Raw genomic sequence first — 44,869 nt, forward strand, 5'->3', positions numbered from 1 at the left:
CCGGGGGGCGCCGTCCCACCGGCCCCCGGCCCCCCCCCCCCCGGCCCCCCCCCGCTTCTGCCTGCGCCGGCCGTCGAAGGCCGGCGCATGTGCACCCGATGGGCGACAAGCACGGCGCCGCCCCAGGCGCGCCCGTGCTGTCCACCGTCGAGAAACTCATCGGACTGGGCACCGACTTACGCCGTCGTCGCCTGCCCCACGGTCCTGCACGAGGAGGTCGGCCTGCGGCTCGCCGAGGCCGGTGTCTGTGCGCCGGTCGAGAACCCCGCGGTGGCGCCGGAGACGCTCTTGCGCACGGACTTCTGGCCCACATCGGTCAGGACGCGCAACCTGCGCCGGTCGCGCTCCGCGTTTGCAGGGCTGTGCCGGCAGATGGAGTCGCTGACCGGCCGGCGACAACGAGCGGGGTTGGCCGAACCAGCAGCAGATTCGGCCAACCCCGCTCGTTTCAGGGGGACTTGGTTGCCCGGATTACGGCCGCTCGGCCTCCGGCAGAGCCGGGAACGCTTCATGAAGGGCCTCGCGCCAGTCGCGGATCGGCTCGATCCCGATGGCCGTCAGCGGTCGTGGCCGAGGACGCCGGGGCCGGTCGGGGGGCCGGGCGAACGCAGGCGGCGCTGGTTGGTCGGGCGGACCCGCTCGGGGTCCGCGCCGAGCAGCCGGAAGATCTCCCGGGTGAGGCAGAACCAGGTGGTCTCGCCGCCGCTGGCGCCGTGGTGGATCCCGGCCGACGCGGCACCGGCCACCGCGGAGCGCCCGAGGCGGACCAGCCGGTCGGCGAGGTCGACGGTCCACGTGGGCCGGCCGCGCTGGTCGTCGACCACGTCGAGGTTGTCCTTGACGCCCTCCAGCTTGATCATCGTACGGACGAAAATTGCCGCCACCCGCGCCGTACAGCCACGCCGTGACGGAGGGCCGCTATCGCTTCGGTACGTGGATGTCCGTGCTGCTCAGCGTTTGCGGCCGGTCAGTGAAGACCCTCAGTCGTACCCGCAGGCGCTCCCGGTTCGGGAGGGGGAAGCGTCCGTTGCCGGGCACGAGGACGTAACGCGCCGACTGGTGCGGGCCCAGCACGGACGGGCCGCTGCGGACGGTCCAGTACGCCGACGCGCCCCCGCCGGTGCTGGACGCGAAGTTCGGGGCCAGTGCGGTGTCACCGGTGTTCGTCGCCTGCACGGTGAGCCCGCTGATCCCGCTGCTGTTGCCCTGTACGTCACTGACCGCCAGCCGGATCGGAGGCCCGCTCGCGGCGGCGATCGCCACGCAGACGGCGGCCGGAGCCAGCACGGCCACCATCACCGCCGCGCTGACCGCTCGCCCTCGGCCCAGCGGCAGCCGGGGCTGCCAGGCCGACGCGAAGGCGGACCCGGGGGCGGTGGCGGCGGCCGCGATCCACAGCGGGGTCATCATCAGGTAGTAGCCGTCCTGCGACCGCGTGGCCAGGTAGAACGCGCACCACGGCAGTACGACGGCGGCCGGGCCCAGCCGCCGTACGAACAGCCCGAACAGCACGAGCAGCCCGGCGGCCAGCAGCATGCTGCCGTACGAGTAGAAGTCCAGCCGACTGCTGCCGTTGGAGAAGTAGTACGACAGGCCCATGATGCCCTGGCCGTGCAGCACTCCGTGCTGGGTGAACGGCAGGAGCAGGCCGGAGACCCAGGCCCGGGGGCTCTGCATGATGAAGTAGGCGTTGGCGGCCAGCGCCACGACCACCGCGATCCCGGTGAAGCGTGCGACCACGCCGAGCGCGGCCCGCGCCGACAGCTCGCCGCGCCGCAGCGCGTACACACCGACCAGCAGGAACGGCGTCAGGAACCACGGCAGTTGTTGCGTCGCGCACGCGGCCCCGAGGAACCCGGCGCGGACGATGTCCGAGCGGCTGAGCCGCCCCCCGGCGCCGATCGAGGGCCAGCGGATCACCACCGGAATGAGCAGCACGAGCGCCGGTATCGCCGGGTAGCCCATGGCCGCGTACGCCTTGAGCATGGGGAAGCCCAGGGTGACCGCCGTCGCGGCCGACCGCCACGGCGTCGGCAGCAGCGCCCACAGCACCGCGGCGCCGACCATCAGCAGCACCGTCGGGACGAACGTGATCGCCTTGGCGCCGATCAGCGCATACACGGGGGCGTTCAGCAGTACCGCCAGCGGCGGATACGCAAAGGCGTAGTCGGCGCCGCCCGACATCGTCTTCGTCACACCGACGTGGCTGCGCTGGAACACCCACGGCCACTCGTGCCCGTACACCGCATGCCCGTGCACCAGCTCGTGCGTGGCCTGGGTCATCAGCACCGTCTCGTCGTTCATCGCGCTGCCGAGGACGTACGAGCACAGGGCCAGCATCATGCCGAGGAGCAGCACCCCCGCGTCGACCAGCACCAGAGCGCGACGGTTGCGCACGGCGAGGGCAAGGATGCCCAGGATCAGGATCCCGGCGTACCCGAGCGTGATCAGCCCGCCGACCGCCGGCCGGATCGCGATCGCCGTGGACCAGTCGCTGCGCATGCCGATGAACAGGCTGATGACGGCGAGCAGCGTGATCGCGCGGTGCAGCGGCGCTGGGACAGTCGGCGATGGCGGATCCAGGCGGACCGGCGCGGCATCGGTGGCAGTGGCGCCTGCCGTCTTGTTCATGTGGGGTGTACCTCGGGCAGGCGGATCGTGATCGGATGAGGCTGCTCTTGCAGTAGAAGCTCGCCATCTTATCGGTATCGGTGGCCGAGTTTTCCTAGGAGAATCCTGTGACCAGCCGGCAGGCGGCCATATTGCTGGTGTCCGGGATCGGAATGGCGAGGCCCTCGGGTTCCCGGCCGTAGAGGCTGAACATGAATGTGCCGTTGAGTCGGCAGCGTACGGCCAGGCGGCTGTTGACCGGGTCGATGGCCACTGTGGTGCGGTCGGCTCCGGAGACCGGGCTGAACTTGGTTGTTGGCCGAGCGTTCGTCGCCGCTGTATTGGCGGAATTCGCCGGGGAGTTGTCTGGAACCTTGGAAGAGGCCGAATCGGATGCTGTGGACTGGCGATCCGTTCTTGCCTTTTTGGAAGAGCTTCCCAGCCTGGGCGACCCGGGTAATGAGATCATCAATTATCTGGGTCCTGTCATGGCTGGCAGATTTCAGGAAATGCGCCCTCGCGGACAGAGGCGCACCGTGCCATGCGCCGGGGGCCTTTCGACCGCGCACGCAGGGACGAACCCCGGGTGACGGCGGAGCGTGACGGCTGAGTCCCGAGCGGTCCGCACAGAGCCCGGTTTGACCCCTCAAGCCGGGCCCCGTAACCTTGACCGTCGGCATGTCGACTGACGTGCCACATCCCCGTAAACCTCTTCCTCCCGAGCGCCGGGCGCCTCGGGAGAGGCCGTGCGCAGTGCCGGGCGGCTGGACTGCGGGGGTGCCGTTCCCGAGCGAGAGAGTGAGATCCGCGTGTACGCCATCGTGCGCAGCGGTGGTCGCCAGCACAAGGTTGCTGTCGGCGACATCGTTGAGGTTGACAAGATTTCCACTGCCAAGGTTGGCGACACGGTCGAGCTCTCGACCCTGCTCGTTGTCGACGGCGACGCCGTGACCAGCGACCCGTGGGTGCTGGCCGGCATCAAGGTCCAGGCCGAGGTCGTGGACCACCACAAGGGCCAGAAGATCGACATTCTGCGCTACAAGAACAAGACCGGCTACCGCCGTCGTCAGGGCCACCGCCAGCAGTACACGGCGATCAAGGTCACGTCGATCCCCACGGCTGCGAAGTAAGGGACTGAGGAGAGATGGCACACAAGAAGGGCGCATCGTCCACCCGGAACGGTCGCGACTCCAACGCCCAGCGGCTCGGCGTGAAGCGCTTCGGCGGTCAGGTCGTGAACGCGGGTGAGATCCTGGTCCGCCAGCGCGGCACCCACTTCCACCCGGGCGCGGGCGTCGGCCGCGGCGGCGACGACACGCTGTTCGCGCTGCAGGCCGGTGCGGTGGAGTTCGGTACCCACCGTGGCCGCAAGGTCGTGAACATCGTTCCGGTCGCCTGACCCGAGCGATCCGTTCGAACCTTTCGCGAGGCGGACCTCACTTCCCGGGCGGGAAGGCGGGTCCGCCTTTCGCTTGTTTGTCTGTTCGTCGTAACCAGCACCACTATGTTTCTGGAGGCACTGCACCATGACCACCTTCGTGGACCGCGTCGATCTGCATGTCGCCGCGGGTAACGGAGGCCACGGCTGTGCCTCCGTGCACCGGGAGAAGTTCAAGCCGCTCGGCGGCCCCGACGGCGGCAACGGCGGCCGTGGCGGCGATGTGATCCTCACCGTCGACCAGTCGGTCACCACGCTGCTCGACTACCACCATTCCCCGCACCGCAAGGCCACCAACGGCAAGCCCGGTGAGGGCGGCTTCCGTTCCGGCAAGGACGGCCAGGACCTGGTCCTGACGGTGCCGGACGGCACGGTCGTGCTCGACAAGGCGGGCAACGTGCTGGCGGACCTGGTCGGGCACGGGACGTCGTACATCGCCGCCCAGGGCGGTCGCGGCGGCCTCGGCAACGCGGCGCTGGCCTCCGCCCGCCGCAAGGCGCCCGGCTTCGCCCTGCTCGGCGAGCCCGGTGACCTCCAGGACATCGTGCTGGAGCTGAAGACGGTCGCGGACGTGGCCCTCGTCGGCTACCCCAGTGCGGGCAAGTCCTCGCTCATCTCCGTGCTGTCGGCCGCCAAGCCGAAGATCGCCGACTATCCGTTCACCACCCTGGTCCCGAACCTGGGCGTGGTCACCGCGGGCGAGACCGTGTACACCATCGCGGACGTGCCGGGACTCATCCCCGGCGCCAGCCAGGGCAAGGGGCTTGGCCTGGAGTTCCTGCGGCACGTCGAGCGGTGCAGCGTGCTGGTGCATGTGCTGGACACGGCCACGCTGGAGTCCGACCGCGACCCCGTCTCCGACCTCGACGTCATTGAGGAGGAGCTGAAGCAGTACGGCGGCCTCGGCGACCGTCCGCGGATCGTCGTCCTCAACAAGATCGACGTACCGGACGGCAAGGACCTGGCCGAGATGGTGCGCCCGGACCTGGAGGCCCGCGGATACCGAGTCTTCGAGGTGTCCGCCGTGGCCCACCTCGGGCTCAAGGAGCTGTCCTACGCCCTCGCCGACCTGGTCGCGAAGGCACGGGCCGCCAAGCCCAAGGAGGAGGCGACCCGGATCGTCATCCGGCCGAAGGCCGTCGACGACGCAGGCTTCACCGTCGTACGCGAGGAGGACGGCCTCTACCGCGTGCGCGGCGAGAAGCCGGAGCGGTGGGTGCGGCAGACCGACTTCAACAACGACGAGGCCGTCGGCTACCTCGCCGACCGGCTCAACCGCCTCGGTGTCGAGGAGGAGTTGATGAAGGCGGGCGCCCGGTCCGGCGACGGTGTCGCCATCGGGCCCGAGGACAACGCGGTCGTCTTCGACTGGGAGCCGACGGTGATGGCGGGCGCGGAGATGCTGGGCCGACGGGGTGAGGACCACCGCCTCGAGGGCGTGCGGCCTGCCGCCCAGCGACGCCGGGACCGGCAGGCGGAACGGGACGAGGCGCAGCAGGAGTTCGACGGCTTCGAGCCGTTCTGACGGACGACGGGGTCTGGTTGCCCGGTCCCTCACGCCGGCCGAGACGGACGTTCCGTGCACCAGACCCCTCCCAAGGAACTCGTCCGGGTTCTCGGTCACCGAGCGCTCAAGCGGCTGCGCTGTCGGCGAGCACCCCCGCGTCCGGCCCGCCGTGACCGGAATGCAATACCGATGAATTTCCTATGAGAATGCGCGAGAAACCTGTTGAAAATGCACGAGAATCCTGTGGAGCTACTCACGGCAAATTCGGACAGTTCGACCGTGCTCCTCGGTATTCGGTGAAGGTGCAAGATAAATAGAGGGTTGCGCTCACATAAACAGCACAGGGCGTTCGCCTTGCACTCCGCTTACCTTGGGTGCAAGCATTCCGGGGTTCCCTGAAGCCCCGAGGTAGGTCACCTGTGTCTGAGCGCATAGCCAAGCCCCGTACCACCGCAGTGATCCTGGCCGGTGGCACCGGTCAGCGCGTGGGTCTGTCGATTCCGAAGCAGTTGCTGAAGATCGCGGGCAAGGCGGTGATCGAGCACACGCTGACCACCTTCGAGAGCGCCGACTCCATCGACGACGTCATCGTGCTGATGGCGCCCGGCTTTGTGCCGGACGTCGAGAAGATCGTCGCCAGGGCGGGCTTCAGCAAGGTGACCCACATCATCGAGGGCGGCTCCACGCGCAACGAGACCACCGAACGCGCCATCGCGCTGCTCGGCGAGGGCCTGGCCGCGGGGGAGGACCGCAACATCCTGTTCCACGACGCCGTACGCCCCCTGCTGTCGCGCCGCGTCATCGACGACTGTGTCGCGGCCCTGGAGCGCTACCAGGCCGTGGACGTCGCCATCCCGTCCGCCGACACCGTCATCGTGACCCGCACGCACGGTGGGGACGGCGAGTTCATCACCGAGATCCCGGACCGCTCCCGGCTGCGCCGCGGCCAGACCCCGCAGGCCTTCAGGCTGTCCACGATCCGCCGCGCCTACGAGATCGCCGCGGGTGACCCCAACTTCCAGGCCACCGACGACTGTTCCGTCGTGCTCAAGTACCTGCCGGACGTGCCGATCCACGTCGTCGCAGGTGACGAGTACAACATGAAGGTCACGCAGCCCGTCGACGTGTTCATCGCCGACAAGCTGTTCCAGCTCGCCTCCACCGCCGCACCGGAACAGATCGGCGAGGAGGCCTACCGCGACCTGCTGGGCGGCAGGACCGTCGTCGTCTTCGGCGGTTCCTACGGCATCGGCAAGGACATCGCCGAACTCGCCGAGTCCTACGGCGCCACGGTGTACGCGCTGGGCCGCTCCACCACCGGCACGCACGTCGAGAACCCGGACGAGGTCGACGACGCGCTGTCCACGGCGTATGCCGAGACCGGGCGCATCGACTACGTCGTCAACACCGCCGGCGTGCTGCGCATCGGCAAGCTCGCCGAGAGCGACAACGCGACCATCGAGGAAGCGCTGAAGGTCAACTACCTGGCCCCGGTGCAGATCGCGCGCTCCTCCTGCAAGTACCTCGCCGAGACCAAGGGCCAGCTGCTGCTCTACACCTCCAGCAGCTACACCCGCGGCCGCGCCGAGTACAGCCTCTACTCCTCGACGAAGGCCGCCATGGTGAACCTCACCCAGGCCCTGTCCGACGAGTGGGCCGCCGACGGCATCCGCGTCAACTGCATCAACCCGGAGCGCACCGCCACCCCGATGCGCACCAAGGCCTTCGGCCGGGAGCCCGAGGGCACGCTGCTCTCCTCAGTGGCCGTGGCGCGTACCTCGCTCGATGTCCTCGTCTCCGAACTCACCGGTCATGTCATCGACGTACGCCGGCAGGACCCGACGGCGGGTGCGGGCCGGGTGGGCGGCTTCGAGGCGGCCCTGGCCGGCGTCCTGGACCGACAGGACGACGTGGCGTAATCGTCGGTCAATTGATTTCGGGTTTTCAGGCCTCTGTGATTGCGCAATGAATGCGCGGACGCAGGGGCCTGAATCCGTAAGACTTCAGATCGTTCACAGCGACTTCTCGGCGTCTTTCCAGGTACTTACCCGACCTTTACTCTGTTCCGTCATCGGCACTCTCCTCCAGGAGCAGATTCCACCGTGATATCCACCGCTCTACGCGTTGCCCGGGTGGGCAGTGCTTCCGAGTTGGCCGCGGCGGCCTTCATGATGCTTGGCTATCCCGCGCTGATGCTGGCCGCGCTCCTCCCGAGCGTCGGTGCCTTCGCGGCCGCGGCCGCAGTGACGTACCTCGCGGACCACTATCTGCACCGGCGCGGCAGTTATCTGATCAGCCGCCTCAGCAAGGTGCGGGCCGGTCTCTCCATCCGGTTCCTGATCCGACAGCTGCTGCTGGTCCTGCTCCTGGCCCGGGTCACCCTCGACAGCGACCTGGTCTTCTACGCGGCGATCGCCTGCTTCCTCGGCTTCTACGGCCTCCAGGTCCCGCACGGTGCCCTGGTCACCTTGATAAGCAACGGGCGCAGGATGCCGGTCGCCACCCGCAACGTGGACCTCGGCTCGCGGATCCGGATCCCGGACGCCCCGCCGCAGGGACTGCTGAACCGCGCCGCCGAGAAGGTGCTCCACCTCGACCTCCTGGCGGTCGCCGGCCTGCTGGTCACGGCGGCCACCAGCGACTCCGTCCACGGCTTCGCGGGCCTCTCCGCCACCCTGCTCCTGGCCTTCGTCTACGTGGCCGCGCTCGCCCCGTACGTCCGCGGCAGGAGGACCCCGCCGAAGGCTGTGACCGTACTCGCCGCCGTCGACGGCTGGCTGCGTGAGTACCGCCCCGAGACGGTGCTCTACTTCTCCGGCTCCAAGGACTCGGCGTACCAGGTCAACATGTGGCTGGAGACGATGGAGCAGTTGGAGAGCCGGCCGCTGATCCTCCTGCGCGAGCGCGTCATCCTGCAGAACCTGGCGCCCACCACGGTCCCCGTCATCTGCGTGCCCGGAGGGGTGCACCTGATGAACATGGATTTGTCCTCGGTGCGCGTCGCGCTGTATGCGGCGAACGTCGGCAAGAACATCCACATGCTGCGCGTGCCCACCATGAAGCACGTCTTCATAGGCCACGGCGACAGCGACAAGCTCGCCAGCGTCAACCCGTTCAGCAAGGTGTACGACGAGGTGTGGACCGCGGGGCGCGCCGGCCGCGACCGCTACGCCATCGCCGACGTCGGCGTCCGTGACGAGGACATCGTCGAGGTCGGCCGCCCGCAGCTCGCGCCCATCCAGCCCTGGCAGGGCGTGCCCGAGGGTCCCCGCGGCACAGCCGCCGACGGACACTGCCCCACGATTCTGTACGCCCCCACCTGGGAGGGCTGGGACGACAGCCCCGGCAACACCTCGATCCTGCTGGCAGGCGAAAACATCGTTCGTGCGCTGGTCAAGGCCGATCCGCCGGTCCGCGTCCTCTACAAGCCGCACCCCTTCACCGGCACCCGCAGCACCAAGGCGGCCGCCGCCCACCGGCGGATCACCGCGCTGATCCAGAAAGCGGCCGCCGAGCGCGGAGCCGACCCCCGCTTCCAGGCCGACGCCGCCGCCCAGGCCGAGGCCAAGAGCGAGCTGGCCCGTATCGAAGCCCGGCTCGCCGAGCTGAGCGGCGGCGGCGTAGAGAAACGCGACGAGGCCGAGGCGACCCGCGACGGCCTGGCCGACCTGGCCGAGCACGAGGAGGCCGCCCGGCTGCGCGCCGAGTGGAACGACGCGTACTGGCGCTCCCTCGGCGTCCGGGAGCACCGCGTCATCACGGGCGCCGAGCCGCGCCTGTACGACTGCTTCAACGTCTCCGACGCGATGGTCTCCGACATCTCCAGCGTGGTCTCGGACTTCATCGCGAGCGGCAAGCCGTACGCCGTCACCGACTCCGCGGAGCTGGGTGTCGAGGAGTTCAAGCGGCAGAACACCGCGGTGCGCGCCGCCGTGATCCTGTCCAACTCCGCGCGCGAGCTGGGCGAACTGCTGGCCGCCGTCCACGACCCCGAGGCCGACCCGCTGGGCGCCGCCCGTGAGGAGCTGAAGCGCTACCTGCTGGGCCCGGACGAGCCGACCTCGATCGACCAGTTCAACACCGCGGTGCGCAACCTGGCGCAGAAGGCCGAGATCCGTAACCGCGGCCAGAAGACCGGTGTGCGGGAGGCCGAGCCGGCGAGCCGGGTGCCGGGCCGGCGCACGAAGCCGGTCGACGAGGCGAACGGCGTGGTCAAGGGCTGACCTGCCCGTACGACGACCGCGCACGGGCAAGGCCTGCCTCGCCCACCCGTACTTCCGCGACGCGGCGGCGGGCCTCCCGGCCGACTCGTTCGTGCCGACGGTCCGCGGGACGGGCACGGTCGAGGCCTTCAAGCCGTTGACGGCCGTCCACTTCAAGCGGCTGCGGACGGCGGCGCGGCGGGTGCTGAAGGTGCGACGGGCGGCCTGACGGCGTGCCCGGCTGCCCGTCCGGGTACTGGACCGTTGCGCGGCGCACTCGTCCGTTCGCGTAGATTGCCGGGCGGGAGCCGGATCGATGCGCGAGGGGAAGCACAGCAGGTGGCAGGCGCAAGACAGGCCGTGGAACAGGCCCACAGGATCGTCGTCAAGGTGGGTTCCTCCTCGCTGACCACGGCCGCGGGCGGGCTCGACGCCGACCGTGTCGACGCCCTCGTGGACGTCCTCGCCAAACACCGCAGCGGCGGGGAGAAGGAGATCGTCCTGGTCTCCTCCGGCGCCATCGCCGCAGGTCTCGCCCCCCTCGGCCTGCGCCGCCGCCCCCGGGACCTGGCCCGGCAGCAGGCCGCCGCAAGCGTCGGACAGGGCCTGCTGGTGGCCCGCTACACCGCCTCCTTCGCCCGCTACGGCGTCCGCGTCGGCCAGATCCTGCTGACCAGTGACGACATGAGCCGCCGCGCCCACCACCGCAACGCCTCCCGCACCCTCGACAAGCTCCTCGCGATGGGCGCGTTGCCCGTCGTCAACGAGAACGACACGGTTGCCACGGACGAGATCCGTTTCGGTGACAACGACCGCCTCGCCGCCCTGGTCGCCCATCTCGTACGGGCCGACCTGCTGGTCCTGCTGTCGGACGTGGACGGCGTGTACGACGGGGACCCGAGCAGGCCCGGCACCTCGCGGATAGCGGAGGTGCGGGGCCCGGAAGACCTGGCGCACGTGGAGATCGGCAGCGCCGGCAAGGCCGGCGTGGGAACCGGCGGCATGGCCACCAAGGTCGAGGCGGCCGGTATCGCGGCCGCGGCCGGCATCCCCGTGGTGCTCACCTCCGCCGTCCACGCCGCCGACGCCCTGGCGGGCCGGGACACCGGCACGTACTTCCACCCCACCGGCAAGCGCTCCGCCGACCGGCTGCTGTGGCTGCAGCACGCCTCCGCCCCGCAGGGTGCGCTCACGCTCGACGACGGCGCCGTGCGCGCGGTCGTCGAACGCCGCAAGTCGCTGCTGCCCGCCGGTATCGCGGCGGTCGAGGGAGACTTCACCGCGGGCGACCCCGTGGAACTGCGTGACAGCGAGGGACGGGCGGTGGCGCGCGGCCTCGTCAACTTCGACGCCAAGGAGATCCCCCGGTTGATCGGCCGCTCGACCAGGGAACTGGCGCGCGAACTCGGTCCCGCGTACGAGCGCGAGGTCGTCCACCGGGACGACCTGGTCATCCTGCACCCGTAACGGGCGGAAAGGCCCGCTCCGTGCGCTTGTCCGGTGGGGACGTTCCGCAAAACCGCCCCACGAAGCCCTGCGGCCTGCTCAACTTTGTCTCAGGGACCCATTCCGCACGAGCACGTAAGGAGGCCGTCGTGAGACGAGTGCGCCCTGGGGCGGCGACGTCCCGTGGTGGTGGCACCTCCCGTGGCTCTCGTGGCGGCGGTACCTCCCGTGCGGCCGGTGAGGAGCGCGCGTTGACCAGCGTCGCCGCCGGGGACGCCTACGAGGGGCCCGGCGACCTTCCCCGCCTGTGGCACGTCACGCTCAGCGTCTCCGGCGACGAGGCCCCGCTGAACGAGGTGCGGCGCGCCCTGGAACAGCTCGCCCACGACCACCCCTTCCTGCTCACCAGCCGGTACGCGGGCGACCACGCGGAGATCCGTTACTGGGAGGAGGCCCGCGACCTGCACGACGCCGCTGCGGTCGCGCTGCGTCTGTGGGGCGAGCACCGCCAGACCGCGGGGCTCCCGCCCTGGGAGATCGTCGGCTTGGAGGTCATCGACCGCGAGACCTACCACCAGCGCGTCGCCGAGGGGTACGGACCGCCGCCCGCGACCCCCGTGGGTGTCCATCCCTTTTGAGACCTCCTGAGGCTTCTTGGGGCCCCTTCCGAGCTTGTCTCGGGGTGTGGGATGAACGCTGGACGGGTCCCTCCGGCGCATTACCCTGCCTTCATGACCACGCTCTCGCCGTACGACTCCATGTCCCCGGTCGCCCGGGCCGCCTACCGCGCCCAGGCCGCCGCCGCCGATCTCGCGCCGCTGCCGCGCGCCGAGAAGGACGACGCGCTGCTCGCCGTCGCGGACGCGCTGGAGGTCCGTACGAGCGAGATCGTCGAGGCCAACGCCAAGGACATCGCCAAGGCCCGCGAGGCCGGCACCAGCGAGGCGATCATCGACCGGCTCACGCTCACGCCCGAGCGGATCCGGGCCATCGCCTCCGACGTACGGGACGTCGCCGCCCTGCCCGACCCGGTCGGCGAGGTCGTCCGCGGCTCCACCCTCCCCAACGGCATCGACCTGCGCCAGGTCCGCGTCCCGCTCGGCGTCGTCGGGATCATCTACGAGGCCCGGCCGAACGTGACGGTTGACGCCGCCACCCTGTGCCTGAAGTCCGGGAACGCGGTGCTGCTGCGCGGCTCGTCCTCCGCGTACGAGTCGAACACCGCCCTCGTACGGGTGCTGCGCGACGCCGTGGGCGGTGCCGGGCTGCCCGCCGACGCCATCCAGCTCGTGCCCGGCGAGGGCCGTGAGTCCGTGCGCGAGCTGATGCGCGCCCGCGGCCTGGTCGACGTGCTCATCCCGCGCGGCGGCGCCTCCCTGATCCGTACGGTCGTCGAGGAGTCCACGGTCCCCGTGATCGAGACCGGCACGGGCAACTGCCACGTCTACGTCGACGCCCAGGCCGACATCGACATGGCGATCGACATCCTGATCAACTCCAAGGCCCAGCGGGTGAGCGTGTGCAACGCCGCCGAGACGCTGCTGGTCCACCAGGACATCGCCCCCGAGTTCCTGCCGCGCGCCCTGGACGCCCTCGCGGACGCCGGGGTCACCGTGCACGCCGACGAACGCGTGCTGGCCTATGCCAAGGATTCCCGGGCGACGGTGGTGGAGGCCACGCCCGAGGACTGGGACACCGAGTACCTGTCGTACGACATCGCCGCCGCGGTCGTGGACTCCCTGGACAAGGCCGTGCAGCACATCCGGCTGTGGAGCTCCGGGCACACCGAGGCGATCGTCACCACCTCGCAGCAGGCGGCCCGTCGTTTCACCCAACTGGTCGACTCGACGACGGTCGCCGTGAACGCGTCGACGCGCTTCACCGACGGCGGCCAGTTCGGCTTCGGCGCGGAGATCGGCATCTCCACGCAGAAGCTGCACGCCAGGGGGCCGATGGGGCTGCCGGAGCTGACGAGCACGAAGTACATCGTGACCGGGGACGGGCACGTACGGCGCTGAGCAGGCGCTCGGTACCGCAGGAGTCCATTGCCCCTGGCAGCCACCCGTTGTCCCTGGCAACCACCCGTTGTCCCTGGCAACCACCTGTGAACCGTCTCGCCAGGCGGATGAATTTCCTTACCGTCTGCCCAAATTGACCCCCCAGGTCTACTCTGGATCCGTGCCGGAGGACGTGGGGGGCACGCCGTTTGGTGACGGCCGGGAGCCCGACGACGACCGCGACCGCGGAGGTATGGACGAAGAGTTCGCCTCCGTGGTCTTCGACGAGGCCTTCGTACGGGCCGCCGTGGTCCACGAGCCGACGGCCGTGGAGAGACTCCTCGCCGCCGCCCAGGCCCGCGCGGAGGCCCAGGAGGCCGAGGCGCGCCGGGCGCACGCCAGAGGCGCGCGCGGTGACGACGAGCTCTATGAGGACGGATTCGGGCCCGACGAGGGCGGTGAATTCGGCCGTGGCCGCGAGCTGGATGATCTGGACGACCCGGAAGTCCTGGAGGGCCGCTACGGCGCGCCGGGCCCGTACGGCCGTGTCTACGGCAAGGGGGTCCGCTGGCATCGCCCGGTGGCCTGGGTGCTCGCCCTTGTGATGGGCATAGGAATGGTCGCGCTTGCTTTCACAGCGGTGTACCGGGGCTCGTCCTCGGGGCGCCAGGACCCGGTGCCGCCGCCCGCCACGTCCGGTGTGGAGCAGGGGCAGGAGGCGAGCGCGGGCACTGGTCCCTCGGCCTCCGCGGTGTACTCGCCCCCGGCGTTCTCGGCGACACCGCGGACGCCCTGAGCGACCGTGAATCAGGCGTTCCACAATCTCGGAGGCGATCTGCCGACCCGCCCCGCCCCCGGGTTCGACATCCGTTCGAAAACCTGGTGAGAACCTGTCAGAAGTTGTCGTGTACCAGGGCGTTTACCCGGGCTCCGGGAGACCTACTCTGAAGGTATGGGCGGGCCTGGAGACCCACCTGAGGGGACACCCGAGGGTGCTCCCGGTGGTGGCGAGGACGAGTACCGATCCGTCGTTTTCGACGAGTCGTTCGTCAGGGCTGCCCGCCTCCAGGAGTACTCCGCGCAGGAGCGGATGGCCGACCACGCCCCGGCCGTACGCCGCCGCCCGGCGCTGCAGCGCGGACTGCCCCGGCAGGCGCTGATCCTCGTCCTGCTGATCGCGCTCGCCTTCGGCACCGCGGTCTACATGGGCGTCCGTCATCCGTACCAGGCGCCCAAGGTGCAGACCGTCGAACCGCTGCGGATGACGGTCATACCCCTGGCCCCGCAGTCCGCCGTACCCGGTTCCACGGACCCCGAGGCCCTGTACGCGCACAGCCCCGCCACCCAGTTCCGCGTCGGCGCCGAGGGCATCACGCTGCCGGCCGCCCGGCGCACCGCGCACTTCTCCGACAGCGAGGTCGTCGCCGCCCTGACCACCGCGAAGGACTATCTCGTCGAGTCCTCGCTCGACCCGGCCGTCCTGACCGGCGGCGCCGTACGTCCGGTACGGATCCTGCTCGACCCGCAGCAGCTCGACCAGTTCGACCAGAGCTTCGACCATCCGGCCGCGGACGGGCGGCACGCGCCCACCGGCTGGCTGGTCCGCTTCGACCCGTCCCGCGCCCAGCTGGCGGACCGCAGCATCCGCGTCCAGGGCACCCTCCAGGCCGCGGAGACCAACTCCGACACGCTGGAGGTCACCGCCGACCACACCCTGGTGTACGCGCTCAAGCCGACCGGCTCCGACGCGAAGGCGAAGGCCTCGCTGTTCACCGTGCGGCGCGAGGTGACCTTCCACTTCAACCGTGACGACCTGCGCCTGCACCAGGCCGAGCTGGTCGCCTCCTACCTCCAGGCCGGCCCGCTCGCCTGCGCCGAGGACTCCGCTAACCACCTCCGCCCCCTGCTCGCGGGCCAGACGGCCAAGGCAGGCGGCCCCGCGGCCACCGACCCGTACGCGACGGGCAGCGCCACGGCCCTGTGCGGCTCCCTGTCCACGAGCGCCCAGCCGAAGATGTGAGAACCCACGGAGCCACGGGCCCCGAGGGGGAACCTACGGACCTTACGGAGCCACGGGCCCCGAGGGGGAACCTACGGACCTTACGGAGCCACGGGCCTCGAGGGGGACCTACGGACCTTACGGAGCCACGGGCCCTGAGGAGGGGACCCTGCGGACCCTCCCCGGCCATCCGGAGGGCCCGCAGCCGATGCAGGCCGGGGCCGGGGCGGGGCCCCCGGCCTTCCCGTCGGGGTCGGCCGTGGCCGGCCCGGGGTGTCCCCCTCAGACGCTGTCGTCGGGGCGCCCGTCCTCCGGGTCGCCCTCGCGCGGCGGCGCGTCGTCGGGGGCGCTGCTCGTGAAGCCGGCGAAGCCGCGGCGTACCCGGCCGCCGAGGTCGCCTGCACCTCCCGCGAGGTCGCTCACCAGCTTCATCAGCGGGTCCTTGGACTGCTTCACATCGCTCGCGTAACTGGACGCCGACTCCCGGAAGGAGTCCGACACCGAGGTGTCCTTGTCCTCGCTGCGCCGCGGATAGTGACCGTCCATGATCCGCTGGTAGTCACGGGTGGCGGCCCACTTCTTCAGCTCGGCCGCGCGGACCACGGCGAAGGGGTGGGTGCGCGGCAGCACGTTGAGGATCTTGAGCACGGAGTCGCGCAGGTCGCCCTCGGCGTCGTACTCCTCGGCCTGCTCCAGGAACGCGTCCACGTTCATCTCGTGCAGGTGGTTGCCGCCGGCGATCTTCATCAGCCCGCGCATGGAAGCCTGGAGGTCCTGGCCCACCAGCAGCCCGGCCCGGTCGGCGGACAGCTCCGACTTGCGGAACCACTCCCGCAGCGCCGTCACGATCGCCATGATCGCGAGGTTGCCCAGCGGGATCCAGGCGACCCGAAGCGCGAGGTTGGTCAGAAACAGCAGGATGGTCCGGTAGACCGCGTGGCCGGACAGCGCGTGCCCGACCTCGTGTCCGACGACCGCCCGCATCTCCTCCTCGTCCAGCAGCTCCACGAGCCCCGTCGTCACGACGATGATCGGCTCGTCGAGGCCGATGCACATCGCGTTCGGCTGCGGGTCCTGGGTGACGTACATCGGCGGGACCTTCTCCAGGTCCAGGATGTAACAGGCGTCCCGCAGCATGTCGTTGAGGTGCGAGAACTGCGCCTCCGAGACCCGTACCGAGTCGGACAGGAACAGCAGCCGAAGGCTGCGCTCCGGCAGCAGACCGCTGAGCGCCTTGAAGACCGTGTCGAAGCCGCTGAGCTTGCGCAGGGCCACGAGGGCCGATCGGTCCGCCGGGTGTTCGTATGTGCGCGAGGAGATCCCCGGGAACCGCCTGCGCTGCCTGCTCGGCACGTTCTCGTGCCCGTTCTGCTCATGGCCGTCTTCGGACATGTGTTCCCCCATGTGTCTGATGGCTCACTGTGCGATTGATCATCGGGCGACCGCGCGGCGGATGGCCGCGTGGTGCGCGACGGCCCGATGTGCCCCCGAAGCGGAGTCCAGCCTAGGCGGAGATACGGTGACAGGGCAGCACACCGTAAGGAGCGATCCCATGGAGCACATTCCCGCCGCCTGGCTCACCGAGGCCGCGACGGCCGCCGACCGGCAGGGACCTGGCAACCTGCTCCGCGTCGTGCTGATCGTGATGGCCCTCGGCTGCGCCCTGACCGCGTGGTTCCTGTTGCGGGGGTACAAGCGCAAGGATCAGTGACACGCACCCGGCGGCCACCGGCGCCGTCCGGCGGCTCGGTCCCGCGCCGTACCGTCCCGGGCAACCGCCCTCTCCAACGGCGGAGTCGGCGTGATCGGTGCGCAGGCGCCCGCTTACGATGTGCCGACGTCTTTATCCCGCCCACACCGGATAGGTTCAGCCGAATATGAGCTTCCACAGCACCGCTGCCCAGTTGGCCACCCTCGCCGAGGGCGAAGGCGAACGCCACGCGAGCATCAGCCCCTACATGACGGGCGGAGGCGCCCTCGTCATTCTCCTTCTGTTGCTGTGGATCACCACCCGCTTCAACCGCGACCGCTGAGTCCGGCACGGTGCCCGGTCCCGGACGCCCGCGGGAGCCTGTCGGCCGGTGCCCGCGGGCCGGGCCGGTAGTGTCTGCACGCATGGGAGAGCAGCGCATGCCCACCGGTCCGGCGAAGGAAACGGGTCCCGGCCCCGGGAGCGGGCCGTCGAACCCGGGCAAACGACGCCTCGGCGTCATGGGTGGGACATTCGACCCGATCCACCACGGGCACCTCGTCGCGGCCAGCGAGGTCGCCGCACAGTTCCACCTCGACGAGGTGGTGTTCGTGCCTACCGGCCAGCCGTGGCAGAAGACCGACCGCAAGGTCAGCCCGGCCGAGGACCGCTATCTGATGACGGTCATCGCGACCGCCGAGAACCCCCAGTTCTCGGTCAGCCGCATCGACATCGACCGCGGCGGCCCCACCTACACCACGGACACCCTGCGGGACCTGAAGGCCCTCAATCCCGACACCGACCTCTTCTTCATCACGGGTGCCGACGCGCTGGGCCAGATCCTGACCTGGCGCTACACGGACGAACTGTTTTCCCTCGCACACTTCATCGGCGTCACCCGCCCCGGTCACACGCTGGCCGACCCGGGCCTTCCCGCGGGCGGCGTGTCGCTGGTCGAAGTTCCTGCGCTCGCCATCTCGTCCACAGACTGCCGTGCGAGAGTCGCCCAGGGCGAACCCGTCTGGTATCTGGTGCCGGACGGCGTGGTGCGCTACATCGACAAACGGCAGCTGTACCGCGGCGAGTGAGCCGAGAGGGGCACCGGTGAACGACCGATACGACGGATACGCGGGGGGCGACCAGTACGAACTCGTCGGCTATGACGAGTTCGGGCAGCCTGTGTACCGGCAGGTGCCCGCGCAGCAGACCCCGCAGGGCTACGACCCGTACGGCACACAGCAGCACCAGCAGCCCCAGGGCTACGGCTACGACCCGTACGCGACCGGCCCACAGCAGCCCTTGCCGCCTTACGGCACCGGCAGGCAGCAGCCGGCACCCTCCGAGAACACCTCGTACGACCCCTACGCCCCGTACGGCACCGCCGGCGGCGGTTACGACCCCTACGGCCAGACCGCAACCAGCGGCCAGCAGCCGCGTGTTGCCGAACAAACCGCCTACATCCCGCAGCAGGCGGGACCGCCCGGCAGTGGTCCGGGGCGCAGGGGCGGGGCGGCCGGTCTCGCCGACGACGAGGCGGCCGGGCGGGCGGAGACCTCCGCCGGGCAGGCGCCGCGCGGCGACGGCGACCGCGGCACCGAGCAGTTCGCCTTCGCCGAGGAACCCGACGGCGACTCCGAAGACGTCATCGACTGGCTGAAGTTCAGCGAGAACCGCACCGAGCGCCGCGAGGAGGCCAGGCGCCGCGCCCGCAGCCGGATCGTCGCCCTTTTCGTGGTCCTCGCCCTGGTGGCTGTCGGCGGCGTCGGCTACCTCTGGTACGCGGGCAAGCTCCCCGGAATCTCCTCCGGCGGCAGCAAGTCCGGTACGACGACGGCCGCGACCGCCCAGAACCGCGACGTGATCGTCGTCCATCTGCACAACACCAAGGGCGGCGGCACCTCGACCGCGCTGCTCGTCAACAACACCACCACCAAGCAGGGCGCCACTGTCCTGCTGCCCAACTCGCTTGCCCTGACCTCCGACGACGGCACCACGACCACCCTCGCCAAGTCGGTCGCCGACGACGGCTCCTCCGGCACCAGCGACGCCATCGACTCCGTCCTGGGCACCAAGATCGAGGGCACCTGGCGCCTCGACACCCCGTACCTCAACAACCTGGTCGAGCTCGTCGGCAACATCGAGGTCACCACCAACACCGACGTCCCCGACCCGGACGCCAAGAAGAAGGGCGACGCGCCCCTGGTCCACAAGGGCCAGGACCAGACCCTCAGCGGCAAGATGGCCGTCGCGTACGCCACCTACCGCGCCTCCGGCGAGTCGCAGGACGCCCAGCTGGAGCGGTTCGGCCAGGTCATGCAGGGCGTGCTGCGCAAGTTGTCCTCGGACCAGCAGGCCGCGACGATCACCGTGCAGACGCTCGCCCAGATCCTCGACCCGTCTCTGACCGACAAGGACCTCGGCGCCTTCCTCGCCAAGCTTGCCGACCACGCCAAGGGGGGCGACTACAAGACCGAACTGCTGCCTGTCCAGCCCGATGGCGCCATCAGTCAGCAGGCCACCGACTCCGTGGTCAAGACCCTCCTCGGCGGCGCCGTGAAGAGCCCCCAGGCCGGCGGCGCCGTCCGGGTCGGCATCACGAACGCCACCGGCACCAAGGCCGCCACCGAGCAGGCCCGCGTCGTCCTCGTCAACGGCGGCTACACCTTCGTCGACGCCGGCACCGGCACAGCCCAGACCGTGTCCCAGATCACATACGCCGACGACGGCGACAAGGAGAACGCGATCGAGGTCGCCAAGACCCTCGGCCTGCCCACCAGCTCCGTCAAGAAGGGCAAGGGCACGTCGAATGCCAATGTCTCGGTCGTCCTCGGCCAGAACTTCAAGACGTCCTCGTGACGCGGGTCACACCCCCGGGCGCTGTGGGGTGATCCGTTAATCACATGGGGTGCCGTCGGCGGTCCGTGAGACCCTTGGGGTATTACTGACCGCCGACGGAAAGCCCTGTAGTGACCGCCACGGACCGCTCTCTCGAGCTCATCAACACCGCCGCGCAGGCGGCTGCCGACAAGCTCGCGCACGACATCATCGCCTACGACGTCAGCGACGTGCTGTCGATCACGGACGCCTTCCTGCTCGCCTCCGCGCCCAACGACCGTCAGGTCAAGGCGATCGTCGACGAGATCGAGGAGCGGCTGAACAAGGAGCTCGGCGCCAAGCCGGTGCGCCGGGAGGGCGACCGCGAGGCCCGCTGGGTGCTGCTCGACTACGTCGACATCGTGGTGCACGTTCAGCACAGCGAGGAGCGTGTCTTCTACGCCCTGGAGCGGCTGTGGAAGGACTGCCCCGAGCTGGAGCTGCCCGCGGACGCCAAGGCCACCCGTGGCAAGGCCGCGGAGCACGCCAGGCTGCAGGCCGCCGAGGAGGCCGCCGAGCTGGGCGGGGAGCTGCGGTGACGGTCACAGGCGCCGACACCGGGGAGAAGAGCCGTGGCCGCCGCCTCATCCTGTGGCGCCACGGTCAGACGTCATGGAACGTGGAGCGCCGCTTCCAGGGCTCCACGGATGTCGAGCTGACCGAGACCGGCGTCGGCCAGGCCCGCCGCTCCGCCCGGCTTCTCGCCTCCCTGAAGCCGGACGTCATCGTCGCCTCCGACCTCAGGCGCGCCGCCGCCACGGCCGCCGAGCTGGCCGCTCTCACGGGCCTGGAGGTCACCCACGACGAGGGCCTGCGCGAGACGTACGCGGGCGTCTGGCAGGGCCTGACCCACGAGGAGATCATCGCCCGGTACGGCGCGGAGTACGCCGCCTGGAAGCGCGGTGAGCCCGTCCGCCGCGGCGGCGGCGAACTGGAGACCGAGGTTGCCGACCGCGCCGCCCCCGTGGTGCTGCGGCATGCCGACAAACTCCCCGAGAACGGCACCCTCGTGGTGGTCAGCCACGGCGGCACGATCCGCACCACCATCGGCCGTCTGCTCGGTCTGGAGGCCCGCCACTGGGAGAGCCTCGGCGGTCTGTCCAACTGCTGCTGGTCCGTCCTCGGCGAGGGCATCCGCGGCTGGCGCCTCCTGGAGCACAACGCAGGCACCCTGCCCGAACCGGTCCTCGGTGACGACGACTGACACCTCCTCACCAGCCGCCGGGACCCGGATTTCACTTTCTGGCAGGTCGCAGGCTAGAGTTCTTCTTGTTCGCCCCGCTGAGCGGGAAGAACACGAAGAACACAAGGGGCTATAGCTCAGTTGGTAGAGCGCCTGCATGGCATGCAGGAGGTCAGGAGTTCAATTCTCCTTAGCTCCACAGATCGACACTCTTGAGTTGTCAAAGATCGGTGATCAGAATCCCGTCCCGTCAGAGGGCGGGATTTTCTGTGCTCCACATGCGGATGATCTCCGCGGCCGCCTCGTCCGACGGCGGCCACAGTCGCTGCCTTCGTTCTCTGAGCAGAGCGACCTTCTCCTGTGCCTCCTCGCCCTCCGGGGTGTACACCACGATCCGGCATTCCGGCATTCCGTCGATCGACAGCGACAGCGAGGTCATCCTCAGCTCCCCCACCGCCTGGTGGCGGAACGTCTTCACCCGCGGCCCCGGCGGAATCACCTCACCGCTCGCCCACAGCTCGGCGAACCGCCCACTGGCCTTCGACAGCCTGCGTATGAAGTCCTCCCAGGCGGGTTCGCCCACGTGTCTGCCGTACGAGGACCGCAGCGTCGCCATCATCATCGCCAGCTCACGCTCCCGGTGGACCACGGGGCAGGCCTCATCGGACAGGATGAACAGCGTCCACAGCACGTTCGGTACGCCGATCCTGATCGTCTCCGGCACCACGAACAGGTCGCGGTAGCCCGGGTTGGTGGCGAGGATGTCGTACCGCGAGTTGTAGACCGCCGCCGGATGCGGGTCGAGGGCGTCGATGACGGCCTGGACCTCGGGGTTGCGTGGTCGACTCCCCCCCACGTCAGGGCGCTGAAAGGGGGCTCGCGACGGGCCCGTCGCCGGTCGACCGGGCCCGAGCAGGCTCCAAGCATCACTTGATCATCGACGGACACGGCACCCCGCTCGCTGTGATCTTGACCGGCGGCAACCGTAACCTTTGCCTGGCTGCACGGCTTCCGCCGGTTGCGGGGGCGCTGGGAACGACGCGCGGACAATCGAGGCCTTGGCGGGGGCGAACGAGGATGAGGTGGCCGTTGCGTTGGCCGCTCTGGGTGCGTCGAACCCTCGGGGGCGGCCGGCTGCGGAGCGTGGGTCTCGGACGCCTCTGCCGGGTCCCGGAAGCACCTCGGACATCCACTCTGAGGTGGAGTGGGTCTGAGCCCGTTCTCGGCCTCGCGGGAGCGATCGGGCGACTACTGAGCCTCCTCTCGACTGGAAGGGGGCTCAGCAGCGCCTGAGACAGCTTCGGCGTCGCTGTCCGACGTGATCTCGCCCAAGTGTCGCGGGGCGGGTGACCTGCAAGGATGACTGACTCAGGTTGCCTTCGGCAAGCTGATAGGCGAAACGGCGATTGCTGGATACAGTCGTTTCGTTACTACTGGTTGTGGGGAGCAACCAGAGTTCGGTTGGCGGTGCCGACGTCCTGGGGAGGGCCTGCAGCGCATGAGTCGTCGCTCTACTGGTGTGGTCGGTGTCTGGGCTGAAGTGCAACGTCAGCAACAGCGCCAGATGGAAGCCGAGGCCAGACAGCGCAGGGAGCAGGAACGACAAGCGCGGGCCTACCAACGACAGGTTGCTCAGAGCCACAGGGAGTACCGGCAGGCGGAGGCCAGGCGGCGCACTGAGGAATTGGATGCGCAGGTCGCGTCCTTGCAGGGATTGCTGGCTGCTGGTTGCCAGGCCCCGGCCTTCAGGGCGGCTTCGCTGATGCGCTCTGAGGAGATCCAGCCGTTCTCGCCGGGGCCGCTGGCGCAGCCTGTGGTTATGCCGGATCCAAACCGGTACCAGGCGCAAGGCGGTTGGACGGCGAATCGGCGCGCGCAGGTGCAGGCCGAGGCACGTGCCCGGTTCGAACGCGACTGGCATGCGGCGCAAGCAGCAGAGGCTCAGCGCCAGCAACAGCTGGCGGCGTACCGGCGAGAGTACGACCAGTGGGCTCAGACTCAGCTGTCGGAAGTACGTCGCCACAACGCCACCGTTGTCGAGGTGACCGAAGGGGTCGGGCGAGGGGATCCGGAGTCCGTGGTCGAGTACTTCTCGGCTGCTCTTTACTCTTCAGCGGTATGGCCCGAAGGGTTCCCTCGACAGGTCTCGGCGGCCTACGACGCAGCGTCACGGCAGTTGGTGCTTGACTGGGAGTTGCCCGGGTACGACGTCACCCCCGAGGCCAAGTCGGTGCGGTACATGCCCACGTTGGATCAGGACAAGGAGACGCTTCGTCCTGCCGGCCAGCGTCGGGCGCTGTACAGAGAGGTACTTGCCCAGTGCGTGCTGCTGGTGTTGCACGAGTTGTTCGTGGCGGATGAGTTCGGTGCGCTTGAGTCCGTGGCATTGAACGGGTTCGTGGATGCCAACGATCCGGCGACGGGGAGGCAAGCGCACATTTACCTGGCGACGGTCATGGCCACGCGGTCCGTGTTCGCCGGTCTGCACTTGGAACAGGTCGACGCGGTCAGCTGTCTGACGGACGGGCTGAGAGGGCAGCTTGCCTCTCGGCCTGAGCAACTCGCCCCGGTACGGCCAAGTCGGCGGCCGCAGGAGATCGGAAACCGTGTCGTCACCCATGGTGGCGATGAGGAACCGGATCTTTACGAGATGGATCCGATCGCGTTCGAGGATCTCGTTGCCGACCTCTTCCGGGCCATGGGGATGCAGGCTGTGACGACCCAACGCTCGAACGACGGTGGCGTGGACGTCGATGCACTGGATCCCGCTCCGATCCGTGGTGGCAAGATCGTCGTGCAGGTGAAGCGCTACCGCAACACCGTGCCGCCCACAGCCGTGCGCGACTTGTACGGCACCGTTCAGGATGTCGGCGCCAACAAGGGCGTCTTGGTGACGACCTCGGGGTTCGGCCCCGGTTCGCACACCTTCGCCAACGGCAAGCCCCTGGAACTCATATCGGGCAGCGAACTCGTCGACCTCCTGCACCGGCACGGGCTGCGTGGACGCCTGGGGGAGGGGCGGCGAGCAGCTCCCGCCCAGCCGGCACCATCCGGCCCCACAACTCAGACCGACGACTACAACGTGTTGGGTATGTCCTGGTCCGGCAACGTTGCCCTGGACGTGTGCGCGCTTGTCTGCCGTGGTAACCAAGTCCTCAGTGACGACCACTTCGTCTTCTTCAACAACCCTCAGACTCCGGACGGTTCGGTACGCGCGCTTCCAGCTACGCCCCCGGACAAGGCCGCAATCCGGGTCTCCTTCGACGCGCTGCCGGAGAACGCCGATCGCTTTGTGCTTGTGGCTGCCATTGATCCAGAGGTCAACCCGAGGGCTGATCTATCCGGATTCACTGATGCCTGCATCCGGTTGCTCGACCCTGCGATGGCAGAACTGGGCCGGCTTGAGGTCTCCGATGGCCGCCCGCGTGAGACTGCCCTGGTACTCGGCTCGTTCCGCCGCCGGTCTAACGGCGACTGGGAATTCGTGCTCGGAGGCAAGGGCTACATGGGCGGCCTGGAGCAGCTGGTTCAGGATTACGGCATTGCCGTGGAGTAGCGCCTCTGGGTTCAAGCGCACTGCCGAGCCTGTCCGCTTCAAACCCGTCACAACATTAACGGGTACTGCGGGCTGGGCGGGACGGGGGTCAAGCTAAGTACCCCGTTCGAGACGAACTGGGGGGCGTCCTGCCCGACAGGCATCGCCCCGGCGCCGGACGTCACCGAGGGGTAGTCCGCGCACGGCCGTCCACACCGGGCATGCCTTGCTTCGACTGCGGCGTGTGCCCGCAGATGGACACTTGGCCACAAGTAAGGAACAGCGGCAAGAAGTTGCTGCCGCTGACGGTCAAGAAGTCTGCGACCAGCGAACACGCCCACTGACGTGAGTGCCGCATTACGGCGCATGGCCGAGGCCTTGGCGGACATCAGCGAGGAAGACAGAGCTGCCGTACTGAACGCGCTCGGTGCTCAGGGTAGGCGGCAGAGGCCTGTGCGGGATACGCCGAGAACGCCACTGCCGCCTCCTGGGGGCCCTTCGGACATCCACTCAAAGGTGGAGTGGGTCTGAGCTCCCTACGGCTCGGCTCCTTGCGCAGTCGCATGACGTCCTGAGCCCTCTCCCTGATCGGGAGGGGGCTCGGTGGTTTTCGCAGCACCCGTGCCAAGCCAGCAGGTGCTTTATCTGTCGGGCGCCCTTCGACCATCGCCCTGTCGGGTGGATCAGCAGGATGAAGCGGGATCGAGCGCCCGCGTTGGGGACCTATGGACTCGCGGGCCAGGTCTGCGGTCCGCCACGAGGGATTCGGCAGGCCGGTGCTTCGTGAGGGGTGAGGATGGGACCGTCAATGAGCAAGGTTGCCGTGAGCAAGTTGCCGATGGTCGGCGCGATGTTCTGGGCGACCAAGATCGTCGCAACCACACTGGGCGAGTCGGCATCGAACTTCGTCACGATGGCGCCATTGAACCTCGGCTACGCCGTCGGCGCGATGATCTTCCTACTGGCCTTCGTGGTCACCCTGGCGATGCAGCTCAAGGCCGACCGCTTCCGCCCGGTGGTGTTCTGGTCGGTCATTCTGACCACCAGCATCGTGGGCACCTCGATGTCCGACTACATCAACCGCACGGCCGGGCTCGGCTACGCCGGTGGCTCGATTCTGCTGACCAGCCTGCTGGCAATCGTGCTGATCGGGTGGCGGATGACCGGACAAACCATGGATGTCGAGCGGATCGCCACCACGGAGGGCGAGGTCTTGTACTGGACCGCGACATTGGTGTCCAACACGCTGGGCACCTCCAGCGGTGACTTCCTTTCCGGCGGTCTGGGCCTCGGCTTCCGAGACAGCTCTCTGCTGCTGTGCGGGGCCATGCTCGTGATCCTTGCCACGCATTATCTGACCCCGATCTCGGGCACGGTGCTGTTTTGGGCGGCCTACGTGTTGACGCGCCCGCTCGGAGCGGTGGTGGAGAACGCGGTGGAAAAGCCCGTCACACAGGGCGGACTTGGAGTAGGAACCACGATCACCTCATCCGCGCTGCTCGCTGTCTTGGCCATTCTGGTGGGCCGGCAGATGCTCACCGACCGCCGACAGACCCGCACGGTGGATACCCTCTCCCCAACCGACAGCCACGATCGCCAGCCCGTCGACCCATCAACGGCAACCTCGTCGGCTGACTACGCGGGCAAACCCAGCCGCCACAGGCCGAAGGGGAGTGGTCGGGCCGATCGCTGAGCTGAGTGGGGCTGAAGCTGTCACATGAGGGCGGCGCCGAGCCTGTCCGAGATCTCTCTGGTGCCTTCGGCGTAGCCCGCTCGCCGTGAACACGGCGTGCCCAGCCGCCGTAAATCGTAGAACCGGAAGCGTTCCGGTGCCATGACGATCCTTGGCCTCCTCCGCCTCCGGCGCGGGTGAGGTTGACAGGTAAAGCACGGCGGGCGCACTGACGCAAGATCCATGGTGCGCACGCCCGTTCAGATCGACCTTGTCAGGGTCGAACGGAGATCCACCCCCCACAAGCACAGGAGCACCCTTTTGACGTCGACGAAGTCTGTGATGAAGAAGCTGCCTGAGGTCACGCTGGCGTTCTGGATCATGAAGATCGCCGCGACGACCCTGGGTGAGACGGCGGGCGACCTGTTCTCCCAGACGCTCAAGCTCGGCTATTTCCTCACCACGATCGCCCTGTTCCTGATCTTCGTGGTGACGCTGGTCGTGCAGCTGCGGTCCGCGCGCTACAACCCGTTCTTCTACTGGACCGTGATCCTGTCGACCAGCATGGCCGGCACCACGATGTCCGACTTCATGAACCGCGACGCCAGCGACAAGTACCTCTCGGGCGGCGCCACTTCACTGGGCTGGGGCCCGCAGGGCCTCGGCCTCGGCTACCCGGAGGGAGCCGCGATCCTCGTCTCGATCCTCCTGGCGATCTTCCTCGCCTGGAGGATCAGCGGGATGACGTTCCAGATCCGCGACATCGTCACCTTCAAGGGCGAGGCCCTGTTCTGGGCGGCGATCCTCGTCTCCAACACCCTCGGCACCTCGATGGGTGACTTCCTGTCCGACAGCTCCGGACTCGGCTACCTGGGCGGTGCGGCGCTGGTGTCCAGCGTGCTGGTCGTGCTGATCGTCCTGATGAAGGTGCCTGCCGTCCCGAACGTCCTCCTGTTCTGGATCGCCTTCGTCCTCACCCGTCCCCTCGGCGCCACCGCCGGCGACTTCCTCACCAAGCCGGTCGCCAAGGGCGGACTGAACCTCGGCACCGCGGGCTCCTCGGCCGTGCTGCTCGCGGTCCTGTTCGGCCTGATGGCCTACGCCCACATTCAGGAGCGCAAGGCCGTCACACCGAGCCTTGAGACTGCCGGCCCGGAGGTCGCAGCGGCCCGCCAGGAAGCAAGTCAACGGTGAGCACTGGTCGGGGCGCGAGCCCTCGCCCAGGGGACTCCGCCGTCCTTGCCATCGGTGCCGCCGCCGGACAGGTGCTGGGCGGAGTCCTGGTGAGCGCCGACCTCTTCGGCACCGGCCGGCGGCCGGTCTTCCTTATGAACGTGCCCGTCGGCGTCGTACTCCTTGCTGTCGGCAGCCGCGTACTGCCGCGCGACGACGTACCCGCCCCGGAACGCTCGCGCGGCCTCGACCTGCCCGGTCTGGTCCTGCTCGGCGCGGCCGTCTCGCTGCTCACCGTGCCGCTCGTGCTCGGCCAGGAGGAGGGCTGGCCGCTCTGGTCCTGGCTGTGCCTGGCCGCGGCCGCGGTGATCTTCGCACTCTTCTGCACGTACGAGTCCCGGCTGGCCCGGCGTGGAGGGGCGCCGTTGATCGCGCCGCGGGTGCTGCGGCACCCCGGCGTCGGCCTCTCGGTCTTCCGGCTGCTGGCCGTGATGGCGGTCAATGCAGGCTTCCTGTTCTCGCTCACCCTGCACATCCAGGGCGGCCTCGGCTACAGCGCGCTGCGCGCCGGGCTCACCTTCGCGCCGGCCGCCGTTGTGTTCGGGCTGGTCGGCCTGACCTGGCGGGCCTGGCCGGTCCGTCGGCAACGTGTTCTCATCCCCGGCGGGTTCGCGCTCGCCGCGCTCTCCGTGACCGGCGTGGGCCTGGTGCTGCACGGCGGGGGAGACGGCGGACCGTGGCTGCACATGGCCTTCGCGGGCGTCGGTGCGGGTCTGGCGCTCGCCTTCAGCCCCACGCTCACCAGGGCCCTCGCCACCGTGCGGCCCGAGGACGCGGCGGACGCCAGCGGGCTGCTCGCGACGGTCACCCAGCTCGGCCAGCTGATCGGAGTCGCCGCCTTCGGCACACTCTTCTTGAACCGGCTTGAGTCACTTGGCGCCCCCGGGGCGTATACCTCTTCGGACGCGCTCCTCGTGTGCATGTACGCGCTGGCCGCGACGGCCACGTCGGGTGCCGTGTCCGGACTGGTACGAAGGCGTCGCTGACCGTATTGGTCCGGCCGTGGCAGAATCAAACGGCCGGAAGGGGGCGCGGCCCGACGGGAGGGAGTAGCGATGCCTGCGAGCATCCGCGGGGAGGTCCACGATCTCCTCGCAGTGGCGGTGAGACGTCAGAATGCCACCCTCCTCGACTGCCCTTCCTGCGGCTCGTCCCACGTTGCCCAGGTCCTCGGCGACAATGGCGGCATTTCCTACGTGTGCACGGCCTGCGGCCACAGCTGGAGCTGATCGATGGGTGCACACAGGCGGAAATGCGACTGGTGCGGTAGCGGCACACCGATCGTCCGTGACATGGAACCGGTCAACCCCGACTACCAGTACTGGTGCGAGGAATGCGCACGGGCGCTGATCATAAAAGGCGACCCGATCGAGACCTACCGGGAGCTGGAGGGGGAGCCGATCTACGGCCGCCTCCTCGACGAGCACTGCACGCTCAAACGCTTCTACTCGTTCGCCACGGCCTGACCGAGGGACGTGGAAACGATTTGGTGTTCCACCCGGTGGACCGTGTAATGTTGGCGTCGCCGCCGGGGAAACCCGGGCGACACGGTCAACATGCGGCTCCGCCGCGTGGCCGCAAGGGGCTATAGCTCAGTTGGTAGAGCGCCTGCATGGCATGCAGGAGGTCAGGAGTTCAATTCTCCTTAGCTCCACAGGAGTTGAAGGCGGTCCATCCGATGGGATGGACCGCCTTCCGTGTATGTGGCCGCAGAGCCCTTGTGCGCGTTGCCTGCGGCCTGCGGATGCCCGCCTTGTGCGGGTTTTCCCGCGGAAGAAGCCTTGTGCTCGTTTTCCCGCGGAAGAAGCCTTGTGCGCGTTTGCCTGTGGCATGCGAAACGGCGGCCCACCCTGCTCGGGTGGCCCGCCGTTCGCGCTCTCAGCGGCCGAGGGCGCGGCGTCCGCGGCCCTGGGACAGCACGGGCAGGTTGTTGCGCGACGGCGCGCCGGACCGGGTGTCCTCCTCGATCCGCAGCGCGAGCGCCGGGCAGCGGCGCACGGCTCGCAGCGCCTTCGCCTCCGCGTACAGCGGCACCTTCGCCTGGGCGACCGTCGGGAAGCCGTCGGCGCCCAGCTCGAAGACCTCCGGGAGGATGTCCGCGCACAGGCCATGACCGCGGCACAGCGTCCAGTCGACGAAGATCTTCTGCCGACTGGCACCCGCCTCGGGTTCGGCCTGGCCGCCGCCCGGGATGCCGGTGGGTGCCCGGCCGCCCTCGAAGAGCGGCAGCACGCCCTCCACGGGCCTGCCGCAGCCGTTGCCGAGGACATGTGCCGCCAGGTCGTCCGTGAAGGCCTTGATGGTCGATTCCAGGAACATCGCCGAGCCGTCCGGGTGCGAGCACGCACCACGCCTCTTCACGGCCTTGGCGACCTGCTTGAGGGCCTCCAGGGCGGCGGGACCGCCGCCGTTGAGGATGTCCTCCATGCCGCGTGCCGCGGCGGGCAGCCCCAGGTAGCAGGGGCCGCACTGGCCCGCGCTCTCCTCGGCCAGCCACTTGGCGACCTGCAGGGACTCGCCCAGCGGGCAGGTCTCCTGGCTGATGGGCAGGATCGCGCCGGCGCCGAGCGCGCCGCCGACGGCGTCCAGGGAGTTGCGCGAGACGATCGCCTCGTTCACCGTCGCCGCGTCGATCCACTTGCCGTGGTAGCCGCCGGTCAGCACGCCCTGCGGCATCGGCGGGGCGCCGGCCAGCTGGAGCACGTACCGCAGCGGCACACCCGTCGGAACCTCGATGACCATGGGGCGGTTGACGGCGCCGGAGACCGTGAGCATGACGGTGCCGGGCTCGTCGTACAGACCGGTGTTGCAGTAGCGCTCGGCGCCGATGCGCGCGGCGATCGCCAGCTGGGCGAACGTCTCGGCGTTCGACAGCAGTGTGGGCGCACCGCCGACGCCGCTCTGCGAGGCGCTGGTCTTGCGACCCGGCGGGATGGCCGGACCACCGTCGATCGAACGGATGAGCGAAGCGGCGGCGCCGGTGACCATGCGTACGGGGTTGCGCTGCACGCGCGCGCGTATGGGCGCGCCGCGCCGGTCGCTCAGGCCGCGCTCGGCCAGTGCCTGCTCCATCGACCGCTCCGTGGAGGCCCGGGTCACGCCGACCACGAGCGTCCGCGCGCCGAGGGCCTCGGCGACCAGCAGGGCGCCGTCCAGGATGAGGTGCGGGGCACGGTTGATCAGCACCGTGTCCTTGCGGCAGGCGGGTTCGTCCTCACTTCCGTTGACGACGACGACCGGCCGGATGCCGCGGCGGATCGCCGACTCGGCGACCGACCGCAGTTTCTTGTGGAAAGGGAAGCCGGCGCCGCCGCGCCCCTTCAGGGAGATCTGCTCGGCGAGCTGTGCGAGCTGCTCGCCGCCCATCGGCTCGAGCGGGCCGTGCACCTTGAGGTGCATGGGCAGGTCGAGTCTCTCGACAAGGTCGAAGCCCGACGTGAGCTGCGGAAGTCCGACAACGCGGACCTCTGGGACGTCGGGCAGGGCCTCGTTCACTTAAAGCCTCCGGAAGGCGCGTTCCAGGGTTCGCCGGCGCCCGGCTGGTCGAACGAACCGGGCAGCGTTTCCGTCGCGGGACCGCTGTTGTACGTGTTGTTCGAGTTGTACGTGCCGTACGGGGTGTTCGTCTCACCCGTGTCGTACATCTCACTCGCGCCGTACCCGTTGTATCCCGAATTGCCATAGGCCGGAATGTTGTTGTAGCCGGTGTCCTGGAGCGGGTCGTACGCGGAGGGGGGCGCCTCGCCGACGGGCGGCGGCGACGGGATCGGCCAGCTGCCCGAGGTGCTGCCTCCGCCGTCGACGCGCGGCATCGCCTCCGTGGCCTGCATGTCCAGCGGCAGGTCCATGCGCTGGGTCCCGTCGGGCGCCATCGGGCCCTGCGCGCGCGGGGTGGCCGACGTGGCCCGGTAGGCGGCCGCGAAGCCGTTGCCGGGCTCCGGGGTCATGGTGCGGGCCGGAGGGGCTTCGTAGAAGGACGCGGTGGGCTGCGAGGGGATCAGCCCCTCGTCGGCGCCGCCACGGCCCGCCGCTCGCAGCCCCTCGTCGGCGGCGCCACGGCCCGCCGAGCGTGCTCCGAAGCCCGCCAGGGCCGCGGCCGCCTCCGCGTTGCGGGCGCGGCTGGCGTCCAGTCCGTCGCGTCCCGGCCCGCCTTCCGTTCCGACGATCGCGAAGATCCTGTCGGCCACCTTGCGCTTGAACGGACGCGGTGCCGCGCGCAGGGCCAGCGCCGCCATGACCCCGACGAGGCACAGCTCGTATGCCCAGAAGAAGAACGGTTTCGCCAGGCGTCCCGCGTACAGGCCGTGGAGCAGTGCCGCACACCAGGACGGGTAGGCCAGCATGTGCATCGCGCGCCAGCGCGCCGCGACCGGTGCCGGGGACGCGAACTGGTTGCGCAGCGCGCCGGTGATTCCCACGAAGATCATGAGCAGACCGGCCAGGGAGCCGAGACCGATGAGTCCGCCACTGCCCTGGAAGCCGAGGCTGAAGGGGATGAGCGCGGCGATGAGAACGGTGTGGTCGAGGGCCAGCTTGATGGTGATGTGCACCAGGAGGAACGCGATCGAGGCGACCGCGGTCACCCGGTGGATGCCCTGGGCCACGATGCGCTGGCGGATGTTGAGGAAGATCCGGTCCTGGGCGACGAGTCCCCAGATCACCGAGCAGCTGAGGGAGACGAGCGAGAGCACGCCCGCACCGAAGTTGAGGAATTGCTGCAGCCAGTCGCCTCCGTTCAGTACCACCACGGGTATGAGGAGGAGCACCACGGCCGTCGCCACGCCGTAGGCCGAGCGGCCCGGCTTGGGGAGCGAGCTGTTACTGCGTTGAGGGTTCATGGGGGTCAACTCCGAACAGTTTCGGGAAGGCGGTCCCGCTGCCGCACTCTAGGTGGCTCCAAACCGACCGGTACGAGGTTTGAGTTATTGCGTTGTTATCAAAGGGCAACGGGGTGGTGGTGATGTCCGATTAGCTGCTGTTACGCGAAGTAACAATTGAACTTTGTTCAGCTTCTCGGGACCTTCACGACTCGACCGTCAGTTCCTGAGTACGGCTCCACCTCGTATTGAGTTCACTCCGGTGCGTTCCCGGGTGTGCCGCGGAAGCCCGTCGCGGCGCGCTCGGGCCCTGCGGTACCCTGACGCTATGCGTGCCGTACGCCTTCTGCTTAGCGGGCCGCGCTGATCAGTCCCGACCACTGGGCGAGCCGGATGGTCGGAATCGGCGCGGCGTCCCCTCCTGTGCGAGGGGATTTTTCGTTTCTTGAAATGTCACAGCCGCAGGCAGAGACGATCGATGGAGCTTTGAGGATCATGAGCGAGACGAACCCCGCTGCCGCCGCCGCTGTGTCGGCGGAGGCAGCCCCGCACCGCTACACGGCCGCCATGGCGGCCGAGGTCGAGGCACGCTGGCAGGACTTCTGGGACGCCGAGGGCACGTACGCGGCGCCGAACCCAGAGGGGTCCCCCCGCTCGAGCGAAGCCGAGAGTGGGGGAGGTGACCTGGCCGGAGACCCCGAGCTGGTCGCCAGGCCCAAGAAGTTCATCATGGACATGTTCCCGTACCCCTCGGGTGCGGGCCTGCATGTCGGCCACCCCCTGGGATACATCGCCACCGATGTATTCGCCCGGTTCCAGCGGATGACCGGCCACAACGTCCTGCACACCCTGGGCTTCGACGCCTTCGGCCTGCCCGCCGAGCAGTACGCCGTGCAGACCGGCACGCACCCGCGCGTGTCCACCGAGGCCAACATCGAGAACATGAAGTCCCAGCTGCGCCGGCTGGGCCTGGGCCACGACAAGCGCCGGTCGTTCGCCACGATCGACCCGGACTACTACAAGTGGACCCAGTGGATCTTCCTGCAGATCTTCAACTCCTGGTACGACGGCGAGGCGCGCAAGGCCCGCCCGATCTCCGAGCTGATCGCCCAGTTCGAGAGTGGTGAGCGGGCGATTCCGGGCACCACGCGCGCGTGGAACCAGCTGAGCGCTGTCGAGCGCGCCGACATCCTGAGCGAGTACCGCCTGGCGTACGCCTCCGATGCGCCCGTCAACTGGTGTCCGGGCCTGGGCACCGTCCTGGCGAACGAGGAGGTCACCGCCGACGGCCGCTCCGAGCGCGGCAACTACCCGGTCTTCAAGGCCAAGCTGCGCCAGTGGAACATGCGCATCACCGCGTACGCCGACCGGCTGCTGGATGACCTGGAGGCGCTGGACTGGCCCGAGGCCATCAAGCTGCAGCAGCGCAACTGGATCGGCCGCTCCGAGGGCGCCCGCGTCGACTTCCCGATCGACGGCGAGCACATCACGGTCTTCACCACGCGCCCGGACACGCTGTTCGGCGCGACCTACATGGTGCTGGCGCCCGAGCACCCGCTGGTCGACAAGTTCACCCCGGACGCCTGGCCCGAGGGCACCCACGAGGTGTGGACCGGCGGGCACGCGACCCCGGCCGAGGCCGTCGCCGCCTACCGTGCGCAGGCCGGGGCCAAGTCCGACGTGGAGCGGCAGGCCGAGGCCAAGGACAAGACCGGCGTCTTCACGGGCGCGTACGCGACCAACCCGGTCAACGGTGAGCAGATCCCCGTCTTCATCGCCGACTACGTCCTGATGGGCTACGGCACCGGCGCGATCATGGCCGTCCCTGCGGGCGACCAGCGCGACTTCGAGTTCGCCCGCGCCTTCGAGCTGCCGATCCACTGCATCGTCGAGCCGACCGACGGCCGGGGCACCGACACCTCGACGTGGGAGGACGCCTTCGGGTCGTACGACGCGAAGATCATCAACTCCTCCAACGACGACATCAAGCTGGACGGCCTGGTCGTCGCAGAGGCCAAGGCGCGCATCACGGAGTGGCTGGAGCGCAAGGGTATCGGCGAGGGCACCGTCAACTTCCGTCTGCGCGACTGGCTGTTCAGCCGTCAGCGCTACTGGGGCGAGCCCTTCCCGATCGTCTACGACGAGGACGGCGTCGCCCACTCGCTGCCCGAGTCGATGCTGCCGCTGGAACTGCCGGAGGTCGAGGACTACTCGCCGCGCACCTTCGACCCCGACGACGCCGACACCCAGCCCGAGACGCCGCTGTCGCGCAACGAGGAGTGGGTCAACGTCACCCTGGACCTGGGCGACGGGCCGAAGAAGTACCGCCGCGAGACCAACACCATGCCCAACTGGGCCGGTTCCTGCTGGTACGAGCTGCGCTACCTGGACCCGCACAACGACCAGAAGCTGGTCGACCCGGACATCGAGCGCTACTGGATGGGCCCGCGCGAGGGCATGCCGCACGGCGGCGTCGACCTGTACGTCGGCGGCGCCGAGCACGCGGTGCTGCACCTGCTGTACGCGCGTTTCTGGTCCAAGGTCCTGTACGACCTGGGGCACATCTCGTCGCCGGAGCCGTTCCACAAGCTGTTCAACCAGGGCATGATCCAGGCCTACGTCTACCGCGACAGCCGTGGCATCGCAGTACCGGCCGCCGAGGTGGAGGAGCGCGACGGCGCTTACTACTACCAGGGCGAGAAGGTCACTCGTCTGCTGGGCAAGATGGGCAAGTCCCTGAAGAACGCGGTCACTCCGGACGAGATCTGCGCCGAGTACGGGGCGGACACGCTGCGCCTGTACGAGATGGCGATGGGCCCGCTGGACGTGTCGCGGCCGTGGGACACGCGCGCGGTGGTGGGCCAGTTCCGGCTGCTGCAGCGGCTGTGGCGCAACGTCGTCGACGAGACGACCGGTGAGGTCACCGTCGTCGATGCCGAGCCCGACGAGGACACCCTGCGTGCCCTGCACAAGGCGATCGACGGTGTCCGCCAGGACCTGGAGGGCCTGCGGTTCAACACGGCCATCGCCAAGATCACGGAGCTGAACAATCACCTGACCAAGGCGGGCGGAGCGGTGCCGCGCTCGGTGGCCGAGTCGCTGGTGCTGCTGGTCGCGCCTCTGGCCCCGCACATCGCCGAGGAGCTGTGGCGCAGGCTGGGCCACACCGACACGGTCGTCCACCGGGACTTCCCGGTCGCCGACCCGGCGTATGTCGTGGACGAGACCGTGACCTGCGTGGTCCAGGTCAAGGGCAAGGTCAAGGCGCGCCTGGAGGTTCCCCCCTCGATCACCGAGGAGGAGCTGGAGAAGGTGGCGCTGGCGGACGAGAAGGTGGTCGCGGCGCTGGACGGCGCAGGGATCCGCAAGGTGATCGTGCGCGCGCCCAAGCTGGTGAACATCGTCACGGCGTAGCGGCCGCCGCCCGCGCACCGGCTCGGCCGGAGGGCGCGGTCTTGCACGCTTTTGCGGCCGCCGGGGCCGGCCTCGGCTCCGGCTCGCCGGTGACGTCGGGGTAGTCCCCTACGGGCAGGTTCGGGGTTCTTCCGGAACCCCGGGCCTGCCCGTTGCGTTTACCGTGGAGGGGCGGCGCTACAGCCGCGCCGCCCGGCCGGAGGAGGAGCGTCGTGGAAGCCGTCCTGACCGTCATCGCGCTCCTGTTCGTGCTGTGCGTCGTGCTGGGGGCGTATGTGACGGTGAAGGCGATCGGCGCGGCCAAACGCGGCGTGGACCGCACGATCGCGCAGGCCCGCCGCACGGTTGAGGACACCACCCTGCGCGCCAAGACCCTCGCCCAGCCCGGCCCCGTGGGCGAGCTCGCCCAGCTGCGGCTGACGCTGCGCACCTCGATGCGCGCCACACAGGACGCGCTGCACACGGGCGCCACCGAGGACGAGTCGCTGAAGGAGTCACTGGGCCTCTTCAACCGCCTCAGCGTGCACGGACAGGAACTGGACGTCGAACTCAAGCGCCTGGAAGCCGAGCCGGACCGGCGCACGCTGGCCGCGCGGCTGCCCGAACTGCGCGAGCGCACCGAACGGATCACGCGCTCAGCGGACTCGCTGCGCTGGGCGGCACACGACAGGGCCCGCCGGTTCGCGGACGACGACCTGGATGCGCTGAGCGCGCAGATCGATGTGGAGGCCGGCGCGCTGCGCCACTGGACCAAGGAGCGGCCCACCTCGGCCACCCCGCCCTGGCCGGAGGCGCCGGCATCCGAGGACATGGCCGGCGGCCAGACCTGGCCGGAGACACCCGAGTCACGAGCGCCGCAGGAGCCGGTCCGGCCCGCCATCACCCCGCCGGGACAGCGGCCCGCATACCCCTGGCAGAGGAAGACCCGCCCCGAGAGCACCACATGATCCGGTCAAGGTGCGCCCGGGCGGGAGGGGCCGGGCTGCCACCGGCGCGTTCCGGCAGGTAACCTCCAGCTCATGTCCCGCCATGTCGCGATCGTCACCGATTCAACGGCCTACCTGCCGCCGCGGACGATGGAGCGCCACGGCATCACCGCGGTGCCGCTGACCGTGGTCCTGGGCGACCAGGCGCTCGAAGAGGGTACCGAGATCTCGGCCCGCTCCCTGGCCCAGGCGCTGCAGAAGCGACGGCCCGTCACCACGTCCCGGCCCAGCCCCGAACTGTTCGCCGAGACCTACCGCAAGGTCGCCGAGTCGGGCGCGACCGGCATCGTCTCGCTGCATCTGTCCTCCGAGTTCTCGGGCACGTACGACGCCGCGGTGCTTGCCGGGCGCGAGGCTCCGGTGCCGGTGCGGGTGGTCGACACCGGGATGGTCGCGATGGCCCTCGGCTTCTGCGCGTTGGCCGCGGCGGAGGCCGCGGAGGCGGGCGGCACGGTCGACGAGGCGGTCACGGCGGCGGAGAAGCGGGCCGCGGGCACCTCCGCGTACTTCTACGTCGACACCCTCGACTATCTGCGGCGGGGCGGCCGGATCGGGGCCGCGCAGGCGCTGCTGGGCTCGGCGCTCGCCGTGAAGCCGCTGCTGCAGCTGGACGGCGGCCGCATCGAGTTGCTGGAGAAGGTGCGCACGGCGTCCAAGGCGATCGCCCGCCTGGAGGAGATCGTGGCGGAGCGCGCCAACAGCGTGAAGGTCGACATCGCGGTCCACCATCTCGCCGCCCCCGAACGGGCGTCGGCCCTCGCGGACCGCCTGCGCGCACGGGTGCCGGGGGTGGCCGACCTGCATGTGAGCGAGGTCGGGGCGGTGATCGGGGCGCATACGGGGCCGGGGCTGCTCGGTGTCGTGGTGTCGCCACGATGACCGTTACTCGTGTGGGTGACGGAGTTATCCACAACTGAGTGGTAATCCCCCGGAATTGACCAAGATCATCGCGAGGTCGGTGCTTTGCCCGATCCTCGGCGCATGGCACTTCGATCACGTACACGCACAGCGATCCCCACGAGCGGTCCGGGCCGCGGTCCGGGCTCCGACGGCCGCACACGCCACCGTCTGCGGCATGCCGGAGGCCACACCAACGCCCTACGGCACCACCGGTCCCCGGCCGCGGACGCACTGCGCCTGCGCGCGGAGGCACTCTTCGCGGAAGGGACGAAGGAGCGGCGGGAGTTGGGCAACGGGCCGCCGGGTGCGGACCGGGACGTGGGAGAACCACGGGCGAGTACGGCGGCGGGCACCGGCGCCGGTCGTCTGCACGGTCCGCGCGCCGTCGAGCCGGCCCGTCCCGCCCTCTCCGAAGCGGTCGCCCCGGCTCCCGGGACCGGCGGCACCGGCAGCTCGGTGGACCGGATGCCGGCCGGTACATGGCGGGAGCGGATCGGACCGGCCGTGCGCGAACGGATGCCGCTGTGGCTGCAGTCGAGGTGCGGGCTGGAGCGGAAGAGCGTGGCGGCGCTGAGCGTGCTGCTCGTGGTGGCGGTGCTCTTCGCCGCGCAGCATTTCTGGGCGGGCCGGACGCAGCCGGTGCGGGCACCCGAGGTGGTGCGTGCGGCGGCACCGTACGGGGCGCCGGGGGCGCGGGAGGCCAAGCGGTCGGCGGAGCCGGGCGCTTCGCCCGGACCGCAGCCGGGCGGGACCGGGGCGGGGGCCGGTGCCACGGTCGTCGTGGATGTCGGCGGCAAGGTGCGCAAGCCCGGTCTGCAAAGGCTTCCGGCCGGGTCCCGGGTCGCGGACGCCCTGCGGGCGGCGGGCGGGGTGCGCCCGGGCACGAACACCGATGGCGTCAACCGCGCCCGCCTCCTGGTGGACGGAGAACAGATCGTGGTCGGGGGCCCGGCAGCCGCGATGGGCACGGACCCGGCCGGCCCGGCCACCGGCGGATCCACGGCCGGCAGGGTCCCCACCGCCCCGGTCTCCCTCAGCACGGCGACCGTGGACCAGCTCGACACATTGCCGGGGGTCGGTCCCGTCCTGGCCCAGCACATCATCGACTACCGCTCCCAGCACGGCGGATTCCGCTCGGTCGACGAACTCCGCGAGGTCAACGGCATCGGCGAGCGCCGCTTCGCCGACCTACGGAATCTCGTACGACCATGAGGGCGCCCAACGAAGGCGGCGCAGGCGCGTCCATGACCCCGGTGACCTCGGCGCGGTCGGCCGCGGACCCCGTCTTTGCCGGGACGGGCGCGCGCCCGTCCCCGGATCGGCTGCCGATGCGCGGCAGCGGCACCGTCCGCAGCCGGCTGGGGGACCCGCACCCCCGTCAGGAGGGGCCGGCGGATCTACGGTTGGTGGGGCCCGCGCTTGCGGGGTGGGGGGCGGCTGCATGGGCACTGGATGCCTCGGCCGTGAGGGTCGCAGGTGTGGTGGTCGTCTGCCTGGTGGCGGCCGGTGGGCTGTTGGCGGCGCGGCGGGCCGGGGCGCGAGGTGGGGGCGGTCGACCGCCGTGGGGCTTGTGGTCGGGGGTGTCCGTCGCTGCCGTGCTGCTCTGTGTCGCGGCCGCCGCGGCTTCCGCCGGCCTCCATGGCGCGGATCTACGGCGAGGTCCCCTTCCCTCCCTGGCGCGTCGGTACGCCGAGGCGACCGCCGAGATCGAGATCTCCTCCGATCCCCGGCTCACCCGGCCAAGGATCAAGGGTGACCATGCGACGCCGACCGCCGTGCGGTTCGACGGGAAGGTCCGGCGTCTGACCAAGGCGGACGGGGCCGTGGTGGCGACGCGGGCGCCGGTGCTGGTGATCGTCGACGTGCGCTCCAAGGCTGCGACGGGAGGTCCGAAGGCCGTCGCTGAGGAGCCCGGGCGGTCGCCCTGGCTGGGCCTCCTGCCCTCCACGCGGGTGCGGGTGACCGCGCGGCTCGCGCCCCCGCTGACCGGGGGAGATCGCGTCGCCGCGGTGGTGCGGGTACGGGGCGGGGGCCCGCCCGAAGTGGTGGGGCAGCCTTCCGGAGCGCAGCGGTGGGCGGGGCGGTTGCGGGCCGGGCTGCGAGAGGCGACCGACGGGCTCGATCCCGATGCGCGGGCGCTGCTGCCAGGACTGGTCGTCGGGGACACCTCGCGGGTCACGCCCGAGCTCGACGACGCCTTCGCACAGACGGACCTGGCGCACCTGCTTGCCGTCAGCGGGGGCAACTTCACGCTCCTGCTGGCACTGTTCATCGGGCCGGCGGGTCTGGCGCAGCGCGTCGAGCGCAAAGGGCTCGCGCCCCGGCTCGGCATCCCGCTGCGGGGAACCGCGCTGCTCGGGGGTGCGCTCACGCTCGGGTTCGTGGTCGTGTGCCGACCGGACCCGAGTGTGCTGCGGGCCGCGGCCTGCGGAGCGGTCGCGCTGCTCGCCATCGCGACCGGGCGCCGCAGATCCCTGATCCCCGCGCTGGCCACGGCGGTACTGCTGCTGGTGCTCTACGACCCCTGGCTCGCCCGGGGCTATGGCTTCCTGCTCTCCGTGCTGGCGACCGGCGCCCTGCTGACGCTCGCCCCACGCTGGAGCGCGGCACTGCAGCGGCGCCGTGTGCCGCCCCGGCTGGCCGAGGCCCTGGCCGCCGCAGCCGCCGCGCAGGCGCTGTGCGCGCCGGTCGTCGCGGTGCTCTCGGCGCGGGTGAGCCTGGTCGCGGTGCCGTGCAACCTGCTCGCGGAGCTCGCGGTGGCGCCTGCCACGGTGCTGGGGTTCGCGGCGCTGGCCTCCGCGCCCGTGGCTATGCCGGTCGCCAAGGGCCTGGCGTGGTGTGCGGGGTGGCCGGCCGGGTGGATCGCCGGTATCGCGCGCACGGGGGCGTCGCTGCCCGGCGCGGGAGTGGACTGGCCGGGCAGCTGGACGGGGGCGCTGCTGCTCGCGGCCGTGACGGCGGTGGTCGTGTGCGCGGGCCGGCGGCTGCTGGGACACCCCTGGGCGGCCGGTGCCTGTGCCGTGGTGCTGCTGCTCGTCGTGGTGCAGCCGCCGCCCCTGACCAGGGTGATCACCGGGTGGCCACCACCGGGCTGGCGGTACGCGATGTGCGACGTGGGGCAGGGGGACGCGACCGTGCTCGCGGCGGGCGACGGCACGGCGGTGGTCGTGGACGCGGGCCCTGACCCGGCGCTGGTCGACCGGTGTCTGACCGCGCTCGGCGTCTCCCGCATCCCGCTGCTCGTGCTGACCCACTTCCATGCCGATCATGTGGCGGGGCTGGCGGGAGTGCTGCGTGGGCGTGCGGTGGGGGCGATCGAGACCACCGGGTTCGAGGCGCCGCCGGAGCAGGCCGCGTTTGTGCACGCTCTGGCAGCCTCCCGGCACATTCCGGTGACGCGCGCGGTGGCCGGGGAGCGCAGCCGTACGGGAGCGCTCGACTGGCGGGTGCTGTGGCCTCCGCCGGACCCGGTCCCGTCCCCGGACGGGCCGAACGACGCGAGCGTGGCCCTGTTCGTACGGTCGGCGGGGCTGACCCTGTTGCTGCTCGGGGATCTCGAACCTCCTGCCCAGGAGGCGTTGTTGAGGTCACCGGCGGGTGCGGAACTGGGACCCGTGGACGTCTTGAAGGTCGCCCACCACGGGTCGGCGTACCAGGACTCGGAGCTGATACGGAGGGTGGCGCCGCGGCTCGCGCTGATCTCCTGCGGCAGGGACAACCCGTACGGCCATCCGGCGCCCAGTACGGTCTCGGCGCTGCGGGACGAGGGTGCGCTCGTGCTGCGTACGGACGAGGACGGTGCGATCGCCGTCGTCGGTGCGGGCACGGGGCTGAGTGTGGCGAGAGACTGAGGTCATGAATTCCGCACAGGTTGATGCCTATCTCCGCAGGATCGGGGTCGAGCATCCCGCCTGGCCCACCGTCGATGTGCTGCGCGAGTTGCATCTCCGTCATCTGCAGTCGGTCCCGTTCGAGAACCTGTCGATCCATCTCGGCGAGGAGATCGTGCTGGACGAGAAACGACTGCTCGACAAGATCGTGGGGGCGCACAGGGGTGGCTTCTGCTACGAACTCAATGGGGCGTTCGGGGCGTTGCTGAGGGCGCTCGGCTTCGACGTCAGGCTGCTCGCGGCCCGGGTGTACGGCGAGGAGGGGCGGCTCGGGGTGCCGTACGACCATCTCGCGCTGCGGGTGCGGACCGCGGACGGGGGCGACTGGCTGGCCGACGTCGGCTTCGGGGCGCACAGCCACTATCCGCTGGCGTTCGGGGACCGGGGCGAGCAGGAGGATCGGGGCGGTGTGTTCCGGGTGATCGAGGCCGGGCCGGACGCGGCGGGAGTGAGAGGCGGCGGTGGTCCGGCGGGGTTCGGGGATCTCGACGTGCTGCGGGACGGCAAGCCGCAGTACCGGCTGGAGCTGCGGCCGCGGGTGCTGAGGGACTTTGTGGTCGGGGCCTGGTGGAACAGCACGTCACCGGCATCGCACTTCGTGCAGTCGCTGGTGTGCTCGCGGGTCACGAGGGACGGAGGGCGGATCACGCTCAGCGGCACCCGCCTCACGGTCACGGCCCCGGACGGGCGGAAGGAGGTGTCGGATCTGGCGACCGACGAGGAGGTGCTGGCTCTGTACCGGGAGCGGTTCGGGATCGTGCTGGACCGGGTGCCGACGGTGCGGGAGGGCGGTCAAAAAGGCTAATTGTGGGTTACTCATGCGTAGTACCAGCACATCTGCTGGATTCCCGCGATGTGGTCCCGAGTTGCCCCGAAAGCCTCAGCGGTGGTCGAATGCGTCTTCGTCAACAGGTGGTGTCACATCGCGCAGGGGTGTCGTAAATGATCGGCCGTTGGCGAGGAAACCGTACGACCCGGACACAGCGGACCGGCCCTCTCGCGGCGATACGGACGCCGCCCAGCGCAGGCGTGCTCAGCTGCCGGGTGCTGGACCCCGTCAACGAGCCGGTGGCGCATGCGGAGTTCGCGGTCAGCGACGCCATGGGCCGCAAGGTGGTGAGTGGCGGCACGGACCCGTTCGGGTCGTTCGTGACGACCGTTCCGGCAGGGGAGTACCGGCTGTCGGTGTCGGCCGAGGGATACACGCCCTACATCGCGAGCGCCGTCGTCTCCGAGAACTCCCTGGCCTCGCTCGGCGATGTGACGCTCCAGGTCGCCCGGCCGCCGGAGTTGCCGAGGGCAGGTGACTGGGAGGTCGAGCCGATGCACTCCTCGATCGCGTTCACCGCGCGGCACATCGGACTGGCCCGGATCCACGGCCGGTTCAACACCTTTGCGGGGGCGGTGCGGATCGCCGATCCGATGGAGCGGTCCGCGATGCACGTGGTGATCGACGCGGCTTCCATCGACACCAACGTGGCGATGCGCGACGAGCATCTGCGGTCTGCGGACTTCCTGGACGTGGCGCGCTTTCCGACACTGGAGTTCTACAGCGACCGGTTTGTCCACAAGGGCGGTACACGGTGGGCGGTGATCGGGGCGCTGACGCTGCACGGGGTGACGCGGACGGTCACGCTCGACTCCGAGTACCTGGGGCTGGGCAACGGTATGGAGGGCGAGGTGCGGGCGGCCTGCCGGGCCACCACGGAGCTGCACCGCGACGACTTCACGGTGAGCTGGCAGACGATGCTCGCCCGGGGGATTGCGGTCGTCGGACCGAGCATCAGGGTCGATCTGGACGTGCAGATCGTGCCCAAGGGGTGAGGCGGGCATCTGTCGGGGCGACCACCGGGCGGTGACCTGGGCTTTCCGGGGCGGACCCCGGCGCCGGCCGTCGCGCGTAGCGGAAAATGGCCCCGTGAGCGATGTGAGACATGTGCTGGTGCTGCCCGACCGCGAGGCGGCGGAAGAGGCGGCGGAGGCGCTGGGGGAGCGGTTCGGGCTGGACGAGGAACCGCGGATCGTCCGGGACGCGTTGGCCGGTGAGGACGACGCCGAGGACGCGCAGTGGCTGGTGGTCCTGCGCGATGAGGAGGAGCTCCTCGACCCGGAGCAGCTGGATGCGTTCGCGGGGGAGTGGGACGGCTGGCGGGAGGAGCCGTAGTCGTCCGGGAGGTGACCTCGGGCCGGCCTGGACCGGTCGGCGGCGGGACCGCGTTGTCAGTGGCGCATGCGATGCTTTCCGTGATGGCCAAGAAGACCGCGAACGACGACCCACTCGCCCCCGTCACCCTTGCCGTGGGCCAGGAGGACCTCCTGCTCGACCGTGCCGTGCAGGAGGTGGTGGCCGCCGCCCGGGCCGCCGACGCCGACACGGACGTAAGAGATCTGACCTCGGACCAGTTGCAGCCCGGCACGCTCGCCGAGCTGACGAGTCCCTCGCTCTTCGCGGAGCGCAAGGTCGTGGTCGTACGCAACGCGCACGATCTGTCGGCCGACACGATCAAGGACCTGAAGGGGTACTTCGCCTCGCCCGCCGAGGAGATCACCCTCGTGCTGCTGCACGCGGGCGGCGCCAAGGGCAAGGGGCTGCTCGACGCCGCCCGCAAGGCGGGGGCGCGGGAAGTGGCGTGCCCCAAGATGACGAAGCCGGCGGACCGGCTGGCGTTCGTGCGCGGGGAGTTCCGGACGCTGGGGCGGTCGGCGACGCCCGAGGCGTGCCAGGCGCTGGTCGACGCGATCGGGAGCGATCTGCGGGAGCTGGCGTCCGCGGTGTCGCAGCTCGTCGCGGACGTCGAGGGGACGATCGACGAGGCGGTGGTCGGGCGGTACTACACCGGGCGGGCCGAGGCATCGAGCTTCACCGTCGCGGACCGGGCGGTCGAGGGGCGGGCGGCGGAGGCGCTGGAGGCCCTGCGATGGTCGCTGGCCACGGGCGTGGCACCGGTGATGATCACAAGTGCGCTCGCTCAGGGGGTGCGCGCGATCGGAAAGCTGTCGTCGGCTCGGGGCGGGCGTCCCGCGGACCTCGCCCGGGAGCTGGGGATGCCGCCGTGGAAGATCGACCGGGTGCGGCAGCAGATGCGGGGGTGGACGCCTGAGGGGGTGGCTGTCGCCCTGCGGGCGGTCGCGGAGGCCGACGCGGGTGTGAAGGGTGGCGGGGATGATCCCGAGTACGCCCTGGAGAAGGCCGTGGTGACGATTGCGCGGGCGGCGCGGTCGCGGGGGCGGGCGTAAGCGGGGGGTGCGCCTTGCGGGGCGGGTGCGCCGCGCCGTGGCCGGCGTCGAGAGTGTTCGCCCCCGCCGCCCCTGCCCTTCCCGTCCCCAGGGGCTCCGCCCCCTTCGACCCCGCCAGGGGTGCTGCCCCTGGACCCCGGCGGGGACTGCGTCCCCTGCACCCCTGCCTGGGGGCTCCGCCCCTTCGACCCCGGCGGGGGCTGCGTCCCCTGCACCCCTGCCTGGGGGCTCCGCCCCCG

35 protein-coding genes, 2 tRNA genes and 4 pseudogenes are annotated in these 44,869 nt (G+C 70.0%); 34 read left to right on the plus strand and 7 right to left on the minus strand.

Annotated elements, in window-relative coordinates; translation table 11 throughout:
* Positions 1–471: 471 nt before the first annotated feature.
* From ABT186_RS22915 to ABT186_RS22925, 3 genes and pseudogenes are all read right to left on the minus strand, one after another.
* Positions 472–906, minus strand: a pseudogene (locus ABT186_RS22915) (sugar nucleotide-binding protein); the annotation flags it as partial.
* A 12-nt stretch (positions 907–918) separates the two neighbouring features.
* Positions 919–2,631 carry a hypothetical protein gene (locus ABT186_RS22920; protein ID WP_351926522.1) on the minus strand — a complete coding sequence of 571 codons (1,713 nt, stop codon included), beginning with the start codon at positions 2,629–2,631 and terminating at the stop codon, positions 919–921.
* A gap of 94 nt (positions 2,632–2,725) precedes the next feature.
* The gene (locus tag ABT186_RS22925; RefSeq protein WP_351227549.1) at positions 2,726–2,884 is read right to left on the minus strand and encodes a hypothetical protein; all 159 of its coding nucleotides are present in this window, start codon (positions 2,882–2,884) and stop codon (positions 2,726–2,728) included.
* 535 nt (positions 2,885–3,419) lie between these two features.
* On the opposite strand from ABT186_RS22925, the gene rplU reads away from it, so the two are divergent.
* From rplU to ABT186_RS22975, 10 genes are all read left to right on the plus strand, one after another.
* The gene (gene rplU / locus ABT186_RS22930; RefSeq protein ID WP_009188585.1) at positions 3,420–3,740 is read left to right on the plus strand and encodes a 50S ribosomal protein L21; all 321 of its coding nucleotides are present in this window, start codon (positions 3,420–3,422) and stop codon (positions 3,738–3,740) included.
* A 14-nt stretch (positions 3,741–3,754) separates the two neighbouring features.
* The gene (gene rpmA / locus ABT186_RS22935; RefSeq protein WP_023550764.1) at positions 3,755–4,009 is read left to right on the plus strand and encodes a 50S ribosomal protein L27; all 255 of its coding nucleotides are present in this window, start codon (positions 3,755–3,757) and stop codon (positions 4,007–4,009) included.
* 127 nt (positions 4,010–4,136) lie between these two features.
* Positions 4,137–5,573, plus strand: coding sequence for a GTPase ObgE (obgE, locus tag ABT186_RS22940; RefSeq protein WP_351227551.1), 1,437 nt, complete (start codon positions 4,137–4,139; stop codon positions 5,571–5,573).
* 401 nt (positions 5,574–5,974) lie between these two features.
* A complete protein-coding gene (locus ABT186_RS22945; RefSeq protein ID WP_351926524.1) occupies positions 5,975–7,474 on the plus strand; it encodes an SDR family NAD(P)-dependent oxidoreductase in 1,500 nt (499 codons plus the stop codon).
* 213 nt (positions 7,475–7,687) lie between these two features.
* The gene (locus ABT186_RS22950) at positions 7,688–9,778 is read left to right on the plus strand and encodes a hypothetical protein (RefSeq protein ID WP_351926526.1); all 2,091 of its coding nucleotides are present in this window, start codon (positions 7,688–7,690) and stop codon (positions 9,776–9,778) included.
* Between the two features lie 318 nt (positions 9,779–10,096).
* Positions 10,097–11,224, plus strand: coding sequence for a glutamate 5-kinase (proB, locus tag ABT186_RS22955; RefSeq protein WP_351227557.1), 1,128 nt, complete (start codon positions 10,097–10,099; stop codon positions 11,222–11,224).
* 128 nt (positions 11,225–11,352) lie between these two features.
* The gene (locus tag ABT186_RS22960; RefSeq protein ID WP_351227559.1) at positions 11,353–11,841 is read left to right on the plus strand and encodes a DUF8830 family protein; all 489 of its coding nucleotides are present in this window, start codon (positions 11,353–11,355) and stop codon (positions 11,839–11,841) included.
* Positions 11,842–11,934: 93 nt separating this feature from the next.
* Complete coding sequence (locus ABT186_RS22965) at positions 11,935–13,221, plus strand: glutamate-5-semialdehyde dehydrogenase (RefSeq protein WP_351926528.1); 1,287 nt, start codon at positions 11,935–11,937, stop codon at positions 13,219–13,221.
* A gap of 160 nt (positions 13,222–13,381) precedes the next feature.
* A complete protein-coding gene (locus tag ABT186_RS22970; RefSeq protein WP_502973290.1) occupies positions 13,382–13,996 on the plus strand; it encodes an SCO2584 family spore wall biosynthesis protein in 615 nt (204 codons plus the stop codon).
* Positions 13,997–14,152: 156 nt separating this feature from the next.
* On the plus strand, positions 14,153–15,220 hold the full coding sequence (locus tag ABT186_RS22975) for an SCO2583 family membrane protein (RefSeq protein WP_351227565.1): 1,068 nt from the start codon (positions 14,153–14,155) through the stop codon (positions 15,218–15,220).
* 261 nt (positions 15,221–15,481) lie between these two features.
* Here ABT186_RS22975 and ABT186_RS22980 read toward each other — a convergent pair whose 3' ends face one another.
* Positions 15,482–16,591: a M48 family metallopeptidase gene (locus tag ABT186_RS22980; protein ID WP_351926530.1), complete on the minus strand. Its 1,110-nt coding sequence runs from the start codon at positions 16,589–16,591 to the stop codon at positions 15,482–15,484.
* Positions 16,592–16,751: 160 nt separating this feature from the next.
* Here ABT186_RS22980 and ABT186_RS22985 point away from each other — a divergent pair, with 160 nt between their 5' ends.
* From ABT186_RS22985 to ABT186_RS23015, 7 genes are all read left to right on the plus strand, one after another.
* A complete protein-coding gene (locus ABT186_RS22985; RefSeq protein WP_351227569.1) occupies positions 16,752–16,910 on the plus strand; it encodes a hypothetical protein in 159 nt (52 codons plus the stop codon).
* Positions 16,911–17,076: 166 nt separating this feature from the next.
* Complete coding sequence (locus tag ABT186_RS22990; RefSeq protein WP_351227571.1) at positions 17,077–17,232, plus strand: hypothetical protein; 156 nt, start codon at positions 17,077–17,079, stop codon at positions 17,230–17,232.
* An 82-nt stretch (positions 17,233–17,314) separates the two neighbouring features.
* On the plus strand, positions 17,315–17,977 hold the full coding sequence (gene nadD, locus ABT186_RS22995) for a nicotinate-nucleotide adenylyltransferase (RefSeq protein ID WP_351227573.1): 663 nt from the start codon (positions 17,315–17,317) through the stop codon (positions 17,975–17,977).
* A gap of 16 nt (positions 17,978–17,993) precedes the next feature.
* Positions 17,994–19,745 carry an LCP family glycopolymer transferase gene (locus tag ABT186_RS23000; protein ID WP_351227575.1) on the plus strand — a complete coding sequence of 584 codons (1,752 nt, stop codon included), beginning with the start codon at positions 17,994–17,996 and terminating at the stop codon, positions 19,743–19,745.
* A gap of 110 nt (positions 19,746–19,855) precedes the next feature.
* Positions 19,856–20,302 carry a ribosome silencing factor gene (gene rsfS, locus ABT186_RS23005; RefSeq protein WP_351227577.1) on the plus strand — a complete coding sequence of 149 codons (447 nt, stop codon included), beginning with the start codon at positions 19,856–19,858 and terminating at the stop codon, positions 20,300–20,302.
* Positions 20,299–20,967, plus strand: a complete 669-nt coding sequence (locus ABT186_RS23010) for a histidine phosphatase family protein (RefSeq protein WP_351227579.1) — start codon at positions 20,299–20,301, stop codon at positions 20,965–20,967. Before rsfS ends, ABT186_RS23010 begins: the two co-directional genes overlap by 4 nt.
* Positions 20,968–21,072: 105 nt before the next feature.
* A tRNA-Ala gene (locus ABT186_RS23015) sits at positions 21,073–21,145 on the plus strand.
* A 51-nt stretch (positions 21,146–21,196) separates the two neighbouring features.
* Here the strand turns inward: ABT186_RS23015 and ABT186_RS23020 are convergent.
* Positions 21,197–21,802 (minus strand): MmyB family transcriptional regulator, encoded by a 606-nt coding sequence (locus ABT186_RS23020; protein ID WP_502973291.1) that lies wholly within the window; start codon positions 21,800–21,802, stop codon positions 21,197–21,199.
* Here ABT186_RS23020 and ABT186_RS48005 point away from each other — a divergent pair.
* From ABT186_RS48005 to ABT186_RS23060, 8 genes and pseudogenes are all read left to right on the plus strand, one after another.
* Positions 21,781–21,990: pseudogene (locus ABT186_RS48005) on the plus strand (IS5/IS1182 family transposase); the annotation flags it as partial. The gene ABT186_RS23020 and the pseudogene ABT186_RS48005 sit on opposite strands and share 22 nt — an antisense overlap.
* Positions 21,991–22,444: 454 nt before the next feature.
* Positions 22,445–24,502, plus strand: coding sequence for a restriction endonuclease (locus ABT186_RS23030; RefSeq protein WP_351227581.1), 2,058 nt, complete (start codon positions 22,445–22,447; stop codon positions 24,500–24,502).
* A 51-nt stretch (positions 24,503–24,553) separates the two neighbouring features.
* Positions 24,554–24,676 (plus strand): annotated as a pseudogene (locus tag ABT186_RS23035) (peptide-methionine (S)-S-oxide reductase MsrA); the annotation flags it as partial.
* Between the two features lie 613 nt (positions 24,677–25,289).
* A complete protein-coding gene (locus tag ABT186_RS23040) occupies positions 25,290–26,174 on the plus strand; it encodes a COG4705 family protein (RefSeq protein WP_351926532.1) in 885 nt (294 codons plus the stop codon).
* A gap of 321 nt (positions 26,175–26,495) precedes the next feature.
* Positions 26,496–27,347 carry a COG4705 family protein gene (locus tag ABT186_RS23045; protein ID WP_351227585.1) on the plus strand — a complete coding sequence of 284 codons (852 nt, stop codon included), beginning with the start codon at positions 26,496–26,498 and terminating at the stop codon, positions 27,345–27,347.
* 35 nt (positions 27,348–27,382) lie between these two features.
* A pseudogene (locus tag ABT186_RS23050) lies at positions 27,383–28,372 on the plus strand (MFS transporter); the annotation flags it as partial.
* A gap of 246 nt (positions 28,373–28,618) precedes the next feature.
* The gene (locus ABT186_RS23055) at positions 28,619–28,852 is read left to right on the plus strand and encodes a hypothetical protein (protein ID WP_016643127.1); all 234 of its coding nucleotides are present in this window, start codon (positions 28,619–28,621) and stop codon (positions 28,850–28,852) included.
* A gap of 115 nt (positions 28,853–28,967) precedes the next feature.
* Positions 28,968–29,040: transfer RNA gene (locus tag ABT186_RS23060), tRNA-Ala, on the plus strand.
* A 224-nt stretch (positions 29,041–29,264) separates the two neighbouring features.
* Here ABT186_RS23060 and ABT186_RS23065 read toward each other — a convergent pair.
* Positions 29,265–30,881 carry an NADH-ubiquinone oxidoreductase-F iron-sulfur binding region domain-containing protein gene (locus ABT186_RS23065; protein ID WP_310776768.1) on the minus strand — a complete coding sequence of 539 codons (1,617 nt, stop codon included), beginning with the start codon at positions 30,879–30,881 and terminating at the stop codon, positions 29,265–29,267.
* A complete protein-coding gene (locus ABT186_RS23070) occupies positions 30,878–32,224 on the minus strand; it encodes a cytochrome b/b6 domain-containing protein (protein WP_351227587.1) in 1,347 nt (448 codons plus the stop codon). Before ABT186_RS23070 ends, ABT186_RS23065 begins: the two co-directional genes overlap by 4 nt.
* A gap of 474 nt (positions 32,225–32,698) precedes the next feature.
* On the opposite strand from ABT186_RS23070, the gene leuS reads away from it, so the two are divergent.
* The 9 genes from leuS (at position 32,699) to holA (ending at position 44,630) form a co-directional block, all read left to right on the plus strand.
* Complete coding sequence (leuS, locus tag ABT186_RS23075) at positions 32,699–35,617, plus strand: leucine--tRNA ligase (protein ID WP_351926534.1); 2,919 nt, start codon at positions 32,699–32,701, stop codon at positions 35,615–35,617.
* A 212-nt stretch (positions 35,618–35,829) separates the two neighbouring features.
* Positions 35,830–36,564 carry a hypothetical protein gene (locus ABT186_RS23080; protein ID WP_351227591.1) on the plus strand — a complete coding sequence of 245 codons (735 nt, stop codon included), beginning with the start codon at positions 35,830–35,832 and terminating at the stop codon, positions 36,562–36,564.
* A gap of 72 nt (positions 36,565–36,636) precedes the next feature.
* Positions 36,637–37,482 carry a DegV family protein gene (locus ABT186_RS23085; protein WP_351227593.1) on the plus strand — a complete coding sequence of 282 codons (846 nt, stop codon included), beginning with the start codon at positions 36,637–36,639 and terminating at the stop codon, positions 37,480–37,482.
* A gap of 102 nt (positions 37,483–37,584) precedes the next feature.
* A complete protein-coding gene (locus ABT186_RS23090) occupies positions 37,585–38,715 on the plus strand; it encodes a ComEA family DNA-binding protein (RefSeq protein ID WP_351227595.1) in 1,131 nt (376 codons plus the stop codon).
* A gap of 116 nt (positions 38,716–38,831) precedes the next feature.
* Positions 38,832–41,354: a ComEC/Rec2 family competence protein gene (locus tag ABT186_RS23095; RefSeq protein WP_351227605.1), complete on the plus strand. Its 2,523-nt coding sequence runs from the start codon at positions 38,832–38,834 to the stop codon at positions 41,352–41,354.
* 4 nt (positions 41,355–41,358) lie between these two features.
* Positions 41,359–42,198: an arylamine N-acetyltransferase family protein gene (locus ABT186_RS23100; protein WP_351926536.1), complete on the plus strand. Its 840-nt coding sequence runs from the start codon at positions 41,359–41,361 to the stop codon at positions 42,196–42,198.
* A gap of 137 nt (positions 42,199–42,335) precedes the next feature.
* Entirely contained in the window at positions 42,336–43,217 is an 882-nt protein-coding gene (locus ABT186_RS23105; RefSeq protein WP_351926538.1) for a YceI family protein, read from the plus strand.
* Between the two features lie 94 nt (positions 43,218–43,311).
* The gene (locus ABT186_RS23110; protein ID WP_351227601.1) at positions 43,312–43,557 is read left to right on the plus strand and encodes a hypothetical protein; all 246 of its coding nucleotides are present in this window, start codon (positions 43,312–43,314) and stop codon (positions 43,555–43,557) included.
* An 83-nt stretch (positions 43,558–43,640) separates the two neighbouring features.
* Positions 43,641–44,630: a DNA polymerase III subunit delta gene (gene holA, locus ABT186_RS23115; protein WP_351227603.1), complete on the plus strand. Its 990-nt coding sequence runs from the start codon at positions 43,641–43,643 to the stop codon at positions 44,628–44,630.
* The last annotated feature ends 239 nt before the right edge of the window (positions 44,631–44,869 follow it).

The sequence above is a fragment of the Streptomyces sp. NPDC001634 genome (assembly GCF_040298185.1).
Classification (GTDB): Bacteria; Actinomycetota; Actinomycetes; order Streptomycetales; family Streptomycetaceae; genus Streptomyces.

Excerpts from the sequence above, each read along its gene's own strand:
- ABT186_RS22920 (WP_351926522.1), bottom strand. The coding sequence starts at position 2,631 with ATGAACAAGACGGCAGGCGCCACTGCCACCGATGCCGCGCCGGTCCGC.
- rpmA (WP_023550764.1), top strand. The coding sequence starts at position 3,755 with ATGGCACACAAGAAGGGCGCATCGTCCACCCGGAACGGTCGCGACTCC.
- obgE (WP_351227551.1), top strand. The coding sequence starts at position 4,137 with ATGACCACCTTCGTGGACCGCGTCGATCTGCATGTCGCCGCGGGTAAC.
- ABT186_RS22965 (WP_351926528.1), top strand. The coding sequence starts at position 11,935 with ATGACCACGCTCTCGCCGTACGACTCCATGTCCCCGGTCGCCCGGGCC.
- ABT186_RS22975 (WP_351227565.1), top strand. The coding sequence starts at position 14,153 with ATGGGCGGGCCTGGAGACCCACCTGAGGGGACACCCGAGGGTGCTCCC.
- ABT186_RS22980 (WP_351926530.1), bottom strand. The coding sequence starts at position 16,591 with ATGTCCGAAGACGGCCATGAGCAGAACGGGCACGAGAACGTGCCGAGC.
- ABT186_RS22985 (WP_351227569.1), top strand. The coding sequence starts at position 16,752 with ATGGAGCACATTCCCGCCGCCTGGCTCACCGAGGCCGCGACGGCCGCC.
- ABT186_RS22990 (WP_351227571.1), top strand. The coding sequence starts at position 17,077 with ATGAGCTTCCACAGCACCGCTGCCCAGTTGGCCACCCTCGCCGAGGGC.
- nadD (WP_351227573.1), top strand. The coding sequence starts at position 17,315 with ATGGGAGAGCAGCGCATGCCCACCGGTCCGGCGAAGGAAACGGGTCCC.
- ABT186_RS23030 (WP_351227581.1), top strand. The coding sequence starts at position 22,445 with ATGAGTCGTCGCTCTACTGGTGTGGTCGGTGTCTGGGCTGAAGTGCAA.
- ABT186_RS23040 (WP_351926532.1), top strand. The coding sequence starts at position 25,290 with ATGAGCAAGGTTGCCGTGAGCAAGTTGCCGATGGTCGGCGCGATGTTC.
- ABT186_RS23045 (WP_351227585.1), top strand. The coding sequence starts at position 26,496 with ATGAAGAAGCTGCCTGAGGTCACGCTGGCGTTCTGGATCATGAAGATC.
- ABT186_RS23055 (WP_016643127.1), top strand. The coding sequence starts at position 28,619 with ATGGGTGCACACAGGCGGAAATGCGACTGGTGCGGTAGCGGCACACCG.
- ABT186_RS23070 (WP_351227587.1), bottom strand. The coding sequence starts at position 32,224 with ATGAACCCTCAACGCAGTAACAGCTCGCTCCCCAAGCCGGGCCGCTCG.
- leuS (WP_351926534.1), top strand. The coding sequence starts at position 32,699 with ATGAGCGAGACGAACCCCGCTGCCGCCGCCGCTGTGTCGGCGGAGGCA.
- ABT186_RS23085 (WP_351227593.1), top strand. The coding sequence starts at position 36,637 with ATGTCCCGCCATGTCGCGATCGTCACCGATTCAACGGCCTACCTGCCG.
- ABT186_RS23090 (WP_351227595.1), top strand. The coding sequence starts at position 37,585 with ATGGCACTTCGATCACGTACACGCACAGCGATCCCCACGAGCGGTCCG.
- ABT186_RS23095 (WP_351227605.1), top strand. The coding sequence starts at position 38,832 with ATGCGCGGCAGCGGCACCGTCCGCAGCCGGCTGGGGGACCCGCACCCC.
- ABT186_RS23100 (WP_351926536.1), top strand. The coding sequence starts at position 41,359 with ATGAATTCCGCACAGGTTGATGCCTATCTCCGCAGGATCGGGGTCGAG.
- ABT186_RS23105 (WP_351926538.1), top strand. The coding sequence starts at position 42,336 with ATGATCGGCCGTTGGCGAGGAAACCGTACGACCCGGACACAGCGGACC.
- holA (WP_351227603.1), top strand. The coding sequence starts at position 43,641 with ATGGCCAAGAAGACCGCGAACGACGACCCACTCGCCCCCGTCACCCTT.